This window comes from Actinomycetospora sp. C-140, from assembly GCF_054796175.1.
Genome location: NZ_JBTWNF010000010.1, coordinates 114,225 through 169,197 on the forward strand (window position 1 = coordinate 114,225; position 54,973 = coordinate 169,197).

Below are 54,973 nucleotides of genomic sequence, written 5' to 3' on the forward strand. Positions count from 1 at the left end.
GTTCCGCGCGGCGCACGAGCGGTTCGAGCAGCTCCAGCCGGCCCCTGACGCGATCGCCGAGGAGGTCGGGGCCGTCGGCCTGCGCGCGTCGGTGAGCTACCGGACCTTCCACGCCGCGATCGACCGGGACCGCTACGTGCGGATGCTCGAGTCCCGGTACATGTCGGTGCTCTCCGAGTTCTCCGACGACGAGCTGCGCGAGGGCATCGAGCAGTTCCGCCACGCGTACCGCAACGACCCGGTGCTGCGGTTCGAGGACCAGTTCGCCTTCGTGACGGGGTGGGTCCGGCCGGGCTGAGCCCCTACCGTGGGTCGGTGATCCGGACGGCGGAAGTGCTGGCGGCGCTGTCGCTGACCACGGATCTGGCCTCGGGCGTGCCCGTCGAGAAGGGCCTGCGCACGTGTGTGCTCGCGACGGCCTTCGCCGGCGGGCTGGACATGTCCCTCGAGGACCGCGCGACCGTCTTCCGGGCCGCCCTGCTGCGCTCCATCGGCTGTACGGCGTTCGCCCCGGAGAACGCGGCGTACTTCGTGGACGACACCGCGTTCCAGGCGGCGCTCAAGCGTCTCGACCCCGGGGATCCGAGCGTGTTCGCCGCCCAGCTCGCCCGGTTCGGGAACTGGGTGCCGGCTCGCCAGGGCGAGCTCGCGGCGACGTTCGGTCGGATCGCGGCCACCGTCGGGCCGCTGGCCGCGCGCACCGGTTGCGAGGTGAGCCGGGCGCTCGGTGGCGGACTCGGCATGCCGCCGGCGGTGCTCGACGCGCTCGACGACGTCTACGAGCGGTGGGACGGGCTCGGCATCCCGACCGGTCGCCGCGGCGACGAGCTGAGCCGACCGGCACGGGTCGTGCACGTCGCCGAGCAGGCGGTGTTCGTGCACGCCGAGACCGGCGACGCGGCGGCCGTGGCCGCGGAGGTGACGCGTCGCGCCGGCGGGCACCTCGACCCGGCCCTGGCCGCGGCGTTCGCCCGCGACGCCGAGGCGTTGCTGGCGGCCCTCGACGTCCCGGATCTCCTCGCGGCCGTCCTGGCCGCCGAGCCCGGGCCCGGCGCGCGGGTGGGCGCCGAGGGCCTCGAGTCCTTGTGCCGCGCCCTCGCCGTGGTCGCCGACCTCAAGGGCACCCATCTCGTCGGGCACTCCCCGCACGTGGCGGCCGTGGCCGACCGGGCCGCCGCGGCGGCCGGCCTCGACGACGGCGCCCGCGCCGCGTTGCGTGCTGCGGCCCTGCTGCACGACCTCGGGCGCACGGCCGTGCCGAGCTCGGTGTGGGACCGCACCGGTTCCCTGAGCGCTCACGACCAGGAGCGGGTCCGGCTGCACAGCTACTGGACCGAGCGCGTGCTGCGCCGCTGTCCGGGCCTCGAGACCTACGCCGAGACCGCCGCGGGCCACCACGAGCGCTGCGACGGCAGCGGCTACCACCGCGGCGTCCCGGCCGGCGACCTCCCACGGGCGGCGCGCCTGCTCGCCGCCGCCGACGTGTTCGCCGCCTGCCGCGAGCCCCGGCCGCACCGGCCCGCGATGGCCGACGACGCCGCCCGGCGCGTGCTGGCCGACGAGGTCGCGGCGGGCCGGCTCGACGCCGACGCGGTCGGGGCCGTCGTCGACGGTGCCGGACTGGCGCCGCTGCCCCGGGCCTGGCCGTGCGGGCTCACCGACCGCGAGGTCGACGTTCTTCGACGCGCGGCGCGGGGGCTGTCGAACCGGGCGATCGCGACCGACCTCGGCGTCTCCGAGCGCACCGTCGGCCACCACCTCGCCCACGTCTACGACAAGACCGGGCGCCGCACCCGCGCCGGCGCCGCCGTGTTCGCCGTCGAGCACGGGCTGCTGCCCGCATAGGTCGTTCGACCGATGTGCCGATGGGGCGCGGGCGCGACCGTGACGTCCATGACCAGCACCGACACGTCAGCCACCTCCGCCACCCCCACCACCACGAACGCGGCCACCGTCGCGGGGATCTACACGGCCTTCGGTCGCGGTGACGTCCCCGCGATCCTCGCGACGCTGGCCGACGACGTCGCCTGGGACGTCTGGCCGCGCAACTTCGGCCAGGAGTCCGGCGTGGAGCACCTCCGGGCCCGTCGCGGGCCCGCCGACGTCGCCGGGTTCTTCGGCACCATCGGCACCTGGACCGTCCGGTCCTTCGAGGTCCGGGACGTCATCGGGACCGGCGACCAGGTCGTCGCGCAGATCGTCGCCGACTTCGACCTGCCCGGCGGCGGCCGGCTCCACGACGACGAGCTCCACCTCTGGACCTTCGACGACCGGGGCCGCGTGCGCGCCTTCCGTCACTACTGCGACACCGCCGCGCACCTCGCGGCGCAGAACGGCGAGGACACGTCGCCCTGAGGGCACCGTCGGGGGAACGACAGCGCGCGTTCGGCGGCTCGTGGCCCGGTCGAGGTCGCGTCACCATCCGGTCATGCCGCCGGAGGCGCCACCACTGCGCATGATGCGGCTGCTCTACGGCTCGGTGACCGCGCAGCTCGTGTCCGTCGTCGCCGAGCTGGGCGTCGCCGACCTGTGCGCGCACGGTCCGCGCGAGGTCGGTGACCTCGCCGCCGCGGCGGGTGTCGACCCCGGCGCGCTCCACCGCGTCCTGCGCGCGCTGGCGTCCGCCGGGGTGTTCACCGAGGTGGCGCCGCGCTGCTTCGGGCTCACCGACCTGGCGGGGACGCTGCGCACCGACGTCCCCGGGTCGATGCGCGACCACGCCCGCAACTGGGGGTCGCCGGAGTACCGACGGACGTTCGGCGACCTCGGGTACTCGTTGCGCACCGGGAAGCCGTCGTTCGACGCCCACCACGGCACCGACTGGTGGACCTACCTCGCGACGTATCCGGACCGGGCTGCGGGCTTCGATCGCGCGATGGGCAGCCGTGCCCGTCATCTGGTCGCCGCCGCCCTCGACGCGGTCGACCTGGCCGGGGTCCGTCGGCTCGTCGACGTGGGCGGCGGGCGGGGCGAGCTCGTCGCCGCGGTCCTGGCCCGCCATCCCGGTATCCGGGCGGTCGTGCTCGACCGCCCGGAGGTCGTGGCCGGCGCCGCTGCGCTCGTCGGCGACCGGGCCGAGGTCGTCCCCGGTGACTTCTTCCGTGCTGTTCCTGCCGGCGCCGACTGCTACGTGCTCTCCAGCGTCCTGCACGACTGGGAGGACGACGACGCCGTCACGATCCTGCGTGTCGTGCGCGCGGCGATGGCGCCCGACGGCCAGGTGCTCGTCCTCGAGACGGTGCTCCCCGAGGGCGACGAGCCGCACGTCGGCAAGATGCTCGACGTCCTCATGCTCGCGCTCGTCGGCGGCCGGGAGCGCACCGAACGGGAGTACGCGGAGCTCCTCGCGCGCGCCGGGCTGCGCCTGGCGCGGACCGTCCCGACCGCGGCTCCGGTGAGCGTGCTCGTCGCCACGTGCCGTGAGCACTCGCCACGTCGGGCGTGAGGGATCCTCCATCCGCCGGTACCGCTCGCCGAGCGTGCGGGGAAACCGCCGGTGGCGGGCGGCCGAGCGTGCATGATGACGGCGCCACTGTCGTCAACCCCGGGTGTCACGGAGTGCGAGGAGTCCCTGAGCAGGGCCGACACCGCCGGACCGGGTCCGGTGGGCTGGTCCACCCTGCGCTGTTCTACGGCGACGACGCCGCGTACGTCGCGGGCACGGTCCCGTTCCTGCGCGAGGGGATCGCGGCGGGGAGCCCGGTGATGATGGCGGCCCCGCCGAGCCGGCTGGACCTCGTCCGCGACGGGCTCGGGCCGGACGCCGCCGACGTCGCCTTCCACGACATGACGGTCGCGGGCCGCAACCCCGGTCGGATCATCGCGAGCGTCCTGCGGGCCTTCGCCGACGAGCACGCCGACCAGGACGAGGTCCGGATCATCGGCGAGCCGATCTGGGCGGGACGCGGCCCGGACGAGTACGCGGCGGCCGTCCAGCACGAGGCGCTCATCAACGTCGCCCTGGCCGACCGCCCGGTCGCGGTCCTCTGCCCGTACGACACGAGCGCGCTCGACCCGACCTGGATCGCCGACGCGGCACGGACCCACCCCGTGGTGATCGAGAACGGCGCGACCGCGACGAGCGACCGCTACGCGGACCCGGCCGAGCTCGCCCAGTGGTTCAGCGGGCCCCTGGACGAGCCGGTGGAGCTCGGCGAGACGCTCGTCTTCGACGCCCCGACCGGGCCGCGGGTGGTGCGCACGGCCGTCGCCGAGCACGGACTGCGCGCCGGTCTCGACCGGGCCCGGACCGGCGACCTGGCGCTCGCGGCCTACGAGGTCGCGGTCAACACCGTCCTGCACACCGGGCGTCCCGGCCTGCTCGCGCTGTGGACGCGGGAGCGGACCGCCACCGGGGCCGCCGCCGTCGTCTGCGAGATCCAGGACAGCGGGTGGATCGCCGACCCGCTCGTGGGCCGGCGCGGTTGCGGACCCACCGACGGCCGGGGGTACGGGCTGCACCTGGCCCACCAGCTCTGCGACCTCGTCCGGGTGCACAGCGACCCGGACCTCGGGACGACGGTCCGCATGACGGTGGACCTGCCGCGCTGACGCGCGCTCCGGTAGGAACGACCCGTGAGCAGGATCAACGACGTCGGCGGGATGGTCGGGTTCCCGGCCATCGTCGAGGAGCCCGACGAGCCGCCGTTTCACGCCGACTGGGAGGCGCACGTCGTCGCCCTGAACGGGGCGATGCTGCGCCGCGGCGTCTACAACCTCGACGAGTTCCGCGACGCGATCGAGCGCATCCCGCCGCAGGACTACCTCGCGTCGACGTACTACGAGAAGTGGTTCCTCGCGATCACCACCCTGCTCGCCGAGAAGGGGATCGCGACGCCCGAGGAGCTCGCCGGTGCCTGACCGCTTCGTCGCGGGCGACCGCGTCCGCACCCGCATCGCCGACCCGCCCGGCCACACCCGGCTGCCGCGCTACGCGCGCGGGGCCCGCGGCGAGATCGTCGCCACGGCCGGGCACCACCCCCTCGCCGACGAGCGCGCCCGCGGGCTCGGGTCGGCGCCGCGGGCCGTCTACCACGTGCGGTTCCCGGCGAGCGAGCTGTTCGGCGACGGCGAGCACGCCGTCGTCGTCGAGCTCTGGGAGGACTACCTCGAACCCGACGGGAGCAGGTCATGAGCGGCGACCACGCGAGTAGTCCGGTCGCGGCGCAGGTGCGCCACGTCGAGGCGCTGCTCGAGGAGCGCGGGTGGCTCGCACCCGGCGAGGTCGACGAGCGCATCGACGCCTTCGCCGCCGGCGGCTCGCCGGCGCACGGTGCGGCGATCGTCGCCCGGGCCTGGGCCGACCCGGGCTACCGCGAGCGGCTGCTGGCCGACGGGACCGCCGCGATCGCCGAGCTCGGGTACTCCATGGGCGGCGCGCTGCAGGAGCAGAAGCTCACGGTGATGGCGAACGGCCCGGACGAGCACCACGTCGTCGTCTGCACGCTCTGCTCCTGCTACCCGATCGCGCTGCTCGGGCCGTCGCCGGGCTGGTACAAGAGCGAGGCCTACCGCTCGCGGGTGGTCCGCGACCCACGCGGTGTGCTGCGCGAGTTCGGTGTCGAGCTGCCCGCCGCGACCCGGATCACCGTGTGGGACGCGAGCGCGGAGTCGCGCTACCTCGTCCTGCCCCGTCGGCCGGACGGCACGGACGACCTCGGCGAGGCGGAGCTCGCCGGGCTCGTGACCCGCAAGGGGCTGATCGGTACCGCGCTGGTCTGAGGTCAGGGCGTCGGTCCCCGGGACGTGACCCTCGCCCGGAACGGCCCCGTGCGTCCGGTACTCCGTTAGCGTTGCTCAACGATGACGGAGCAGTCGGCGCTGAGGGTCGGGTCCGGCGCCGTCGCGATCACGACCGCGACGGTGCTGCCGGTGTTCCTGCTCGGGGCGCTGTCGGTGCAGATCGGCGACGAGCTCGGGTTCGACCCGGCGGCGCTGGGACTCGTGGTGTCCGCGTACTTCGGGGTGTCGGCGCTGGTGTCGCTGCCGGTCGGGAAGCTCGTCGAACGCCTCGGCTCACGCCGGACGAGCCGGATCGCGCTCGTCGGTGCGGCGATCGCCATGCTGCTCACCGCCTGGCTCGCCCGTAGCTACGCGGCCGTCGTGGCGATCGTCCTGCTCGGGGCCTGGACGAACGTCATGGGCCAGCTCAGCACGAACCTCACCCTCGCCCGCGCGATGCCGCCCGCGCGCCTCGGGCTGTCGTTCGGGGTCAAGCAGGCGTGCGTGCCCCTCGCGACGCTGCTCGCGGGCCTCGCCGTGCCCGCGGTGGGCCTGACGGTCGGCTGGCGCTGGGCCTACGTGATCGCGGCCGGCATCGCCCTGGCCGCCCTCGTCGCCGCGCCCCGCGGGGCGGGCCCGGAGGAGCGCTCGGGCGACCGCGCCGCCGACCGCGCGACCGGGGCCCTCGCGGTGATCGGCGCCGCGGCGGGGCTCGGCGCCGCGAGCTCGACCGGCCTGAGCATCTTCCTGGTGGCGTCGGCGGTCGACGGCGGCGTCGCGCCGGGCACCGCCGGCCTCGTGCTGACGCTCGGCAGCGTCGTCGCGGTGATCATGCGGATGGTGCACGGATGGCTCGCCGACCGTCGCGCGGGCGGGCACGTCGCCGTGGTCGCCGGCTGCTTGCTGCTCGGCGCGGCCGGGGTCGTGCTGCTCGCGGTGCCGGGGTCGGTCGCGCTGGTCGTGGGCACCGTTCTGGGGTTCGGGCTCGGATGGTCGTGGCCCGGCCTGCTGCAGTTCGCCGTGGTGCGCCTCAACCCGACCGCCCCGGCCGCCGCGACCGCGATCGTGCAGGTCGGGGTGTACGCGGGCGGGTGCCTCGGCCCCGTCGGCTTCGGCCTGCTCGCCACCGGGATGTCGTTCGCGACGGCGTGGGTCGTCGCGGCGGTCGCGATGCTCGTGGCCGGGGGAGGGGTCCTGGTCGGGCGGCAGATGCTCCTGCGGCACCCCGCTGCGGCAGCGAGCCGCGCCGTCCGTCGCGAGGTGCCGGCGTCGTCCTGAGGGGCGTCCGTCCGCGGTGGAGCGCGACCCGGGATCAGGGACGGGCGGTGCCGTGGATCCGGGCGGCGCGGCGGGCGTAGACCCGGGGAGCGAGGCGGGGCACGAGCGCGCGGACGGGCGCCGGGGCCTCGGCGAGCATCCCGGCGAGGACCTCCGGGTCGCCCTCGTAGGCGAACATCCCGAAGACGAGCAGCATCGCGCTCGCCGGCACCGCGGCGGCGCCGGCCTCGCCGACGGCGCGCCACTGCGCCTCGGTGAGGTGGGCGGCCGCGAGGGGGAGCAGGGTGCGCTCCTCGGTGTCGAGGTGCTCGGCGAGCAGCCGGTGCAGCTCCCGCAGCGCCGCCATCAGCGCGTCGCGGGCGTCGACGTCGGCCCGCTCGACCCACGCACGCCGGGCGTCGGCCACGCAGCCGAGCGCACGGTCGAGCCCCTCGTGCTGGGCCTCGGCCTCGGCGAGCAGGGCACCCGCGCGGGCCGGGGCCTGCGCGCGCAGCGGGGGCCAGAGGAGCTCGTCCTCCCCGGCGTGGTGGTGGTGCAGCAGGTCGCAGAGCAGGCCGAGGTGCCGGTCGACGCGGACGGCCGCCCGTCGGGCTCCCGCCGGGACCCGGGCGACGACGGCGGGCGCGAGACGGAACTCCCGGAGCAGGGCGGTGTGGACGACGACCATGTCGCGGACGTCCACGAGCGGACGCTCGGCGGGCACCCAGCGCGCCCGGGTGTGGTCCCACCAGCAGTGGTCGGTGTTGTCGGCGTGGTCGGTGTCGGCGATGTACGCAGCGTTGTCCATGGCCGAGAGCGTGCTAAGCCGAGCGGGGGGCCCACATCCCAAGAACCTGGGGATTGTCACGCTGGGTATTCCATCTCGGGCCGGCGACGCTCACGATGAGTGCATGGCTCCCCCGCAGCGCGCCCTGGCCGACCGGCTCGGGGCCGCGATGGACGCAGCGTCCGACCTGCCGGCGCTCGCCCAGGCGGTCTACCGGACGGTGGCCCGTCACGTCCCCTTCGACTTCGCGTGCTTCGCCGCCACCGACCCGGCCACCGGGCTGGTCACCTGGGCGTCCAAGACGCGGGACCTCGGCGTCGGCGACGAGGAGTGGGCCGCGCTCGAGTACGGGCCGCCGGACGTCAACTCGTTCGCCGAGATCGCCACCCGGCGGCCGCCGGTCGGCGTGCTCTCGCTGGACACCGACGGCCACCCCGAGCTCTGCCGGCGCCACCGCGAGTTCCTCTTCCCGCGCTTCGGCTTCACCGACGAGCTGCGGGTGGTGTTCCTGGGGCGTGGGGCCCCGTGGGCGGCGATGGCGCTCTCCCGGGGCCGGGACGAGCCGCCGTTCGCCCGCGCCGAGGCCGAGGCGCTCGGCGCGGTGGGCGAGCTCGTCGCCGAGGCGGTCCAGCGGCGGCTGTTCGCGCTCGGGTGTCCACCGGGCGGGCCGGGCGCCGACGCGGCGGGTCCGGCGGTGCTGATCGTCGACGGCGGGAACCGGGTCACGCACCTGACGCCGGCCGCCCGCGCGACGATCGACGAGCTCGGCGGCTGGGACCATGGCGCGCTGCCGGCCAACCTGCTCGCGGTCGTCGCCGCCACCCGGACCGGCGGCGAGCACACCGAGACGCGGGCGCAGGCCGGGTCCGGGCGGTGGCTGAGCCTGCGCGCCGCGGCGCTCGCCGGGCCGCCCGGGAGCAGCGACGTCGTCGTCACCGTCGAGCCGACCTCGCGCGCCGCACTCAGCAGGCTCGCCCTCGCCGCCCACGGCCTCACCGCCCGCGAGGAGGACGTCGCCCTCCTCGTGCTGCAGGGGGCGAGCACGCGGGCGATCGCCGCGACGCTGCACCTGTCACCGCACACCGTGCAGGACCACCTCAAGGTCGTCTTCACCAAGCTCGGCGTCGGCAGCCGCCGGGAGATGACGGCGCGGCTCGTGCTCGCCTGACGTCACCCGCCCTCGTGGGGCGCCAGGACGCGCGTGAGGGCGTCGCGCAGGGCGGCGAGCTCCTCGGGTCGCACGTGGTCGGCGAAGTGGCGGCGGATCGCCCCGAGGTAGACCGGTGCCGCGCGCCGCAGTGCCGCCCGGCCGTCGTCGGTCACCACGGCGAAGGAGGAGCGCCGGTCCTGTGGGTCGGGGTCGCGGCGGACGAGACCGTCGGCCGCCATGTCATCGACCAGCCGGCTGATCCGCGAGCGGGACAGGACGACCCGGGCGCCGAGCTCCTGCATCCGTAGCCGGCGCTCCGGCGCCGCGTTCAGCTCGAGCAGGATGTCGTACCAGCTCAGCGGCACCCCGGCGCCGCGCTCGACCTCGCGCCCGATCACCGGCACCAGCGCGGCGTGGGCGCGCAGGACCAGCGACCAGGCCTGCACACCGGGGTCGTCGGGGTCGGGGGACGGCCGCGGATCACTCTCGGTGGAAGCGCTCACCTCGGCAGCTTACTTGACGCGTGCGCACGCACATAGTTCTATTGCGTGCAGACGCACATAAAGCGTCGAGACACCGAGGAGGAGCCATGACCCACCTGCTGCACCTGTCCGCCAGCCCCCGCGGAGCCGCCAGCGAGTCGCTCGCCATCGCCGGGACGTTCGTCGACACCTACCGGGAGCGGCACCCCGAGGACACCGTCGACACGTGGGACCTGTGGGACGGCACGCTGCCGGCGTTCGGTCCGGCCGCGGTCGGGGCGAAGATGGCGGTGTTCGCCGGCGCGGACCCGCAGGGGGAGGAGGCCGCGGCCTGGCGCGCCGCGCGCGCGGCGTTCGACCGCTTCGACGCCGCCGATCGCCTCCTGTTCAGCGTCCCGATGTGGAACGGCGGCATCCCGTACGTCCTCAAGCAGCTCATCGACGTCGTCTCGCAGCCCGGCATGGTCTTCGGTGTCGATCCTGTCGAGGGCTACACCCACCTGCTCGCCGGCCGGGGCAAGCGGGCCGCCGTCGTCTACACGAGCGCCGTCTGGGGCCCGGCCCTCGGGCCCGAGTTCGGGACCGACTTCCAGTCGCTCTACCTCGAGGACTGGCTGACCTGGACCGGCATCACCGACATCAGCGAGGTCCGCTTCCACCCGACGCTGACCGGCGACGCCGCCGAGGTCCGCGTCAAGGCCCACGCCGTCGCCCGCGACGTCGCGGCGACCTTCTGAGGAGGCACCGATGTCCCTCACCGGAGCTCCCGCCCGCCACCAGACCCTCTGGCCCACCGTGGCCCACCGTCCGCACGTCCATCGGCGCCCGGCCCCGCCCGTTCACGCGACGACGGCGCGGGCCGCCGCGGTCCTCACCCCGCTCGGCGTCGCGCTCGCCCTCGCCAGCACGGTCGTCGACCCGCCGTCGCGCGAACCCGAGCCGCGCGGCATGTACGTCGCGTACGGCGCCGACCCGACCGCCGTCGACGCCGCGGCGACCTTGTTGCACCAGGGCGCTCTCCTGCTCGGCGTCGGGCTGCTCCTCGCGGGTCTCGCGCTCGTGAGTGGTCGCGGGCGCGTCCTCGCCGGCGTCGGCGGAGCGCTCGCCGCGCTCGGCTTCCTCGACCTCTCCGGGTCCGTTGCCGAGGACTGGTTCGACGCGCACCTGGCCGCGGTCCTCGGCCCGGACCGGGCGATGGTGCTGGGCCAGCAGGCCCTCGACGCGCCGGGGTACACGCTCGGCTGGATGCTGCCGATGCTGGTCGGCACCACCCTCGGGCCGTGGGTGCTCGCGATCGGCCTCGCCCGGTCCGGGCTGCTGGGGTGGTGGACGGTGGCGCTGCCGGTGCTCGCCACCGTCGCGTTTGCGGCGTCCGACGCGCTCGGCACGGCAGGCTTCCCGATCGTGCTCGCGGTCCACGGGGTCTTCGGCGTGATCCTCGCCCGAGCCCTCTGGCGGGCCCCCTGATCTGCCGTACAATGTACGGTGCGGACCACCACAGGAGGGCGCCGTGCGTCACGGCTTCGCGGACACCCGGTACGGCCAGGTGCACCACGTCGAGGCGGGCGCGGGGGAGCCGGTGCTGTTCCTGCACCAGACGCCGCGCTCGTGGGACGAGTACCGCGACGTCCTGCCCCTGGTCGGGCGCTCGGCCCGGGCGATCGCGATGGACACGCTCGGGTTCGGGATGTCCGCCCGTCCCGCGGAGACGTGGACCATCGAGCTCTTCGCCCGCGGTGTCGTCGATCTCTGCGACGCCCTGGGGCTCGACCGCGTGACGCTCGTCGGCCACCACACGGGCGCGGTGATCGCGACCGAGGTCGCCGCGAGCGTGCCGGACCGGGTCGCCGGGCTGGTGGTCTCGGGCATGCCGTTCGTCGACGCGGACCGGCGGGAGCGGGTGGCGAGCGGGCGGCCGCCGATCGACGCGGTCACCCGCCGCGACGACGGCGCGCACCTGCGCGCGCTGTGGGACAACCGCGCCCCGTACTACCCCGCCGACCGGCCGGACCTGCTGGAGCGGCTGGTGCGCGACGCCCTCGGCGTGATCGACCGTGTCGAGGAGGGCCACGAGGCGGTCAACCGTTACCGCATGGAGGACCGCATCGGCGCCGTCTCCGCACCCACCCTCGTGCTGTGCGGCGACCTCGACACGTTCTCGCTGCCCGACGTCGACGCGATCCTCGCCGCGATCCCCGGAGCGGTCGCGGAGACGCTGCCGGGCACGGGCGTGCCGACGGTCGACCACCGGCCCGAGCTGTTCGCGGACGCCGTCGTGCGCTTCCTCGGGCGCGTGCCGGCCGGCTGACGGTCAGGCGGCGCCGCGCCCGTGGTCGGGGCCCGGCGAGTCGTCCGCCGTCGCGACCTCGGAGCCCGACGCGGCCACGAGGACGGGCGCGTCGTCCAGGTCGGGCAGCTCCAGGGTGCGGCGGAGCTCGGCGAGCTGGGTGGTGACGCGGCGGCGGTGCTCGTCGAACGCGCTGGCCGCGGCCGACGCCGCGTCGAGCCGCGCCGCCGCCTCCTGCTCGACCGACCGCGCCCGGTCCTCCGCCGTCCGCCGCTGCTCGTCGGCGTCCGCGAGCGCCGCCGCGGACTCGGCGCGCCGGGCGGCGAGCGCGGCGGACAGGTCCTCCTCGAGGCGGCGGCGTCGCATGTCGGCGTCGTCGTCGCGGCGCCGGCGCTCGGCGGCCGCCTCGCCCTCGAGGCGCTCGATCTCGGCGCGTGTGCGCTCGAGGAGCTCCTGCTGCTCGGCCTCGGTCTCCTCGCGGCGGCGCCCGACCTCGTCGCGCAGCTGCTCGGCGTCGCGGCGCATCGTGCGCGCCTGCTGCTCGGCGCCGGCGACGATCGCCGCGGCCTCCTCGGCGGCGTCGGCCAGGCGGGCGCGGCTGCGGCGGTCGGCATCCTCGGTCGTCGCGGTGGCGCGGGCGACGGCCTCCGCGACGGTCGCCCGGGCGCGTCCGCGGGCCTCGTCGGTGATCGCCTTCGCCTCGGCCGCCGCGTGCACCCGGATCTGGCCGGCCTCCTCCTGGGCGAGGCGCAGCAGGTGGGTCAGCCGGGTGGAGAGGCCTTCCACCGACATGGGCGACGTCGCCATCCGGTCGACGTCCGTCTGCAGCGCCCGCACCTCCGCCCGGGCCTGCTCCTCGGCCCGCACCATCGCGTCGCGGTCGGTGGTCATGATCCGCAGGTCAGCCTGCGCGCGGTCGAGCGCCTCCTCGACCTGGGCGCGGTCGAAGCCCCGGCGCACGACGTCGAACCCGGAGCCCCACCAGGGGATGCGGCGCGTGCCGTCGTCCCCGGTCGGGGTGCTGGTGGTGTCGTTGGCTCCTTCTCCGCGGCCGTCCACGATCCCTCCCACGCTCCCGGCCTGATGTCGTGCCCGCCAGCCTTGTCCCCGGCGCTGACCAGGGGTAGAGCCGATCGGAGCCACGCCGGTCACGGTCGGGGCACGCTGATCGACAGTCGGGCCGGAAGGGGACATCGGTGCTGGTGCCCTGACGCCGCGCCCCGTCGCCCGTCCGGTGATCGAGGTGGCTTTTCTGACGTTGGACGTCAGCGTGGACGCCACGCTGACAACACCCCGTGCGTCGCGCAGGATCGCGGTCCATGACGACCCCTCCCGTGACGGTCGCGGTGGACGACGCCGGCCTCGCCGTGGTGACGATCGACCACCCGCCGCTGAACCTCTACGACATGGCGGTCCACGCCTCCCTGCGCGACGCGGTGGCCGAGCTGGAGCGCGCGCAGCCGCGGGCGGCGCTGATCCGGGCCGAGGGGAAGGTCGTCAGCGGCGGAGTCGACGTCAAGCAGATCTTCCACCCGATGGCGCAGGCCGGGGACGTCGAGGGCGGCACGGGCATGTTCGCCGAGCTGGTCGAGACCGGGCGGCGCCTGCACCACCTCCCCTTCCCGACGGTCTTCGCCGCGCACGGGCTGACCCTGACCTGGGCGTTCGAGGTGGCTCTCGCGTGCGACCTGATCGTGGCGACGCCGCGGGCGTCGTTCGGGCTGATCGAGGCGACGGTCGGGCTGACCCCCGCGATGGGCGGAACCCAGCGCCTCGCCGCCCGGGCCGGCATCGGGCGCGCCCGGTACTTCGTCATGACGGCGGGCCGGTTCGGCGCCGAGGAGATGGAGCGCTGGGGCGTCGTCGACCGTCTGATCCCCGAGGACGGTTTCGACGAGGCCGCGCGGGCTCTGGCGGCGTCGCTGGCGGCCGGCCCGACCCGGGCGCACGCCGCGACCAAGGAGATCCTGCGCGCGTTCGCCGAGGACGGGCTCGAGGCGGCGAACGAGGTGACCCCGCGCGCGGCCGGCGACCTGTTCGCCACCGCGGACCTGGCGGGCGCGATGACCTCGTTCGTCGAGGAGGGCCACGGGAAGGCGACCTTCCGCGGTGCGTGACCCGGTCACTCCTCGAGGCGCATCCGCCACGCGTCGGTGATCAGCTCACCGAGGCGCTCGACCTCCACCCGCGGCAGACGCAGGAGCACGAGCGGGAGCCGGTCGTAGGGCGGGGTGAGGAAGAACAGGTCGGGCTCGCCGAGCGCCAGGGCCTGCCGCTCGGCGTCGTCGCCGACGTAGAGGACCGCGACGTCGGTGCGCAGGACCCGCCGCCCGCTGCTGCGGTCGGGGTAGGACCAGACGAACCCGCGCCCGCGCACGCGGAAGTCGAAGCCGTCGGAGTCGATCTCCTCGACGCCGTCGAGACCGAGAGCGAGACGGCGGACGTCGTGCACGTCGGCCATGACCGTTTTCTCTCACGCGGTCGCGGCGCGTGCCAGGGTGGGTGCGTGCCCGCCGACGCCCGCGCCCTCCTGCCGGGGGCCATCGACCGGTTCACCGCCCGCGTCCACGCCGTCGGTACCGACCGGTGGGGAGCCCCGACGCCGTGCTCGGCGTGGAGCGTGCGCGACCTCGTCAACCACCTGTGCGCCGAGCACGCGTGGGCGCCGCACGAGCTGGCCGGCGAGTCGATGGAGGACGTCGGCGACCGCTACGACGGCGACCTGCTCGGCGACGACCCCGTGGGCGCCTGGGACAGGACGGCGGCCCGCTCCCGGCCGCGCTGGACCGCCACGGCCGAGCACGCCGCGCGGGTGCACACGATCTTCGGCTGGATCCCGGTCGAGGAGTACGCCGAACAGATGCTGCTCGACCTGACGGTGCACGAGTGGGACCTGGCGCGCGGCGCCGGGCTGGACGAGCGCGTGGACCCGGCCGGGGTCGAGCGCGCGCTGGCCTACCTGGACGGCACCCCGGTCATGCTCTCCGGCCCCGGCCTCTTCGCCGACCCGGTGGGCCCGCGCGGCACCGGGCCGCAGGACGTCCTGCTCGCGAGGGTGGGCCGCCGCTCGTGATCCCCCTCGCGCGGGCCGCGGGCCCCGTGCTGCGCGGCCGGGTCCTCTTCGCCGTGCCCACCCGGGCCCCGCGGTTCGCGCTGACGGTCGACGACGGCCCCGACCCCGTGACGACCCCGGCGCTGCTCGACGTCCTGGCGCGCCACGGCGCCCGCGCGACGTTCTTCGTCCTCGGCGAGCGGGTCGAGCGTCACCCGGACCTCGCGCGCCGGATCGTCGACGCGGGCCACGAGCTCGGGAACCACACCTGGCGCGACGAGCCGAGCTGGCAGCTCCCGGAGGCCGCGTTCCGCGCGAGCCTGCGCGCCACCCAGGAGACGCTCGCGGCCCACGGCCCGGTGTCGTGGTTCCGGCCGGGCTCCGGGTGGCCGAGCGCGCCGCACCTCGCGATCGCCGAGGAGGCGGGCCTGCGCTGTGCGCTCGGCAGCGCGGTGGCCGTCGCCGGTTCCGGGGCCGGGACGGCGGGCACGGCACCGTGGCTCGACGCGGTCGTCCGGCGGGGGTCGGTGCTCGTGCTGCACGAGGGTGCCGGACGCGCGGCCGTCGCGGCGACGGCCGAGGGCCTGCTGGCCCGCACCGCCCGCCGCGGCCTGACCGCGGTCACCCTGTCGGAGCTGGCCCGACCCTGACCCGCGGCGCCGGCCTCACACCGGCTGCGCGGCCTCCGGCGGCCCGGGGCTACGGGGCGCGGGCGGGATCCCGGGATCGGTGTCGGTCCCGTCGTCGGTCCCGGCGTCGGTGTCCTCCCCGGCGTCGGCCCCGGCCTTCGCGTCCCGGCGCTTCTGGCGCCGCGACTTCTTGTCCGGATGCGGGCTCGCCGCCCCGATCAGGGCGTCGACCCAGCGGGCCCGGGGGTCGCAGTCGACCAGGACGGCCTTGACCAGCAGCGTCGCGGGGATCGCCAGCAGGGCGCCGAGGCCGCCGAGGATCCAGGCCCAGAACAGCAGCGCCACGAACGTGATGGTCGTGGAGAGCCCGACGGCGTCGCCGGTGAAGTGTGGCTGGATGAGCGACTGCACGATCGCGTTGAGGATGCAGTAGACGATCAGCACCGCGAGCCCCAGCTGCCAGCCGCCGACGAGCAGCCCGAGCAGCGCGGGCGGGATCACGCCGATGATGAAGCCGATGTTGGGGATGAAGTTCGTGATGAACGAGAGCAGCCCCCACAGGATGACGAGCGGGATGCCCATGATCGCGAGAGCCACCGAGTCGAGCACCGCGACGATCAGGCCGAAGACGGCGGTCACGACGAGGTAGCGCCGGGTCCCCGACGCGAAGCTCAGCAGGGCGTCGACCATGTGCGGGCGGTCGGCGCCGATCGCCTCGAGGCGCCGGCTCGCGCCCCCGGCCTCGGCGATGAGGAAGAGCAGCAGCGCGAGGACGAACACGAGGCTCGTCAGGGCGCCGCTCAGCCCCGAGAGCACCCCCCCGACGGCGTTCAGGACCTGGCCCACGTTGACCGACGAGGCCGCCGCCCGGGCCTGGTTCGGATCGAAGCCGACCTTGGCGAGCGCGTTCGTGACCGAGTGGGTGAGCGCGTCGATCTGCTGGGAGTACTGCGGGATCAGGCCGACGAGGCGTCCCACCGACGCCACGAGCACCCCGACCAGCCCGATCACGATCCCGAAGATCACGATGACGAGGGCGAGCACGGTCGACCACGCGGGGAACCCGGCGCGGCGCATCCAGCCCTGCAGCGGGGCGACGGCGATCACGATCACCAGCGCGAGCAGGATCGGCGCCACCAGCCACGCCGCGGCCTGGAGGCCCGCGATGATCACGACGATCGCGGCCGCGCCGAGCAGCAGCATCAGGTCGCGGGGGATGCCCGCCGGCCCACCACCGGACGCGGACGTGTCCGCCGGTGGGTCGGTGCCGGCGTCGCGCGCCGAGGGGGGAGTCGACATGCCCCCGGACGGTAGGAACGCGGCCCGGTGTCCGGCTCACCCGCAGGGGGTGAGTGCTCCCGGACGCCCGCTGCCTAGCGTGGCCGGGGATGACCACGTCCCCGCCGAGCGCGCCCGCGGACGAGGCCCCGCCGCCCTGGCGCGACCGTCTGCGGGAGACGCGCACGCGCTACGAGAGCTCCCACGTCGGGCGGCTCCAGCGCCGGATCGTGGAGGTCCAGCTCACGAAGCAGGCGCTGATCCTGGCCGCGCTGGCGTTCATGCTCGTGGTGCCGGCGCTGGTGACGCTCGCCGCGGTGGTGCCGCTGGGGCGCCCGGGCGGCGCGCTCGAGGGGTTCGTCCAGCGCGCCGGGCTGACGCCCCAGGCCACCCACGACCTCCAGCAGCTCTTCCCCACGACCACCACGGTCTCGGGCGCCACGACGAGCATCGGGCTGGTCCTGACGGTGATCCTCACGGTGCGGTGGCCCCTCGCCCTCCAGCGCGGCTACGAGCTCGTGTGGGATCTGCCGCACCGGGGCGTGCGCTCGCTGTGGCGCCCGCTCGCCTGGCTCGGCGGGTTCCTCGTGTTCGCCGGGGTGCTGGCGGTCGTCGAGCCGGTGGTCGACCGGGACGCGCGGCTCGTGCTGGTGGTGGTCGTCGGGACACCGCTCGCGGTCGCGTGGGCGTGGTGGACCCAGCACCTCCTGCTCGCCGGGCGGGTCCCGTGGCCGCGCCTGCTGCCCGGCGCGATCCTCATCGGGATCGGTCTGGTCGGCCTGCGGCTCGCCGCGACGGTGGTGCTCTCGCCCGGGATCACCTCGCACTACCGGCAGTACGGACCACTCGGCATCGTCTTCGTGATCCTCTCCTGGTTCGTCTCCTTCGGCGTCGTGATGCTCGGCGGTGCCCTGGTGGGCCACTTCGTCGCCGTCGGCCGGCTCGGCGTCCCCGCCGAGGGGCCACCGGTCCCGCCGTCACCCGGCGGGGATGAGGCCCGTGCCGACCGGCGGGACGAGAGTCCGGGCGAGCCGACCGCACCGGCTCCCGGAATCTGAGGAGGACGACCGATGGCGACGTTGACGGCGTGGAAGTTCCCGACCCCGGAGGGCGCGGAGGAGGCCCTCACGACGCTCGAGCGCCTCCAGAAGGAGGAGCTCATCCGGGTGGAGGACGCGGCCGTCGTGACCTGGCCCGCCGACCGCAAGCGGCCGAAGACCCGCCAGCTGCACAACCTCGTCGGCGCCGGCGCCCTCGGCGGCAGCTTCTGGGGCATGCTCTTCGGCCTGATCTTCTTCGTGCCCCTGCTCGGCCTGGTCGTCGGGGCCGCGGCGGGCGCGGCGGCGGGCTCGATGAACGACGTCGGGATCGACGACGACTTCATCGACGACGTGCGCTCGAAGGTCACGCCGGGCACGTCGGCCCTCTTCGCCCTGACGTCGAACGCGGTGACCGACAAGGTGGCCGAGGCGTTCCGCGGCCATCACGGCGAGCTGCTGCACACGAACCTGTCGAGCGAGCAGGAGGCGCGGCTGCGCGAGGTCTTCGCCGAGAGCGACGCCGAGGACCCGGCGTCGGTCAAGGCCTGAGCACCACCGATCACCGCCCGCCGGTGGGGGAGCGCCCCCGCCGGCGGGCCGTCGTGCGTCGGGGTCGGTCCGCCGGTCACCCGTCGTCGGGGTCCCGGGTCTGCCGCAGCGAGACGAGCTCGAGGCCGAGCGACTGGATCCGGTCGAGCACCCCGTGGACGTCGTCGTCGTCCTGCGACCAGCCCGTGAGGACGGTCTCGGCCGGCACCTCCTCGACCGCGAGACCGGGGAAGGCGGCCCGGGCCCGGTCGGACAGGCGGCCGCTGACCCGGATCTCGAAGCGTCCCGCCACGGCCGTCTCCTCGCCGCCGGAGTGGCCCCGGCGGCCACCGTCCCCACCGATCGTCACGGCGGGCACCCCCGGGAGCCTCATCCCGGCCAGGTGAACGGCACCCCCGGAGACCGGCTCAGACCAACAGCCCGCGCTCCTGCGCCCGGGACACGGCGCCCCGGCGGGTGGAGACGCCGAGCTTCGCGTAGATCGACCGGATCTGGGTCTTGACGGTGTTCACCGAGACCACGAGCTCCTGCGCCATCGACGGCGCGTCGAGCAGGGACGGCAGCAGCGCGAGGACGATCAGCTCCCGTTCCGAGAGCGGGGGCGCCGCCTCGGTGGTGACCGCGGCGCAGGCCGCCGCCACGCGGGCGGTGAACGGCGGGCTCCCCGCCGGGGCCCGCTCGAGCAGGCGCGCCCGGGTCCGGGGCCCGGCGAGGGTGAACGGGCGGAGGAGGTCACCAGGGCGGGCCGCGTCGAGGGCCGCGTCGAGCGCCGTGTCGGCCCGGGTCGGGTCCCCGCCACGCAGCGCGGCCTCGGTCTCGACCAGACCGGCCTCGACGCGCACCGTGGCCGGCACGCGACGCTCCCGGGACAGGGCGAGCACCGCGGCGCGGGCCGCCTCCCACCGCCCGGTCGCCGCGTCCGACCACGCCGCCACCAGCTCGCCCTCGCTGCCCCCGCCCGCGCGGCGGGCCAGCCACGCCGCGACCTCGCCGGCCGCCCGCAGGTTGCCGAGCAGCAGCGCGTCCCGGTGCTCCAGCAGCGCGAGAGCCCGGGCGACGGGACGCGGGAGCGCCGCGTCCCCGAGCGCCGCGCGGGCCGCCCGGGCCTCGGCCACGCCCTCGCCCCGGCGGCCGAGGTCGCCGATCGCCGCGCCGTGCACGGCGTGCAGGGCGTAGCGGTCGCCGGCCGCGAGCGGGTCCGGGGCCGCGAGCGCTTCGGCGCACCGGTCGGCGGCGCGGTCGGGCGCGCCGCGGAGCAGGTCGGCCCAGGCCCGCAGGGCGACGGTCCGTGCGGTCCGGGCGGACGCCGCACCGGGGCTCCGCGGCACGCGACGGGCGGCGTCGAGCGCCGCGTCGGCGGCGGTCGTCGCGCCCGCGGGGTCGCCCTCGAGCACCGCCGCGAGCGCCAGCTCGGCGAACGCACCCATCGTGAGACCGGCGAAGCCGCCGGCGCGGGCCAGGGCGAGCGCCCGGTGCAGCTCCGCCCGGGCCTCGGCGGCGTCGCCCGGCGGGGCACCGGCGAGCAGCGCCGTGCCCTGGGCGAGGTGCAGCAGGCCGGCCACGGCCGGGTCGGTGGGCGCCGCGACCGCGAGCGCGGCGTCCACCGTGTCCGTCCTCCCCGCCAGGTCCGTCAGGTCCGTCGCGTCCGTCGTCGACAGGCCGAGCCCGGCCGCCGCGCCCGTGGCCACCGGGTCGAGCCCGGCCGCCGCCCCGAGCAGCTCGGCCGCCGCGGCCAGGGCCGCGGTCTCCGGGTCGGCGTCCGGCCCCGGGACCCGCTCGGCCCGCTCGGCCCGGGCCTGCCGCAGCGGTGCGGCCGCGGCGGCGACCTCGCCCGCCTCGAGGTGCGCGAGGGCGGCGATCAGCGGGAGGCGGGCGTCGTCGGTCGTCGGTGCGGCGTCGGGGGTCCCGGGACCCCCGAGACCGCCGGGACCGCCGAGACCACGCAGCGCCCGGCGCACGGCGGGCAGCTCGCCGTGCAGCAGGAGCGGGACGCCGACGCGGCCGAGCAGCTCGGCGGTGAGGTCGGGGTCGTCGGCCCGCTCGGCGTGGCGCAGAGCGTGCGCCGGCTCGCCGTGCTCGGCCCACCACTGTGCCGCGACGGCGTGCCGGTGACGGAAGCGGGCGGGCCGGCTGCGGGCGAGGTCCGCGGCGAGGTGCGAGCGCAGGAGGGCGTGCACGTGGTGCTCGCCGGTCTCGACCCGCTCGATCATGCCGAGCCCGTGGGCGATCTCCTCGAGCCTCCGGGCGATGTCGGCGTGGCCGCTCAGGGCGACCGCCAGCGGGTCCGGGAGCCGGCGGCAGACGCTGAGGTCGCCGAGCAGGTCGCGGTCGTCCGGGGGCAGGCCGTCCAGCATCTCGCCGCCGAGGTAGTCGGCGACCGAGCGCTCGTCGCCGGAGAACCGGGCGAGGAAGGCCCGGGTCCCCTCGGCGCCGCCGTCGCGGCGCAGCGCGAGCACGGCCAGCCGCAGCCCGGCGACCCAGCCCTCGGTGCGGCGGTGCAGCGTCGCGGCCTCCTCGGCGTCGAGGGTGACGCCGCAGGCCGCCGCGAGGGCGACGGCGTCGCCGGGCGAGAACCGGAGGCCGTCGGCGCGCAGCTCGCACAGCCCGCCCTCGACGCGGAGCCGGGGCAGGCCGACGGCGGGGTCGGAGCGCGCCGCGAGCACGAGGCGCACCCCGGCGGGACGGTGGCGCACCAGGCGGGCGAGCGCGCGGGTCCCCGTCGTCCGCGCGGCGAGGACGTGGACGTCGTCGAGGACGAGACGGATCGGGTCGGGCAGTGCCCCGAGCCCGTCGAGCAGGGCGTCCACGGTCTCGTCCGCCGCGGTGACCCTGCCGTCGAGACGGTGCAGCGGGCTGTCGGCGGGCACCGCTCCGGAGCCGAGGACCGCGGCGAGCACCGCCGACCAGAACCGGTCGGGGTCGGCGTCGTCCCGGTCGAGGCCCACCCAGGCCGTGGGTGTCGCGGCCGGGCCGTCGCCGTCCCGGGCCCACTCGGCCAGCAGGACGGTCTTCCCGCTGCCGGCGGGGGCGATCACCGCGACGAGCTGCCCGGCGTCGGCGGCCTCCAGGCGCCGCCACAGCGCCGGCCGGGGAACGCACCACGCGGGCAGCGACGGCACGGCCGTCCTGCTCGCGGGAATCCGGACCATCTCGCGACCTCCGCTCAGCGCCTCGCCCAGACACGGAGCGTGTCGCGCGGCCGGATGAGACGGCGTCCTACCGCGAGGATGAGGCGAACGGGGGAGGTCGCCCCGCGAGGTGGTGACTCAGAGCAGTCCCAGGAGGCGCGCACGGTGGACGGCCTCGCGACGGCCGGTCACGCCGAGCTTGCGGTACACGGCCCGGTGGTGGGTCTTCACGGTGTTCACCGAGACGTAGAGCTCGGCGGCGATCTCGGCGTTGGACAGGGTGCTCGCGAGGTAGCGCAGCATCGTGGCCTCGCGTCCCGTCAGGGGCTCGGCGGGGCCCGCGCGGCGGCCCCCCGGGTCCGGGGATGCGCCGGTGAGGCGTTCGAGGAGGTCGACCGCGAACGAGGCGGCCGCGCTGCCGCGGTCGACGCGCCGTCGCAGGACGTCGGTGACCGACGGCTCGGCGAGGAACGGCCGGCGCAGGCCGTGGGGGGCGGCGGCCAGCAGGGCGTCCTCGAGGAGGTCGGTCGCGCGCTCCGGGGCACCGGTCCGTGCGGCGGCGAGAGCGGCCACGACACCCGCGCCCGCGCGCAGCCGGGGCAGCGGGCTCGCCGTCGTCCCGCCGAGGAGACCGTCGATCCCGGCGGTCTCCGCGACGTCCCCGGCGCCGGCGAGGTGCAGGAGCAGCCGGGCCGCCGCGACGCGGCCCTCCGGCGTGCGGGGGGTGCCGAGACGTGCGGCGAGCGCGCGGGCCGCCTGCGGGTTGCCGCTGCGGGCGAGGAGATCGGCCTCGCCCAGCCTCCACCGCTCGACCAGGGGACGCGGCGGCACCCAGGACCCGGCGCGCGCGCCCGCGGCGCGGAGCACGGCGAGCGCCTCCTCCCGGTCGCCGGTGGCGTCGCGGAGGGCGGCGAGCGTCAGGGCGCGGGCCAGCAGCACGTGCGGCTCGGGCGCGAGCTCCTCGACGTCGGCGAGTCGCGCGAGCCAGCCGTCGGTGTCGTCGAGCTCGTCGCGGTCGACGGTCACCCGCGCCAGCGTCAGGTAGGCCGGGCCGACCTGCGGGGACCGCTCCCACCCGGCGTCGCCGGCCGTCGCGACCACGTCGTGGGACCGCTGCACGGCGGTGTCGAGGTCGCCCCGCTCGCAGGCGAGCAGGGCGAGGTGGGCGGCGGCGTTGACGCGGGGGAGCGTGGGCGGTCGCCCGGCCCCGGTCTCGTCCACGGTCGCCCGGAGATGCCGATCGGCGGCCTCGAGATCCCCGGTCCAGAGCTCCGCCGTGCCGAGGTTGTTCAGCACCACGGTGGGGACGATCGCCGCCTCGACCACGCCCCAGCCGTCGAGCAGACCGACGTCGAGGGGCACCGAGCGGTACGACCGGGCCGCCACGTCGAGATCGCCGTCGGCGCGGGCGTGAGCCCCCTCGACGAGACCGTGGTAGACCGCGAGCCGCCGACGGCGGGTGTCGTCGAGCGCGGTCGCCGCGCGGCGGGCGGCCGCGACGAGCTCCCGGACACGGGTCGTGTCGCCGCCGGCCACGCGGGCGCCGGCGAGCGCCGTCGCGAGCTCGGGGCGGCCGTGCAGCACGGGGTCGGGGACGCCGTCGAGGATGCGGGCGACCTCGTCGGCGGACCCGCGCAGCACGAGGGGGACCACGTGCGCGCCGGCCACCTCGGCGGCGAGCGACCACAGCTCCCCGCGGACCGCCGAGCGCAGCGCCTCCAGCGGCATCCCCTCGCGGCGGAACCACTCCGCCGCCCGGCGGTCGCGGTCGCGCCGGGCCCGGCGGGGGCCCGGGCGGGCCCGCAGGAGGTCGAGCACCAGGCGGTGCAGGCGGTACCACCGGCCGGGGTGGTCGAGGGCCTGGACGAACAGGTGCGAAGCGGAGAGCTCGGCCAGCCGCTCCTCGCCGTCACCGCGCCCGGTCAGCGCGTCGGCGAGATCGGCGCACACGAGGTCGACGACGCTGATGCACTCGAGGAAGGCGACGAGGTCGGGCGGCTGGCGGCCGAGGACCTCCTCCAGCAGGTAGCCCGACACGCTGTGGGCGTCGCCGGAGAAGGCCGCGACCGCGGCGTCGACGTCCGGCCGGGTCGCCAGGTCCAGGGCGGCCAGACGCATCCCGGCGGCCCAGCCGCCGGTGCGGGCGACCATCTCGCGGACGTGCCCGGCCTCGGCCGGCACGCCGAGCTGGGCGAACAGGGCGGCGGCCTCGTCGTCCCGGAACGCGAGGTCGTCGGGCCGGACCTCCGCGAGCAGGCCCGCGAGCCGCAGCCGGGTGACGGGCCAGGGCGGATCCCGGCGGGTGGTGGCGACGAGCGCCAGGGCGGGTACGGGGCGCTCCGCGAGACCCCGGAGGCCGTCGTGGACCGCGGCGGAGGACACCTCGTGGAGGTCGTCGAGCACGAGGACCACCGGCCGCTCCGCCTGCCACAGCGCGTGGGCGAAGACGCCGGGCAGCTCCTCGGGAGCGGTGCCGCGGCCGCCGAGCCGGCGCAGGGCCGCCGCGGTCGCCGGGCCGGCGCGGGGGCCGACCGCCCGCGCGAGCGCGGCCCAGAAGGTCGCGGGGTCGTCATGGGCGGGGCCCAGCGTCACCCAGGCCGCCTCGCGCCCGCCGGCTCCCGCGGCGAGCCACGAGCCGACGAGCAGCGTCTTGCCCCATCCCGCCGGGCCGACGACGAGGGTGACCGCCGCCTCGGCGGCGGCGTGGTCGAGCAGCGCGTGCAGGCGCGGCCTGCCGACGACGTGCGTGGCGACCGGGGCGGCGTGCTCCGGGTCGCTGCGCCGCGCGAGGGGATCCGGGCCGTCGGGGCGGGGCGGGGTCGTCGGGGTCGTCGGGGTCGTCGGGGTCGTCGGCGCCGCCCAGGGTCCCTCGATCACCGGGCCGTGGGGCTCGGCGGGGGAGGTCACCACGGTGCCACCTCCCCGCCACCGCCGGGCCCGCCCGACCCCGCCCCGGCGACCGGCCGGTCGCCCCGGTCCGGCCCGACCGCGGCCCGGTCGTCGCGGTAGGTCCGGCCGGCCCTGGCGAAGGCCGCGGCGGCCGCGACCCCGAGCCCGGAGACGAGGGCGAGCGTGGTGCCGAGTCCGAGGGCGTCGGCGAGGGCGCCGGTGAGCACCGGGCCGACCGCGAGACCCAGCAGGTTCTGGGCCACCACCAGCACCGAGACCGCGGTGGCGCGGACGCCCGGGTGCGTCACGTCGACCACCGCGGCGGCCGCCGGCCCGACCGCCGCCGTCACCGCCGCCGACCCGAGCACGACGAGCACGAGCTGGCCGGGGCCGGCCGGCACCACGGCGAACGCCGGCACGAGCAGGGCGCTCGCCGCGAGCCCCGCGAGGAGGGGGGTGCGCAGCCGGGCGTGCGGGTCGCGCCGCGCCGACCGGTCGGCGAGCAGGCCCGCGACCACCGTGCCGACGACCCCGGCGAGCATCACCACCGCCGCGAGGCCGCCCGCGGACGCCGGGGCCAGCCGGAGCTCGCGCTCGAGCAGGGTCGGCAGCCAGGTGTAGAGCGACGAGGCGATCACGAGCAGGAGCGCCATGCCCGCGACCGTCGCGACGACGGTCCGCGTGCGCAGCACGCCGGCCACGGCCCGGGGCCCGCGCGCGACGGCGGGCACGGTCGGGTAGTCGCGCACCCGCAGCACGGCGAGGGCGAGCAGCAGGCCGGGCACGGCCAGGATCCCGACGGCCCAGCGCCAGCCCCACTGCGCGGCGACCGCGCTGCCGAGCGCCATCCCCACCACCGTGCCGAGGGGACCCGCGGCCTGGAACGCGCCCAGCACGGCGGCGCGGCGGCGCGCCGGGAAGAGGGTCGCGAGCAGGGCGCCGCCCGCGGGGCCGTACCCCGCCTCGCCGGCCCCGACCCCGATCCGCGCGGCGAACAGCGCGGCGGGGGACGCCGCGAGCCCCGACGCCGCCGACGCCGCGCTCCACACCGTGCCCATGACCGCGATGGCGCGCACCCGGCTCCACCGGTCGACGAGGGCGGCGACCGGCAGCGCGCCCACGGCGACGGTCAGGGTGACCACGGACACGAGCGCGCCGAGGACCGTGTCGTCGAGGCCCCACTCCTGGCGCAGGTAGGGGAAGGCGGCCACGAGGACCTGGCGGTCGGCGAAGTCGAGCAGCATGAGACCGCAGAGCAGGACGAGGACCACGCGGGGCGGGCCCGCGCCCTCGGTCACGGTCGTCCCGGGCGAGCCGGGTGGGCCGGTCATCCCAGGAGGCCCTGCTCGTGGGCGACCAGGACGGCGTCACGACGGGTCGTGACGCCGAGCTTGCCGTACAGGGCCCGGACGTGGGTCTTGATGGTGTTGATCGAGACGTCGAGGTCGCCGGCGATCTCGTCGAGACTCTCGAGCGAGGGCAGGCGGGCGAGGACGTCGTGCTCCCGCCCGCTGAGCGCGATGCCGGCCGTCGACGTGGCGCCCGCGGCGAGGGCCCGGGCGACGAAGCCCGCCCGGGCCGCGCCGGCCGCGAGCTCGTCGACCAGCAGCGCGCGGACCGCCGGGTCCGCGTACGCGAACGGGCGCAGGGCGTCGAGCGGCTCGGCGAGGTCCACGGCGCGCCGCGCCGCGGTCCGGGCGCCGGGGCGGTCCTCCCGCGCGAGGCGCCCACGGCTCTCGACCAGCCAGGCCTCGACCTCGAGCGCGTCAGGCGTGGATCGCGTCCGCCGCGCCAGCAGGGGGGCCACGGCCCGGCGGGCGGCGGCGTGGTCGGCGGCGGCCGCCGCGCCCCACGCGCGTACCACCGCGGCGGCCGGGCTGCGCGGCGCGCGACCGGCGAGCCACGCGGCGACCGCCATCGCCGCCGTCGGGTGGCCGAGGGCGAGGGCGGCGCGGTGCTCGAGGAGCGCCGCGACCTCCGCGAGCGCCGTCGGGACGGGCGCGTCGCCCAGCTCGGCCCGCGCGGCCTGGAGCTCGAGGAGACCGGGCGTCCGGTCGCCGAGGTCGAACGCCGCCCCGCCCCGGGCGACGCGGACGGCGAACCGGACCGCGGGGATCGCGGCGACGCCGCCGTCGTCCGCGCCGAGCGCCGCGTCGGCCGAGGAGCGCGCCCGCACGGGGTCGCCGCGCAGCAGCGCGGCGTGGGCGTCGACGGCGCGGGCCGGCGCCGTCCAGGGCGCGACGGCCGGCCCGTCCGCGTCGGGCGCCGCGAGCACCCGGTGGGCGGTCTCCCGGGCCCGTAGGACGTCGCCGGCCGCCCACAGGGCGACGGCGAGCAGCCCGCGGCCGCGGTGCGCCAGCACGTCGAGACCCTGCCGGTGCGCCAGCGCGAGGCCGGCCCCGAGCTCGGCGCGGGCCCGTCCCGGGTCGTCGGCGAGCAGCGCGGCCGCGCCGCGTCCGACCCGCACCGTCGCGGCGAGCGCCGGGTCGGCCGGGACGCCCTCGGCCGCCGGCACCGGCAGCCGGCGTCCCAGCATCCGCTCGGTCGCGGCTCGGAAGGCGACCGCGGCGGCCGTGTCGGGGGCCGCCGGGCGCGCCCGGCGGGCCCGGCCCAGGGCGGCGCGGACGCCGGCGGGGTCGCCGCGGGCGAGCCGGACGTGGACGGCGACGGTCGCGAGGCGCAGGTCCGGGCACCCCTCGGGCCCGGCCGCGGCGAGCGCGGCGGCGAGCGGCTCGTGCTCGCCGCGTCCCGCGAGCCACGGGCCCCAGCGGCCGACGAGCCCGGCGACGACCGCGGGGTCGCCCGACGCGGCGGCGTGGTGGATCGCCCGCACGGGGTCGCCGTGCTCGGACCACCAGCCCGCCGCGGTGGCCTCGAGCCCGGCCGCGACCGCCGGGCCGCGCCGGCCCAGGTCGGCCACCAGGTACGAGCGCAGGAGCTCGGGCAGCAGGTACGGGTCGCCGCGGGCGCCGGTGCCCGCGACGAGGCCGGTGTCGCGGGCGAGCTCGTCGAGCAGCTGGGCGGCGTCCTCGCGTCCGGCGAGCGCCGCCGCGAGACCGGCCGGGACCCGCCCCGCCACGCTGATGCGCCGCAGCACCTCGACGTGCGGCGCCGCGAGCCCGCCGAGCACCTCGTCGACGAGGTAGTCGGCGACCGGGCGCTCGTCGCCGGAGAAGGACGCGAGGAAGCGGTCGGGGTCCGGGTGGCCGCGCAGGGACAGCGCGGCCAGGCGCAGTCCGGCCACCCAGCCGCCGGTCCGCTCGTGCAGCACGGCGACCTGCGCCGGGTCGAGCGCCAGCCCGCAGGCCGACACGAGCGCCGCGGTCTCGTCGGGCGAGAACTGCAGGTGGGCGGCGCGCAGCTCGGTGACCCGCTCCTCGAGACGCAGGCGGGGCAACGGCAACGCCGGGTCCCGGCGGCCGGCGAGCACGAGCCGCAGCCCCGGGCGCGCGTCGCGCACGAGCATCTCCAGCCCGCGCCGCGAGAGCGGGTCGGTGACGTGCTGGACGTCGTCGAGCACGAGCCGCACCGGGGCCGGCAGGCCGGCGAGCGCCTCGGCCAGCTCGCCGAGGAACTCCGGGGCCACGGTCGACCGGGAGACCACCAGCCGGTGCAGCCGGCTCGACGCGGGCACCGCCGGCAGCGCGGCCAGCGCGGCCAGCACGGCGCTCCACAACCGTCGCGGGTCGCTGTCCTCCGGCTCGAGACGCACCCAGGCGGTGCCCCGGCCGTGGTCGTCGCCGACCCACGAGGCGAGCAGCGAGGTCTTGCCGAAGCCCGGGGGCGCGGACACCAGGACGAGGTCACGGTCCGCGCCGCGGGCGAGGGCAGCCTCCAGGTCCCGGCGCCGGACGTGCCCGGCCGGGATCACCGGTGGACCGGTGCGCGACCGGCCGACCTGCGCCATGCGGCGTCCTCTCCGGGTCGTGACGCGCGCCGTCGCGCCGGTGCGGTGGTCGTCCGTTCGCCCGGGTGGTCGGCGCCACGGACGCTGGCCACGATCACGATAGGAACTGTCGGAGCGGCCGGGAAGCAGGCAACTCCCTGGTTCCCGGCGGCCTGCGGACGCAGGTCGGCGGACGTTCGGAGCAGTGCGCCACGGCCCGGAAACGCCTGGTCACGGGTGGTCCCGTTGTGCGCGATCAGCCTGGGGGACCGACGGCGTGACCGACGGCGTGATCGGCGGCGGGACTACTGCCGCGCCATCGCGACGCGCAGCCGTTCCTCGGGGTCGACGTGGTGGTCGTGGTCGTCCTTCCCGACGTCGAGCTGCACCCAGTGGATCCGTCCGGTGAAGCGGCTCGTCGGGCCCGTGTAGTCCGGGCTGACCGGCGTGCCCTCCTCGCGGCCGATGTCCGTCGTCTCGTCCGCCGAGAAGATCATCGGCTGGGTCATCTCCACCCGCCCGGCGCCGACGGCGGTGCCGTCGACCCACAGCGACACGTCGCCGCCCTTGGCCAGCCCCCCGCCGTCGTAGGCGAACTCGGTGCGGACCTGGTGCACCCCGCCCGGCACCGGTTCGTCGGCGCGCGTCGTGAAGATCCGGATGCCGAGGACGTTGTAGCAGAACGTCAGGCGGCCGTCGTGGAGGTACACCGACCACCCGCCGAACCGCCCGCCCTGCGCGATGACCACACCCTGCGCGCCGCCGGGCGGCACGTCGACCTCCGCCGTCACGGCGTACGACCGGTTCTTGACGTTGACCACGCTGTTCTCGGAGAGCCGCCCCATCCCCGGGAAGAAGAGCTGGGAGTCGCCCTGGATCAGGGTCGGACGGCCGGCGAGGGTCGGGTTGATCCGCTCGGAGAGGCGGTCGTCGAGGGGGAGCACGCCGTACTTGGTGGCCTCGATGAGCCAGAGCCGTCGGAGCCCGGCGAGCACCTCGGGCTTCTCCGCGGCGAGGTCACGGGCCTGGCTGTCGTCGCTGTGCCCGTCGTAGAGCTCCCAGACGTCCTCGTCGAACGGCGGCGGCCGGTGGCCGACCATGAGCCAGGGCGTGCGGTGCTTGGTCACCGCGCTCCAGCCACGGTGGTAGATGCCGCGGTTGCCGGCCATCTCGAAGTACTGCAGGTCGTGGCGCTCCGGGGCCTCGGGCTCGGTGAAGGTGTAGAGCATGCTGGTCCCCTCCATCGGGGACTGGAGCACGCCGTTGACGGTGGTCGGCTCGGGGATCCCGGCGGCCTCGAGGACGGTCGGCGCCAGGTCGATGACGTGGGTGAACTGCGAGCGCACCCCGCCGGGGCCCGCGGTACCCCGCGGCCAGTGCACCACCGTCCCGTTGCGGGTACCGCCCCAGTGGGACGCGACCTGCTTGGTCCACTGGAACGGTGTGCACATCGCGGAGGCCCAGCCGACCGCGTAGTGGTTGTAGGAGGTCGGCGAGCCGAGCTCGTCGCACTTGCTGCGCAGGAACTCCGGGGTCTCGAGGGCGGCCATCCCGTTGAAGTTGGCCATCTCGTTGAACGCGCCGTTGATCGTGCCCTCGGCGGAGGCCCCGTTGTCGCCGATCACGTAGAAGATCAGGGTGTCGTCGAGGATGCCCAGGTCCTCGAGGGTGTCGACGAGGCGGCCGACCTGGTGGTCGGTGTGCTCGAGGAACCCCGCGTAGACCTCCATCTGGCGCGCCAGCACCGGCTTGAGCTCGTCGGGCATGTCGTCCCACGCCGGGATCTCGGCGCACCGCGCGGTCAGCTCGGCCTCCGGCGGGATCACCCCCGCCGCCTTCTGGCGGGCGAACGTGCGCTCGCGCGCGACGTCCCACCCGTCGTCGAACTCGCCGCGGTAGCGGTCCGCCCACTCCCGCGGCACGTGGTGCGGGGCGTGGGTGGCGCCGGGGGCGAAGTACACGAAGAAGGGCCGCTGGGGCATGAGCGCCTTCTGCTGACGCATCCAGCTCGTGGCGTGGTCGGCGAGGTCCTCGGTGAGGTGATAGCCCTGCTCGGGGGTCGCCGGCGGCTCGACCGGCGTCGTGCCCTCGTAGAGCGACGGTTCCCACTGGTTGTTCTCGCCGCCGATGAACCCGTAGAACGCCTCGAAGCCCCCGCCGCCGGTCGGCCATCCGTCGAACGGGCCCATCGGCGAGGTCTGCCAGGCCGGGACCTCGTGACACTTGCCGAACTGCGCCGTCGAGTAGCCGTTGAGCTTCAGCGTCATCGCCAGCGGTGCCTTGGTGTTCGGCCGCAGCGAGGTGTAGCCCGGTGCCGCCGTCGCCGCCTCGGTGACGCTGCCCATGCCGACCGAGTGGTGGTTGCGGCCGGTCAGCAGCGCCTGGCGGGTGGGCGCGCAGAGGGCCGTGGTGTGGAAGCGGTTGTAGCGCAGACCCCGGGCCGCGAGCCGGTCCGCGGTGGGGGTGCGGCACGGGCCGCCGAACGTCGACGAGGCCCCGAACCCGACGTCGTCGAGCAGGACCACGACGACGTGGGGCGCGCCGGGCGGGGGGAGCAGCGGCTCGATCGGGGCGAAGGACGTGTCGGGGTCCTTGGCGTCGTAGGTCGTGAGTCCGGGAGCCGGCCGGTCCGGGATGGGCAGCATCGCGCGCGCGTGGCGGTCGGGCGTCATCCCCCGACCGTCGCCGGGCCGTTCCCGATCGGGATCACCCCGGCTGGATGAACGACGCCGTCCGGGGGTGCGGGCCACCCTCGGCGGGTGAGGTCCGGCCGTCCCGCGAGCCGCCAGGGTGGGGTGAGCCCGGGGAGGACGGATGACGGACCGGTTCTACGAGTTCCGCGTCGACGGGTGGCTGCCCGCCCACGCCCGTGACGCGTTCTGCGACATGGACGTGGACATGGACGTGGACGTGGACGTGGACATGGACGTGGACGACCGCGCCGAGGAGATGCGGCCCGGCGTGGTGCTGCGGGGAGCGGTGATGGACGACGCCCACCTGCACGGCATCCTCGAGCAGTTGCGCCTGTTCGGGCTGCGCGTCGTGACGGCGCGTCCGGTGCCCGCCCGTCCCGAGGGATGACGATCAGTCGCGACGGGGGCGCCGCAGGGGCCCCCGGTACCGCAGGACCAGCAGCGTCGTGAGCGTGGCGACGACCAGGGCCTGACCCGGGAGGGCCAGCCAGAGCAGCCCTATCACCAGCAGCGCCCCGACGACGCCCCCGACCCAGGCGATCACCAGCTGCCGGTGGGAATGGCCTTCCCGCAGGAGGCGGTCGAGGTCCGGGTCCGCCCGGGTGAGCGCCCGTTCGGTCTCCTCGAGGGCGTGGCGTTCGGCGTCGTCGAGCATCACGCCACCTCCAGCCCTTCGCCGACCTCGCGGAGCACCCGGTGGTCGTGGTCGCGGGCGAGCACGTGCCCGACCCCGACGGCGAGCGCCACCGGCCAGGCCACGACCTCGGCGGCGGCGAGCCCGCCGAGGACCACCACGAAGGCGAGCGTCCCGGTGGGCGGCCACCCGACCGGACCCAGCAGGGGCACGTCGACGTGCCACCCACGGCTCGGAGGGCGGATCGGTGTCGTCATCGCGACGGCTCCTCACGGGTCGGGGGTGTCGGGGATGTCAGGGGTGTCAGGGGTGGCGGGGTCGGGGGTACTGCGCCGGGACCGTCCGCGGCGGACCGCCTCGAGCGCCGAGTTGACGACCAGCCCGAGCACCAGGAGGTCGGCGACCATCTGGATGGTCACCAGGATGCGGGCCGTCGGGCTCACCGGAGCGATGTCGCCGAAGCCGACGGTCGCGAACACGGTCACGGTGAAGTACAGGCCGTCGACCCGGTCCAGGGACTCGCTGAACGTATCGGGCCGTGCCGCCGCGACCACCACGTACGTCGTCGCGAAGAGCAGTAGGAACAGCGGGATCGCGCTCGCGAAGGCCTCCACTGCCCGCAGGCCCGGGTAGCGGGCGCCCACGATCGCGCGGAGCTGCCAGACGATCATCGCGACCAGCGCGGCGAACCCCGCCAGGAAGAGGACCAGCGTGCCCGTGTCCTCCTGCGGGCGCAGGGGCGCCGCGAAGTACACGACGACGAGGAGCGCGACAGTGGCCAGCGACCGCGTGAGGACCAGCGTGATCCGGCGCCACGACGGCCCGTCGGCCTCCACGACCACCCCCGCACCCCGATGCCGCGATCAGGCGTCGGCGCCCTCGCCCCAGGTGACCATCAGCGCGTAGATCACGACGATGTCGAGCACGATCAGCACCAGCGACCAGAACGGGTACGCCGGCATGAAGGCCAGCTGCACCACGGTGTTGATCGCCAGCAGGGTGATCCCGACACCGCGCGCCCACCCCGGGGCGTTGCCGATGAGGGCCAGGCCGGTCGCCAGCACGAGGATGCCGATGAGCAGGTGGATCCAACCCCACGCCGTGAGGTCGAAGAGCAGGACCCCGGCGCCCGTGAGCGTCACGTAGGTCGGCGAGAACAGGGCGAAGAAGCCCTCGACCACGGCGAACGCGCCGATGATCGTCATCATGACGCCCGCGAAGCGGACCCATCCCATCCAGGCGGCTGAGCGCACCGGGGCGGCGGACACCCCGTTCTCGGTCCGGGGCATCGACGACCCCGTCATCGGCGACGGGATCTGCTGTTCGGTCATGGTCTCCTCCAGACACACGTCGGATCGCTGTGGCGGAACGGTGCTCTCTCGACCACGGCCGGACCTCACCCGCGACGGATGAGAGCGCCCGACCGGGCCGGGAGCCGCGGGTCTCGACGGTGGGCGCGCCCTCACCCGCGGCGGATGAGGCGCCCACCCCCCGGGCCGTCCGAGGCTGGGGACCCGGCCGCGGGGCGTGGCGGGGGAGAGGGAGGTCCGGATGGAGGTCACCGGGGCGGCGACCGCCCGGGTCGGGCGTGCCGCGGCCGCCGGCGCGCTGGGCACGAGCTGCCTGTCGACGTTCGTGGTCAACGCGAACACCTCGGCGGTCAGCATCCTGCTGCCGTCGATCAGCGCCGACCTCGGAGCCTCGATCGACCTGCTGCAGTGGGCGGTGACCGGCTACCTGCTGGTCGGCGCGGCCACGATCGTCACGTCGGGGGTCCTGGGCGACGTCTTCGGTCGCCGCCGCCTGTTCATCGCCGGCCTGGTGCTCTTCGTGGCCTCGTGCGTGCTCATCGCCCTCGCCCCCACCGGCGAGATGGTGGTCCTGGGCCGCGTCGTCCAGGGCGCCGCGGGGGCGGGGATCCTCGCGACCGGTCTGAGCCTGCTGTCGGTCGCCACCGAGGGGCCGGCGCGGATGCGGGCGGTGACGCTCTGGGGCGCGGCGTCGGCGGCGGGGGCCGCGGCCGGCCCGGTGCTGGGCGGCGTGCTCAACGAGGCGACGGGGTGGCAGGGGCTGTTCTGGCTCGACGCCGCCATCGCCGCGGTGTGCGTCCCGTGGGTGATCGCGACCGTGCCCGAGTCCCGGGACCCGGACCGCCCGCGGTCGGTGGACTACGCCGGCACGGTGCTGGTGGCCGCGATCCTCGCGCCCCTGGTCTTCGCCGTCACCGAGGGCGGCACGTGGGGCTGGGCCTCCGCGGCGACGATCGGGTGCTTCGCCGTCTCGGCCCTCGCGATCGTCGGCTTCGTCCTCGTCGAGCGCCGGGTCACGGCGCCCCTGGTGGACCTCGCCCTGCTGCGCAACCTGCTGCTCGTCGTGTCGACGATCGCGATCCTCATCGGCGCCGGCGCGATCGCCGGGATCTCGTTCCTGATCAGCCTGTACTTCCAGAGCCCGGCGGCGTTCGGCATGAGCAGCCTGCAGGCGGGTCTCGCGTGCCTACCGGTCGCCCTGGTGGTCGTCGTGGCGGCGCCCGCCGTGACCCCGTTGGCGCACCGGTTCGGCGGGCGCTCGGTGGTCGTGGCGGGCTTCCTCCTGCTGACCGGGGGCTTCGTCCTGCTGACGTTCGTCGGTGCCGGGTGGACCTACCTCATGTTCCTGCCCGGGCTGCTCGCGGTCGCCCTCGGCCTGAGCCTGTCGAACGGCCCCGCGTCGTCCGCCGCGACCGAGTCGGTGCCGGCGGCGCAGGTGGGTGCGGCGTCCGGGATCTCGAACATGGCCCGCTACGTCGGCGGTGCCGTCGTGACCGCCGTCGTCGCCGGGCTGTACACCTCGGTCGACGCGAACCAGACCGCCCAGGGTGCGTCCCCGTCGGACGCGCTCGCGACGGCGTTCTCGGCGTCCTGCCTCGCCCTGGTGGTGGTCAGTGCGCTCGGCATCCCGCTCGCGCGCCGGGCCGGGCGCCGGAAGAAGCCGACCGCGGTCGAGCTCGCCGCGGCCGCCGCGTCGATCAGCCACACGCTCCCGGTGCACGACGCGGTGCCGGTGCGCGCCTGAGCGTCAGCGCTCGTCGTCCACCAGGTGGATCGCGGCCTCCTCGGCGCTCGCGCCCGCCCCGTCGACGCCGACGTCGTCGGCGTAGAAGTCCTCGCCGTCCTCGCGCAGGACCAGCCGGCCGGAGCGCGCCTCGCCGACCTCGGAGTCCCAGAGCTCGCCGTCGGTGTCGCTCTCGTCGCCGAGGCCGTCGCCCTCGTCGTCGGCGTCGTCGTCGGGGACCTCGCGGCGCAGCCGGTCCGCGAGCGGCTCGCCCTCTTCCTCCTCCTCCTGCGTGGTGCCCCAGGCGTCGGTGCCCCACGGCCGCTCGTTGGGGGAGACGCCCTCGTCGAGCGGGTCGTCGAGGTCGCGGTCGTCGAGCGACTCGGCCTCGTCGAGCTGTTCGAGCGAGGTGTCGTCGACGGTGTCGGGGTCGTCGCCGCCGAGGGAGTCCGGGGTTTCGGGCGTGCTCACGAGGCACAGTCTGCCCCCCGCGAGAGCTGCTCAGGACCCCGGCGGTGTCCGGTAGCGGGCGGCGTAGCGCTCCGCGGCCGCGGCGTCACGGTCCGCGGTGCGCTCGGCCCGCGCGGCCGGACCGGTGCCCGGCGGGTAGCCGGCCTTGACCAGGCGGTGCTCGGCCGTCTCGTGCAGGTAGCTCATGGAGAAGATCAGGCCCATGATCGCTCCGCCCAGGGCGCACATCGTGCGCAGCCAGAGCGGGCCCGGGACGAAGACGATGATTGCGATGACGAACGGGGCGATCTGGACGACGGCCCGCAGGAGGTGGCGCAGCCACCACGTACGGCAGGTCGTGTCGTGCAGGACCCACGGCGCGCAGCGCGCGGGCAGCCCGCCGCCGTAGGCGTACCAGAGCCACTGCAGCGGGTTCGGTCGGCGCACGCGAGCCTCCTTGCTTGGTGCACCAATGGTTGGCATGCCAATAGTATGGGGCGGTACCGGCCGGGAGGGGACGTGGGATGGACGACACCGCGCTGGGAGAGGTCGACCCGCTGGCCCTGGAGAACCAGGTCTGCTTCGCCCTCGCGGTCGCCGCCCGCACGGTGATCTCGGTGTACCGCCCGCTGCTGGAGCCGATGAACCTGACCCACCCGCAGTACCTGGTCATGCTGGCGCTCTGGGGTGAGGCGCCGCTGTCGGTGACGGAGCTGAGCCGTCGCCTGGAGCTCGATCCCGGCACCCTCTCGCCGCTGCTCAAGCGCCTCGAGGCGGCCGGCTACCTCACCCGCGGGCGCTCGCCGGACGACGAGCGCACGCTGGCGGTGCGCCTGACGCCCGCCGGGGTCGCGCTGCGCGACCGGGCCGAGCGCATCCCGCCGGCGATCGTGGAGCGCCTGGACATGGGCCTCGACGAGCTGCGCGACCTGCACGGGTCGCTCACCGAGGTGATCGCCGCGGCCCGGCGGGCCCAGTCCCGTTCTTGACAACCTCCCGGTTGAACGCAACGCTACAACTCGTTGGTCCGAGAACAGTACTCCGGGAGGTCGGGTCGTGGCCGAGACGAAGGTGCTCCACACGGACGGTGCCGAGATCGTCTACGACGTGCACGGGCCGCTGCCGCCCGCCGACGGGCGCCCGGTGCTGCTGATGATCGGCCAGCCGATGGACGCCAGTGGCTTCCGCGCGCTCGCCCCGCGGTTCGCCGACCGCACCGTCGTGGCCTACGACCCCCGCGGCCTCGGGCGCAGCACCCGCTCCGACGGCCGGACGGACAACACGCCGCAGACCCAGGCCGAGGACCTGCACGCCCTGATCGCGGAGCTCGGCGCAGGCCCGGTCGAGGTGTTCGGCAGCAGCGGGGGCGCGGTCACCGGCCTCCAGCTCGTCGCCGCACATCCCGAGGACGTCGTGACGCTCGTGGCGCACGAGCCGCCGATCACCGGGGTCCTGCCGGACGCCGAGGCCGCCCACCGCGCGAGCCGGGGGTTCCGCGAGGCCTACCAGGCCAAGGGGTGGGGCCACGGCATGGCGGGCTTCATGGCGCTGGGCTCCTGGCCGGGCGAGTTCACCGACGCGTACTTCGCCCAGCCCGCGCCCGACCCCGCGATGTTCGGGATGCCGACCGAGGACGACGGCTCGCGGGACGACCCGCTGCTCTCGGACCGGTCGCTCGCCGTCACCGACTACGTCCTCGATGTCGACCGGCTGACCTCGGTGCCCACCCGCGTCGTGATCGCCGTGGGGGAGGAGACCGGCGACACCTACACCGCGCGGACGGCCCGGGCGACGGCCGCGGCGCTCGGCCGGGAGGCCGTCGTCTTCCCGAGCCACCACGGCGGCTTCCTCGACGGCGAGTTCGGCTGGCCGGGCAGGCCCGACGAGTTCGCCGTCACGCTCCGCGCGGTCCTCGACGGCGCCTGATCACGTCAGGAACGTCCCGCCGGCCTCGGTCGCCACGTCGAGGCCCAGGGCGGCGACGGGCGTGTCGGCGCCGGGCCGGGCGTGCCCGGCCGCGAGCCGGGTGGCGACGACGGCCGCCGCGCCGCTCGTGAACTCCGAGGCGTCGCCGAGACGCAGCCACTGCTCCCGCGCGGTGCCGTCGTCCCACCGCGCCGTCGCCCGGGCCCAGGAGTGGTCGCGGGGACGGTCCCGCGCCGGCAGCGAGACCTCCGCGAACCGCCGGCGGGCGACGCGGCGCAGCGGGCCGATCGACAGCACGGCGCCGGCGACGGGCAGGGCCACCCGGGCCGCGGGCGAGCTCGGGAGCTCGCTGGTCGCGGCGACGACGTCGGGCGCCCCGCTGGCGCGCCAGGCCGCGACGAGGTCGCCGAACGGGGCGCCCACCGTCGTCACGCGGTCGCCGTCGGGGAGTGCGACCTCGACCGCGTCCGCGCCGATCCGGGTGCGCACCAGGCGCCCGTCCCGGTAGCGACGCCCGCCGTCGGGCAGCGCGTCCACCAGCGACGCGGCCAGGGCCTCACCGACCCGCCCGCCGTCGCTCGCCAGGGACGGGACCGTGTCGGTCCGGACGGCCGCGGGCACCGGGTGGTCCCGGCACAACGCGACGACCGCGGCCTCGGCGGCGACGATGCCGAAGCCCGCGCCGGTGACGGCCGTGCGGCCGGCGGCGACCGCCTCGTCGTGGAGGTGCAGCACGCCGCCGGCGGACGCGACGTCGTTGGCGAGGTCGAGGTAGTGGGCGCCGGCGGCGAGGCAGGCCCGGGCGACGGTGACCGCGGTGGCGGCGAAGGGCCCGACGGTGTTCACGACGACGGCGGGGCGCTGCGTGCGGACCCGTTCGGCCATCGCGGCGACGTCCCCCGCGACCACCGAGCGGACCCCGCCGGTCCCGTCGCCGATCCCGGCGGCCACCTCGTGGAGGCGCTCGGCGTCCCGACCGACCAGCGCGACGGCCACACCACGTCCGGCGACCCGCGCCGCGATGGCCCGCCCGCTGCGCCCGGTGGCCCCGAGGATCCAGATCTCGTTCCCGCTCACGTCGGCCTCCCTGATGGCAGTGCCTGACATCAGGCTACGCCGTCGGCCCGTCTACCCGTCAGTCCTCCGCGAGCCGGCGCAGGAGGCGGCCCAGCTCGGTGCGGTCGGCGTCGTCGAGCCGGGCGAAGACGCGGTCGGCCTCGGCGGCCCGCGTCGCCCGCACGGCCTCGGCGAGCTCGGCACCGGTGGGCGTCGCCGTCACCTGCCGGGCGCGGCGGTCCGCCGGGTCGGGACGGCGCTCGACGAGACCGCGCTCCTCGAGGGCGTCGACGACCTCGGTCGCCGAACGGGGGGCGATGCGCAGGTGCTCGGCCAGCTCGCTCGGGCGCAGGGCGCCGTGGTGCAGCAGCACGTCGAGGGCCCGGAGCTGGGAGCGCGAGACCCCGTAGGGCGCGAGGGCCTCGCGCGACTGGTGGCGCAGCCGGCGCGCCACGATCCAGAAGGCGTCCGCCAGCGACCGCTCGTCGTCCGGCGCATCGTGCACGGGAACAGCCTAGCGGGACATACTGTTGTCACCTCATGATGAGGTAACCTCAGCAAGCTTTCCCACCCATACCTCCCGGAGGCGCCCCTTGCCCCGCCCCACCGAACCCTCACCCGAGACCCGCGCCCGCGAGGCCGAGGAGGCCCGCCGGGTCTCGCTGCGCCGCATCGCGCGCCTGTTCCGTCCCCACCGCGGCCCGCTCGCCGTCGTCGTCGCCGTCATCGCGGCGTCGTCCGTCGTCGGGCTGGCCTCGCCGTTCCTGCTGCGCGCCGTCATCGACGACGCGCTGCCCCACCGCGACGTGGGCCTGCTCGCGATGCTGGCCGCCGGCATGATCGGCGTCGCCGCGGTGACCTCCGTGCTCGGCGTCGTCCAGACCTGGATCTCGACCGGTGTCGGGCAGCGCGTCATGCACCGGCTGCGCACCGACGTCTTCGCCCACCTGCAGCGGCAGTCGCTGGGCTTCTTCACGCGCACCCGCACCGGCGAGGTGCAGTCGCGCATCACCAACGACATCGGCGGCATGCAGACCGTGGTCACCTCCACCGCCACCTCGATCGCCGCCAACCTCACCACCGTCGTCGCGACCGCCGTGGCCATGGCCGCCCTGTCCTGGCAGCTCTCGCTGATCACGCTCGTCGTGCTGCCGCCGGCCGTGCTGATCAGCCGCCGCGTCGCCCGCATGCGCCGTGAGCTGACCGCCGCGCGCCAGCGCGAGCTCGCCGACCTCAACGTCACCATCGAGGAGGGCCTGTCGGTCGACGCCGCCGCGCTGCACCGCACGCTCGGCACCGGTCCGGCCCTCGTCGAGCGCTTCACCGCGTCCTCGGTGCGCCTCACCGACCTCGAGATCCGCTCCCAGCTCGCCGGACGCTGGCGCATGGCCACGATGAGCGTGGTGTTCGCGGCGATCCCCGCGCTGATCTACCTCGGCGCCGGCCTGCCGTGGACCCTCGGCGAGCTCTCGATCGGCACGCTCGTCGCCTTCACCGCGCTGCAGGGCAGCATCTTCCGGCCGCTGTCCGGGCTGCTCGACGTCGGCGTTCAGGTCGCCAGCTCGCTGGCCCTGTTCTCACGGATCTTCGAGTACCAGGACCTGACCGTGGACGTCGACGACCCGGAGCACCCTGTCGAGCTCGGTGAGGTCCGGGGCGACGTCCGCATCGAAGGCGTGACGTTCACCCACCCCGGCGGCGACCGGCCCGCCCTCGACGACGTCGACCTGGCGATCCCGGCGGGCACGACGCTCGCGCTGGTGGGGGAGACGGGGTCGGGCAAGACGACGCTGGGCGCGCTCGTCGCCCGGCTCCACGACCCCGACGCCGGGCGGATCACGATCGACGGCGTCGACCTGCGCGACCTGCGGATGGCCGACCTCGCCCGCGTCGTCGGCGTCGTGAGCCAGGAGACCTACCTGCTGCACACCACCGTGCGCGAGAACCTGCGCGCGGCGAAGCCGGACGCGACCGACGCCGAGATCGAGGCGGCCGCCCGCGCCGCGCGCATCCACGACGTCGTCGCCGACCTGCCCGAGGGCTACGACACGATGGTCGGCGCGCGCGGCCACCGGTTCTCCGGCGGGGAGAAGCAGCGCATCGCGATCGCCCGCACGCTGCTGCGCGACCCGCGGGTGCTCGTCCTGGACGAGGCGACGAGCGCCCTGGACACGGAGACCGAGCGCGCGGTGCAGCTCGCGCTCGACGACCTCGCGCGGCACCGCACGACGCTGACGATCGCCCACCGCCTGTCGACCGTGCGCCACGCCGACCGGATCGCGGTGCTCGACCACGGCCGCGTCGTGGAGACCGGCACGCACGCCGAGCTGGTCGACCGCGAGGGCCGGTACGCGGCGCTCGCCGCCTGACCCCCTTGCCCCTGGCCACACGCTCGAACGCACGACGGCCCGCCCCGAACGGTGCGGGGCGGGCCGGGGATCGGGGGTGGCGCGGCGTCAGCGCAGGGAGCGCTCGATCCAGCGGGCGTCGACGCCGTTGCGGTGCTGCTCGATGCGGCGCAGGCGGGTGCGCGCCTGGTGGGTGAGGCCGTCGAGACGGTCGAGGATCTGGCGCAGCTCGGCGATCTCGGTGTCGAGGGCGTCGTCGACCTCGGACTCGGGGGATGTGCTGGCAGGCACGGGCGTTCTCTCCAACGGTGGAACGGGATCGATCCAGAAGGATCGCTCCCGATGTTACGCCTCGGTCAACGACCGTGGCGCAACGGCTCGCCGCACGTCGCCCGGTCCGGGGTCGGCGCTGGTCAGCGCCGGCCGATCCCGTGCACGAGCTGGTCGACGAGCGTGCGCGCGAAGGCCTCGGTGAGCGGCTGGTCGGGGATCAGCAGTCGGTGGTAGCAGGCGCCCCACAGCTGGTCGACCACCGCCTCGGCGTCGACGTCGGCCCGCAGCTCTCCGCGGTCGCGGGCCAGCGCGACCGCCGTGACGGCGAGCGCGCGCCGGGGGGCCGAGTAGTGCTCGCGATAGGCCGCGGCCAGCTCGGGGTCGGTCTGCGCGGAGCCGATCAGCTCGGCGATCACCCGTCCCGCCGCCGTCCGCGTCATCAGCCGCACGAAGGCGGTGACCTGTTCGGTGAGGTCCGCGGCGATGTCGCCCGTGTCGGGGAACGCGAGGGTGCTCTCGACCGTGCGGAAGTAGGCCTCGAGGGCCAGGGCGCCGCGGGACGGCCACCACTTGTGCAGCGTCGTCCGGCTCGCGCCGGAGACCGCCGAGACCCGCTCGAAGGTGAACCCGCCCATGCCCTCGGCGAGCAGCAGTTCGGCCGCCGCCGTGAGCACCTCGCCCCGGACCTCGTCCGCGGGACGGCGCCCGCGGCCCCGCCGCGCGCGCCGTTCCTCGGTCTCGGTCACCGCCTCACGCTAACGGCTGCGGGTGCAGGAGGTCGGCGAGCCCGACACGCCGGTAGAACTCGCTGCGGACGCGGTCGCCGACGGCGTTGACCACCTCGGCGCCGTCGTCGGCCGGGTCGACGTGCACCCGGAACGGGCGTCGGCCGGCGGGGGAGTCGACCACCCGGACGATCGCGCGGGCGACCTCGGCCGGGTCGGCGTCGGCGGGCGCGAGCTCGGCGAGCCGCGTCCCGATCTGGTCCACCAGCCCGCCGTAGCGCTCCTCGTAGGCGGCGCTCACGGCCTCGTCGGCCGCGTGCCCCGCGTGCGCGAAGTGGTGGGTGCCCGACGTGAACGACCCGGGCACGACGATCGACGTGTCGATCCCGAAGCGGGCGAGCTCCGCCGCGTAGCTGACCGCGAGCGCGTCCATCCCGGCCTTGGCCGCGAAGTACGGCGCGAGGTAGGGCGGCGTGCCCCCGCGGGTGCTCGTCGACCCGACCCACAGGACGAGCCCGTGCCCCTGGGCCCGCAGGTGCGGCAGGGCGGCGCGGTTGAGGCGCTGGGTGGACACGACGTTCGTGTCGTAGACGCTCGCGAGCTGCTCGGGGGTGAAGGCCTCGGTCGGGCCCAGCACCATGTGCCCGGCGTTGTGGACGACGACGTCGAGGCTCCCGGCCTCGGCCACGACCGCGGCGACCGCCGCGTCGACCGAGGCCTGGTCGGCGACGTCGAGCTCGACGGTGCGCAGGTCCGCGCCCTGCTCGGCGGCGAACGCGGCGGCGTCGGCGACGGCGGGTGCGTTGCGGCCCGCGGTGTCGCGGATGCCGGCGTAGACGGTGTGACCGTCCTGCGCCAGGGCGCGGGCGCTCAGGGCGCCGAAGCCGGAGGAGGCCCCGCTGATGACGATGATCATGATCTCTCCTCTCAGGCCAGCCCGCCGTTGGCGAACAGGGTCTGGCCGTTGACCCACCGGGCCGGCCCGGCGAGGAACGCGACGGCCTCGGCGATGTCCCCGGGCTGTCCGAGGCGCTCGAGCGGCGGTGCCGCGGCGAGCCCCGCGACCTGCTCTTCGCTCTTGCCGTCGAGGAACAGCGGCGTCGCCGTGGGTCCGGGGGCGACGGCGTTGACGGTGACGTCGCGGCCCCGCATCTCCCGGGCGAGCACCGGCACGAGCGCCTCGACCGCGCCCTTGCTGGCGACGTAGCCGCCGTACGTCGGGAAGGACAGCCGCGTCACCGACGTCGAGAACGCGACGATCGCCCCGCCGCGGCGGACCCGGCGGGCGGCCTGCTGCGCGACGACGACCGTGCCGCGGATGTTCGTCCGGTGCATGCGGTCGAGGTCGTCGAGGTCGAGCTCGGCGATCGGGGCCAGGGTCATGATCCCCGCGGTGTTGACGACGACGTCGAGCCCGCCGAACGCCTGCTCGACCGCGTCGAACGCGGCCGCCATCTCGTCGGGCTCGGCGACGTCGCCGCCGACGGCGATCGCCTGTCCGCCGGTGCCCTCGATCGCGGCGACGACCTCCTCGGCGCGCGCCTTGTTGCCCGCGTAGTGCACGCCGACCGCCATGCCGTCGGCCGCGAGGCGCTCGGCCACGGCGCGGCCGATGCCTCCGGAACCGCCGGTCACGAGGGCGACGCGGGTGCTGGTCTCGGTGCTGCTCATCGGTTCCTCCTACCCGTTGATGTGGACTAGCTGTTCATATAGAAGCACGAAAAGAACGCGCCGTCCATATCTTGGGGCGGGCTCACACCCGGCGGCTCACGCCTCCGCGATCGCTGCGATCACGGCGCGCCGGGCGACGCGGGCCAGGGCGGGCGTCCGGGTGCGGTGGTACGGGAGCGCGACGAGGCCGAACGCGACCGCCCACCCGCGGCCGCGCCGCCAGGACGCCTGGTCGACGCCGACCGCGTCGCGGAACGTCGCGCGGGCCTCGGGCGGCAGCACCGCCCAGGCCGGGAGGAGGTCGACGGCGGGATCACCGACACCGGCGCAGCCGAAGTCGATCACCGCGCTCAGCCGCCCTTCGCGGATGAGCAGGTTCCCGGGCAGGAGGTCGCCGTGCAGCCAGGACGGCGGGCCGTGGTGGACGGGGGCGTCCCGCGCGGCGTCCCAGACCCGGGCGGCGGCCGCGAGGTCGATCCCGGGCTCGGGGGCGGCACGCAGCGCGTCCAGGGCCGCGCGGACCTCGCCGTCGCGGTCGGCCAGCGGGACGCCCCGGCCGGAGGCCGCCGGGTCCGGGCCGCCGGCGGCGTCGACCCCGCGCAGCCCGCAGGCCACGGCCGCGAGGTCGCGGGCGAGTGCGTGAGGGTCGGCGACCGGCGCCCGGGTCGCGTCCTCGCCCGGCAGCCAGCGCAGCACCGACCACGGCCAGGGGTATCCGTGGCCGGGGCGCCCGTGGCCGACCGGCGCGGGGATCGGGACGGGCACGGCGGGGGCGAGGACCGGGAGCCACCGCTGCTCGACGGCCACCTGGGCGGCCGCGGAGGCCCGCACCGGGAAGCGGGCGACGAGGTCGTCGCCGAGCTGGTACACGACGTGGTCGGACCCGGCGTCGATCGGGTCCGGGTCGACCGCCAGGCCGGCCCACCCCGGGAACTGCTCGGCGACCAGGCGGCGGACGGTGGCCGGCGACGGCCGCGTCAGTCCGCGACCTCGAGCAGCGTCCCGCCGGTGAGGTCGACGAGCTCGGCGGCGGTGGTCGGGAACATCGAGTGCTCGTCGCCCGCGCCCGCCCACACCGTGCCGAAGGCGGTGAGCGCGACGTCCACGACGCACGGCAGCGGCGCGGGGTGCCCGACCGGTGCGACGCCGCCGACCCGCTGCCCCGTCGCGCGCTCCACGGTGTCGGGGTCCGCGCGCTTCACCCGGCGCTTGGCGACCCCCAGGTGCACCGCCACGCGGCCGGGGTCCACCCGGTGCGCGCCGGAGGCGAGCACGAGCACTACCCCGTCGCCGGCGGTGAAGACCAGGCTGTTGGCGATCGCCCCGACCTCGCAGCCGAGCTGCTCGGCAGCCGCGGCGGCCGAGGGGACGGGCGTCGTGAAGACCTCGATGTCCCGTGGCGCGCCGGCGGCCGCGAGGGCCCGCCGCACCGTCTCCCTCCCTGTGCTCACGGCGTCGCAGAGTAGGGCGCGGTCGCGCACCGTCGCGAGCCGATGGCGATCTCGCCCGCCCGTCCCATCCGGCTGCGCCCGCCGGGGGAGTGTCACGGCCCGGGCTCCTCGGCAACCCTGCTGGTCATGACCACGACGTCCCGACGTGCACCGTCGGGCTCACGGGCCCGCATCCGGGACCGGGGCCAGATCGACGCCCTCGTCCTCGCCGCGCTGGCCGACGGCCCGAAACGCCAGGACGAGGTGGCGCAGACCCTGCGCGGCCAGGTGGGGGACGCGCTCGACCTGCCGTACTCGCGGATCGTGCCGACCCTGCACCGCCTGCAGCGCAACCGGCTCGTCTCCCGCTCGACCCGCGACCCCCGCCGTTACCGCCTCACCGAGGTCGGCACACGCTCCCTGGCCGCCCGCCGGCGCGCGGCGGACGCCTTCGCGGCGTCGCTGCACCACCTCGCCGACGGCTCCTGAGAGCGGTCTCAGCGTCGAGGCGGACGGTGTCGGGGGTCGGGTCCATACTCGAACACGTGAGCGAATCGGTGAGTGCGGTCGAGCGGCAGGCGCTCGCTCGCGCCCGTGCCGACCTGCTCGCCCAGCGGCGTGGCTACTACCGCCGTCTCGAGGACATCGCCGCCCTCGACGAGCTGGGCACCGCGGTGTCCACCGGGTACCGCAGCACCGAGGCGTTGATCGCGGATCAGGACCACCTCGATCATGCCGACGCGAAGCGTCTGGTCGCCGAGGCCGCGGATCTGTGTGCCCGCTCCTCGATGTCGGGTGGGTTGCTCCCGGCGCGGTTGCCGGCCACCGCGGACGCGATGGCGGCGGGACTGATCGACCCGGCGCACGTGAAGATCATCCGGGACACGATGCGGCGCCTGTCGGGGCTGATGAACCCGCCGCCCCCCGACGAGTGGTCCGGGGTCGAGGAGACCCTGGCCGAGCAGGCTCGGCAGTTGCCGCCGCGCATGCTGCGGGTGCTGGCGCAGCGGTTCCTCGATCACTACGACCCCGACGGCGCCGCGCCGCCGGACGGCGAGGGCGCCGGCGACGAGGTGCGCTTCCTGCGCCGCAAGGACGGGTCGCTGGTCTTCAAGGGCCGGCTCGGGGACCCGCTGGACGCCGAAGCGGCCGTCGAGGTGTTCGGGGTGCTGGCCGCTCCGGCCGGATCGCAGGACGAACGCTCGCTCGCGTGCCGGCAGGCCGACGCGTTCAAGGACCTCGTGCAGGATGCCCGCGGGCCGCGCGGTCTCGCGACCGACGCCCGCCGGGAAGACGCCGCGGAAGGCCCCGGCGACCCCGGGCCCGACGATGCGATCGACCGCACGGCGAACGGGGCCGGGGACGAGGCTGGGGCCGGGGCCGGAGACGAGGCCGGAGACGAGGCCGGAGACGAGGCCGGAGGTGCGGCCGGGGGTGCGGCGCCGCTGGCGCTGATCCCCGCGCCGCGTCGCCCCGACGGCGCGGCGTCCCGGTGGACCGAGCGGCCCGCTGGGGCGTTGGTGACGGTCACGATCGACCACCGCTGGCTGTGCCGGACGTTGGGCGAGAGGGGCGGCTACGGCACGCTCGACTCCGGCGAGAACGTCGCCGCCGCCACCGTGCGCCGCTGGGCCTGCGACGCCGAGATCGTCCCGATGGTCCTCGGGTCGCGGTCCGAGCCCCTCGACGTCGGTCGCCGCCAGCGCACCGCACCGGACGCGATCCGCCGCGCGCTCAACCTGCGCGACGGCGGCTGCGCGTTCCCCGGCTGCACCCGACGCCCCCGGCGCTGTCAGGCGCACCACGTCCGCCACTGGCTCGACGACGGCGTGACCGCGCTGGACAACATGTGCCTGCTCTGCCGGTTCCATCACCAACTCGTCCACCACGGGCACTGGGCCGTGGCCATCGTCGACGGCCGGCCCTGGTTCACCCCGCCCGAGTGGCTCGACCCCGACCGAAGACCCCTGCTCGGCGGGCGACCCCGCGTCGCCGCCTGAAGCCGGAGGGGCGGTGCAGACTGGTCGCGTGTTCGCCGGACTGCACCACGTCCAGCTCGCCATGCCCGCCGGGCAGGAGGACGCCGCGCGCGGCTTCTACGCGGACGTCCTCGGCATGGTCGAGATCGCCAAGCCGCCGGTGCTCGCCGCGCGCGGCGGCGCGTGGTTCCGCTCCGGCGGGCTCGAGCTGCACCTCGGCGTCGAGGGCGACTTCCGCCCGGCGCGCAAGGCCCACCCGGGGATCCTCGTCGACGACCTGGACGACGTCGCCCGCCGTGTCGCCGCCACCGGACAGGACGTGACCCGGGACGGCGACTTCCCGGGCTTCCGCCGGTGCTACGCCCACGACCCGTTCGGCAACCGCCTCGAGTTCCTCGAACCCGCGTGAGCTCAGACCGGGGGACCGGCGGCCAGGTCCTCGGCCTCGGCGTCGACCTCGATGCCCAGCGGCCGCAGGGACGCCCACAGCAGGAACGCCGCCGCGACGACGACGAGGGCGACGCCCGTCCAGAGGTTGACGGCGAAGCCCGCGGCCTGGGCGTACTGCTCGGGCCCGTCGGTGAGCCCGACGATCACGAGCACGACGCCGTAGAGCCCGAGCAGGCCCCCGATCACGTAGCGCACGTCGAACAGGCGGGCCATTCGGCTCGTGACGGCGGGAGTGCTCTCCGCCGGAGTGCGATCAGCAGTCATGACGGCTCCCTCAGGCGAACAGGATGTTGAGCACGACGGTCAGGGCGAGCGCCAGGCCACCCAGCAGGATCGGGCGCCGCCACCAGACGGCCTCGCGCGGCTGCTTGATCGTCGGCACGACGCCGTCGGCGCCCGCGACGCCGTAGACGATCCCGGCGAGCCGCTCGCGGGCCGGTGCGCGGCCGAACAGCGACACCAGGACGGTGACGATCACGTCGACGAAGAACGCGGCGCCGGCCTGGTAGAAGGTCACCTCGATGTCCGACCCGAACGTCAGCACGCCGGCCTTGGACAGCACGAACACCGCGGTGCCGGCGACGACGCCCGAGAGCAGGCCCCAGAACCCGCCCCAGCCGGTGGTCCGCTTCCAGAACATGCCGAGGATGAACGTCGCGAAGATCGGCGCGTTGAAGATGCCGAACAGGGACTGCAGGTAGGTCATGATGTTGTTGAAGCCGGCCGCGAGGAACGCGGTGCCGACCGCGATGAGCACACCGCCCGCGGTGACCAGCCGGCCCATCCGCAGGTAGTAGGCGTCCGAGCGGCCCCGCGCGAGGTAGGGCTGCACGAGGTCGTAGGTCACGACGGTGTTCAGCGAGCTGACGTTGGCGGCGACGCCGGCCATGAACGAGGCGAACAGGCCGGTGACCGCGACGCCGAGCACGCCCTGCGGCAGCAGCTGGCCCATGAGCGCGGGGATCGCGTCGTTGTACTCGAGGCCGCCGGTGTCGTCGTTGCCGAAGTTGGGGATCGCGACGAGGGCGACGAGGCCCGGGATGATCGTCACGGCCGGGATGAAGATCTTCGGAAACGCGGCGATGAGCGGGGTGCGCTGCGAGGCCGACCGGTCCTTGGCCGACAGCGCGCGCTGGATCTCGGCGAAGTTCGTCGTCCAGTAACCGAAGGACAGGACGAAGCCCAGACCGAGGACGATGCCGATCCAGTTGGCGCCGATGGGGTTGGTGACGTCGCCGACGCCCGTCCCCGACCACGCGTGCAGGCCGTTCGGGCCGAGCGCGGACGCCTCGACCCGGCGTCCCAGCTCGCCGAAGCCGCCGACCGAGCGCACCGCGACGATCGCGAGGGGGATCAGGCCGGCCAGGATGATGAAGAACTGCAGCACCTCGCCGTAGATGGCGCTGCCGAGGCCGCCCGCACCGATGTAGATCAGCACGACGGCGGCGGAGGCGAGGATGCCGGCCCACAGCGGCCAGCCGAGCAGGGCCTGCAGCACGATCGCCAGCGCGTAGAGGTTCACCCCGGCGATCAGCACGCTGGCCACCGCGAACACCACGGCGTTGAGCACGTGCGTCTGGTTGTTGTAGCGCAGCTTGAGGAACTCGGGGACCGACCGGACCTTCGAGCGGTAGTAGAACGGCATCATCACGATGCCCAGGAAGACCATCGCCGGGATGGCGCCGATCCAGTAGTAGTGCACGGTCGCGACGCCGTACTGGGCGCCGTTGGCCGCCATCCCGATGATCTCGGTGGCGCCGAGGTTCGCGGCCACGAAGGCCAGGCCGGTCACCCAGGCGGGCAGCGAACGCCCCGCCAGCAGGAAGTCGGCGCTCGTGCCCACGGCGCGTCGGGCGACGACGCCGATGCCCAGCACGACCACGAAGTAGACCGCCAGCAGCGTGTAGTCCAGCCATCCCAAGTCGAGCCGCAGCATCGCGTCTCCTGTCGCAGAAGCGGGTCGTCACAGCGCGCCGTGAACGTTAACGTGATGGTTCACGAGACTGATACCGGTACGTTGCTTGCGTCAAGAGGGAGGCGTAGTTGGACGACCACGGAGCGTGCGACGTGCCGGACGGCGGGGCGGAGGACGAGGTGCCGGACGAGGTCGCCGAGGAGGTCGAGCAGCTCGCCGACGGCCGGACGATCCGCTTCTTCTCCTGGGTGCGGGACGACCGGTGAGCGAGCGCCGCTACGACCCGACGCACGGCGAGTGGGTCACCTTCGCGACACATCGCCAGGACCGGACGTACAAGCCGTCCGCGGCCGCGTGCCCTCTCTGCCCGACCACGCCCGGCCACGAGCCCACCGAGATCCCCCGCGAGCACTTCGACGTCGCGGTGTTCGACAACCGGTTCCCGTCGCTGTCGACCCACCCGCCCGAGCCGTCGGTCGCGGGCACCGACCTGGTCCCGGTGGAGCCCGCGTACGGGCACTGCGAGGTCGTGGTCTTCACCGACGACCACGACGCGACGCTCGCCTCGGTCGGCGTCGCCCGGGTGAGCCTGCTCGTCGAGACCTGGGCGCGTCGGGCCGCCGATCTCGGCGCCGACCCCGGCGTGCGCTACGTGCTGCCGTTCGAGAACAAGGGCGAGGCGGTCGGCGTGACGCTGCACCACCCGCACGGCCAGGTCTACGCGTACCCCGACGTGCCGCCGCGCCCCGCCCGGGAGCTGGCGGCGGGTCGGCGTCACCACGACCGCACCGGGCACTGCGTGTTCTGCGACGTCGTCGCCGCGGAGGCCGCCGGCCCCCGCGAGGTCGTGGCGGGCGAGCACTTCGTCGCCGGGGTGCCGCCGTGGGCGCGCTTCCCCTACGAGGTCGACATCTGGAGCCGGGAGCACGTCCCGTCGCTGCCCGAGCTGACCCCGGCGGCGCGGGCCGATCTCGGCCGGGTGCTCGCGACGGTGCTCGCGAGCTACGACGCCTGGTTCGGCTCCAGCACGTCGTACCTGCTGGGCGTCCACGCCGCGCCGACCGACGGCACCGACCGCGACGTCGCGCACCTGCACCTCGAGATCTGCCCGCCCCATCGCGGCGGGGGCAAGCTCAAGTACCTCGCCGGGTCGGAGACCTTCGGCGGCGCGTTCCTCACCGACGTCGCCCCCGAGGTCGCGGCCGCGCGGCTGCGCGAGGCGGCGGGGCGGGCGGTGGTGCCGGCGTGAGCGACCCCGTGCACGACCTCGCCCGGGACCTGGCGCAGACGTTCCGCGACGCGGTCGGCCACGACCCCGAGGGCGTCTTCTCGGCGCCGGGCCGGGTCAACCTCATCGGCGAGCACACCGACCACAACGAGGGCCACGTCCTTCCCTTCGCCATCGACCGCCGGTGCCGGGTCGCGGTGGGGCGCCGCGCCGACGACACCGTGACCGTCCGCTCCGCCCAGGAGCCCGGCGCGACCGTGACGACGACGCTCGGCGCGCTGGCGGACGCCCGCGGCTGGTCGGCGTACGCGCTGGGCACGGTGTGGGCGCTGCGGGAGGCGGGAGTGCCCGGCGACGGGGGCTGGGACCTCGTCGTCGCCGGTGACGTCCCGCTGGGCTCCGGGCTGTCGTCCTCCGCGGCGCTGGAGAGTGCGGTGGCCCTGGCCGTGTCCGAGCTGACCGGGGCCGGCCTCGACCGCCACACCCTCGCCCGCGCCGGACGCCGGGCCGAGAACGACGTCGTCGGCGCCCCGGTCGGGATCATGGACCAGGCCGCCTCGCTGCTGTGCCGCGACGGCGCCGCCCTGCTGCTCGACTGCCGCACGCTGGAGTCCGAGGACGTCGCACTCGGGCTCGACGAGGTCGGGCTCGCGACGCTGGTGGTCGACACCCGGGTGCGCCACGACCTCGCCGACGGCGGCTACGCCGACCGCCGGGCCGCCTGCGTCGCCGCGGCCGAGGCCCTCGGCGTCCCCGCGCTGCGGGACGCGACGCCGGCGATGCTCGACGCGCTCGAGGGCGACCTGCTCCAGCGCGCCCGGCACGTCGTCACCGAGGAGGCGCGGGTGCACCGGGTCGTCGACCTCCTGCGCGCCGGGCGCCCCGAGGCCGTGGGGCCGGAGCTCACGGCGTCGCACGCCTCGCTGCGCGACGACTTCGAGGTCTCGGTGCCTGCCCTCGACGCGGTGGTCGAGGCGGCGCTCGAGGACGGGGCGCTCGGCGCCCGGCTGGTGGGCGGTGGTTTCGGCGGCAGCGTCCTCGTGCTCGCGCCCGCGGCGGCCACCGACCGGCTGAGCGAGGCCGTGCGCCGTCGCGCCGCCGACGGCGGTCACCCCGAGCCCGTCGTCCGGGCGGTGCACCCCGCGGGCGGCGCACGTCGCGAACCGTGGGCGCCCGGACGACGGGACTAGGGTCACCGGCGGGGGAGGGCGGCGTGGACGAGGGAACGGCCATGGGCAACGGGGCGGGCGGAGCCGACGGGGCGAACGGGGCGACCAGGGACGACGTCACCGCCGGCGGGACGGTGCGGGTGACGATCGACGACGTCGCCCGGGCGGCGGGCGTCTCGCGCCAGACCGTGTCGCGCGCGATGAACGGCAAGGGCGAGATCAGCGCGGCCACCCGCCGCCGCGTGCTCGCGACGATCGAGGAGCTCGACTACCGGCCCAGCATGTTCGCCCGCGGCATGCGCACCCAGCGGGCGGGGACGCTCGGGCTGATCCTCTCCGACATCGCGAACCCCTTCTTCCCGGCCGTCGCCCGCGGCGTGTTCGACGCCGCCGCGGCCCTCGGCTTCTCGGTGGTCGTGCACAACACCGACGCCCACGCCGGCCGGGAGTCGGCGGCGGCGCGCGAGATCCTCGAGCGGGGCGCCGAGGGCGTCATCGGCTTCTTCGAGGCCCTCGGGGACGAGGAGCTGGTCGGGCTGCACCGGCGCGTGCCGCTCGTGGTCGCCGACCGGCGGGCGCCGGCCCCGGCGGTCGCGAGCGTGTCGTCCGACTTCGCCACCGGCACCCGCCTGGCCGTCGAGCACCTCCAGGCCCGCGGCCACCGGCACCTCGGGATGCTCGACGGCGCCGTCGGCGTCGACCACGTGCGGCGCCACGCCTTCACCGCCGCCACGGCGCCCCGGACGCCCGTGGTCACCGCACCACCGACGATCACGGGCGGCGCGGCGGCCGCCGCCCAGCTGCTCGGCGAGCACCCGGAGGTCACCGGGCTCTTCGCGTTCAACGACCTCATGGCCGTCGGCGCGATCCGGGCCCTGCGCGAGCGGGGTCGGCGCGTGCCCGACGACTGCGCGGTGGTCGGCTACGACGACCTCACCCTCGCCGCCGACCTCGACCCGCCGCTGACCACGGTGCACACCGACAAGTACGAGCTGGGCCGCACGCTGGTGGAGGTGCTCGACGGTGTCGTACGTGCCCGGCGGGAGGCGCACGAGCCGGGAGGCGAGCACCGGCTCCTGCCCGCGGCGCTGGTGGTCCGTCGTTCGGGATGACCCGGGCCCGGGTAGCCGCCCGCCATGGCTGCCCCCTCCCGCGAGACCCGACCGACCCGCGTCACGATGACCGAGGGCGGGCCGTTCCTCGTGGAGGGACCCGTCGAACTGGAGCTGCCCGACGGGAGCACCGTGACCAGCGAGCGCCCGGTCGTGGCGCTGTGCGCCTGCCGGCGCACCAAGCGCTACCCGTTCTGCGACACCAGCCACCGGCGCAAGGTTCGTTCCGGCGGCACGCCGCGCAGCGGAGCTGCCGCGGAGGATCAGGCCGCCGACGCCACCGGGGCGAGCAGCGCCGACTCCCCGTCCGACCAGCAGCGCACCACGTAGTCGGCGAACCGGTCCTCGAGCAGCGTCGAGGCCTGGATGCCGAGGACGACGTCGGCGGCGAGCTCCGGCTCGTGCTCGAGGAGCCCGGCGATCAGCTCACGGCGCACCACCTGCTCGTGGACCGCGTCGGCCTCGACGTGCTCGGCGTAGAACGCGGTCGCCGCCGCGGGCAGGCCCAGGCGTTCGATCGCCGTCACGAGCCGCGCCGACCCGGGCGGTGACGTGATCTCGATGAGCGCGAACTGGCCCACCGACGCGCCGCGCCACCGGCGGTGCAGGCCGAACAGCGACATGATGTTGACCGTCGCGAGGAGCTCGGCCGGTGCCGCGTCGAGGTAGGCGCCGTAGCCGGTGTCGAGGCCGAGCTCGGCCATCATGTCGGCGTAGATCCGGGCATGGACACGGTCGGCCCGACCGGCCCCGAACTCGTCGTGCTCGACGGTCATCAGCGACGCCTTCGCCCGGCCGGACACGCCGTCGAGCCGCGGGATCACCCAGGCCTGCGGGTCGGCCTCCTTGAGGTGGTAGATCGAGCGCAGCGCGACGTACTCGTCGAGCTGCCGGCGCTCGCCGGCACGCGCGAGGTGCCACGAGGGCCCGGAGCCCTCGGTCGGCTCGACCAGCAGCGCGTCGATCGCGGCCTCGACGTCGTCCCCGCCCTCGACCTCGGCCCGCACGGCGTCGAGGAAGCGGTCCTCGAGGTGCCGCCGCACGCGGAGCAGGTCGGGATCCCACTCGAGGTCGTCGGCGACCCCGTCGAACGAGCGGTAGTGCAGCTCGTAGCAGCAGTACAGCGCGAGCTGCACGTCCGCGCCGAGGGGATCGCCCTCGAGGTGCGGCGGGAGGTCGTGGGCCGCACCTCGTCCACCGAGCACGTCGAGCACGGCGGCCGACACCGGGCCGCGGGGGCGGGGCAGGTCGGGCACGGAGGGCTCCTTCGGTGTCGCTGATCCGGGGTCACAGCCGTGTTCGGGTCACCGCGGTCTTCGGTGTCACAGCCGTCGGCCGGTGGGCGGCCGACCTGGTACCCGATCGGGTCGCCGCCGCAGCCGCTCCCCGCACGTGAGATCCGTGACGCGGTCCCGCGGGCTCCCGCGGCGGCGCAGGTGGGTAACGCCTGCCGCGGGTCGACGCCGAGGTCGAGTCCGCCGCTGCCGGTGCCTGCGACCCGACTCGTCACCACCGAGCCGAGGAGCCCCATGACCGCCGTCGCGCCCCAGCCCACGCCACACCCCCGGTCCGACATCCGTCCCCACCACATCCGTCCCCACCACCGCGTGTTCCGCGTGCCGGGGGTCTACCCCGTCCAGCGCGACACCTGGCTGCTCGCCGACGTGCTGCGCGCCGAGCTCGCCGACCACGGCTGCGGGCCCGGCCGGCCCTGCCGCGTCCTCGAGCTCGGGGCGGGCGCCGGGGCGCTGTCGGTGGTCGCGGCCGGCGTCCCGTGCACCGAGGTCACCGCGGTCGACCTCTCGCGGCGCGCCCTGCTCTCGACCCGCGTCAACGCCGCCCGTCACGGCCGGCGGGTCCGGGTGCGCCGCGGGGACCTCACGGCGCCGGTCGCGGGGGAGCGGTTCGACGTGGTGGTCTCCAACCCGCCCTACGTCCCGGCCGAGACCGACGAGCTGCCCGACCACGGTCTCGCCCGCGCGTTCGACGGCGGCCGCGACGGGCGCGCCGTACTCGACCGCGTGTGCGACGAGGCCCCGCGGGTCCTGACCGCGGGCGGCCGGGTGCTCGTCGTGCACTCCGCGTTCAACGACCCGGAGCTCACGGTCCGCCGGCTGCGGGAGCGCGGGCTGGCGGCCGAGGTCGTGGCGCGCCACGAGCACCCCTACGGCCCGGTGCTGACGGCGCGGAGCGCGCTGCTGGCGCAGCGCGGGCTCGCCCGGCCGGACCAGCGCACCGAGGAGCTCGTCGTGGTCCGGGCCCAGGCCCCGGCCTGACGCCCCAGCGCACGGAGCGATCGGGCCGGACACGAATAGTCGGCCGCGACCCTGGGGTAGCCGATGAGCACCGGCCGAGAGGCCGGGCACGACATCCGCAGCGGCCGTCCCCGCGGCGACCACACCCGCAGTCGACTCAAAGGAGAAGTGTGAGCACCCAGACCGACATCATCGCCCAGCTGCGCGCGCTGTTGCAGCTGACGCAGACCGAGGTCCAGGTCGCCCGCATCCGCGTCGCCCAGGCCCGCACCGAGGCGGTGCGCAAGGAGCTGACCGAGAACGCCCGGAATGCCGAGCGGCGGACCGAGGAGATCACCCGCGAGCTGCAGCGTCTCGGGGGCGTCGCCGACGTCGTGTCCCCGCTGGTGGGCCGTGTCGGCGCGGTCGTCAAGAGCACGGTCGAGCAGGCAGGCCCGGTCGACGACGCGCTGCTCGGCGACCTGACGCTCGAGCACCAGCTGCGCGACCGC

At 75.9% G+C, this 54,973-nt stretch carries 60 protein-coding genes and 1 pseudogene (2 of these 61 only partly in view); 33 read left to right on the forward strand and 28 right to left on the reverse strand.

The features are described 5' to 3' along the window. From ACR9E3_RS17850 to ACR9E3_RS17890, 9 genes are all read left to right on the forward strand, one after another. A protein-coding gene (locus ACR9E3_RS17850) for a class I SAM-dependent methyltransferase (RefSeq protein WP_460381823.1) crosses the window boundary here: on the forward strand, positions 1-298 show its 3' portion. It extends 470 nt beyond the left edge of the window; only the last 298 of its 768 coding nucleotides appear in the window; its start codon lies off the left edge, out of view; it ends in the stop codon at positions 296-298. Positions 299-315: 17 nt separating this feature from the next. Next, positions 316-1,845 carry an HD domain-containing phosphohydrolase gene (locus ACR9E3_RS17855; RefSeq protein WP_460381825.1) on the forward strand — a complete coding sequence of 510 codons (1,530 nt, stop codon included), beginning with the start codon at positions 316-318 and terminating at the stop codon, positions 1,843-1,845. A 48-nt stretch (positions 1,846-1,893) separates the two neighbouring features. Beyond that, positions 1,894-2,355, forward strand: coding sequence for a nuclear transport factor 2 family protein (locus tag ACR9E3_RS17860; protein WP_460381827.1), 462 nt, complete (start codon positions 1,894-1,896; stop codon positions 2,353-2,355). Between the two features lie 73 nt (positions 2,356-2,428). Next, positions 2,429-3,445 (forward strand): methyltransferase, encoded by a 1,017-nt coding sequence (locus tag ACR9E3_RS17865; RefSeq protein ID WP_460381829.1) that lies wholly within the window; start codon positions 2,429-2,431, stop codon positions 3,443-3,445. A gap of 113 nt (positions 3,446-3,558) precedes the next feature. Further along, the gene (locus tag ACR9E3_RS17870) at positions 3,559-4,551 is read left to right on the forward strand and encodes an anti-sigma factor RsbA family regulatory protein (RefSeq protein WP_460381831.1); all 993 of its coding nucleotides are present in this window, start codon (positions 3,559-3,561) and stop codon (positions 4,549-4,551) included. Positions 4,552-4,575: 24 nt separating this feature from the next. Continuing rightward, complete coding sequence (locus ACR9E3_RS17875) at positions 4,576-4,860, forward strand: hypothetical protein (protein ID WP_460381833.1); 285 nt, start codon at positions 4,576-4,578, stop codon at positions 4,858-4,860. After that, a complete protein-coding gene (locus ACR9E3_RS17880; protein ID WP_352232081.1) occupies positions 4,853-5,134 on the forward strand; it encodes an SH3-like domain-containing protein in 282 nt (93 codons plus the stop codon). Before ACR9E3_RS17875 ends, ACR9E3_RS17880 begins: the two co-directional genes overlap by 8 nt. Continuing rightward, positions 5,131-5,721, forward strand: a complete 591-nt coding sequence (locus ACR9E3_RS17885; protein ID WP_460381835.1) for a nitrile hydratase subunit alpha — start codon at positions 5,131-5,133, stop codon at positions 5,719-5,721. Before ACR9E3_RS17880 ends, ACR9E3_RS17885 begins: the two co-directional genes overlap by 4 nt. 81 nt (positions 5,722-5,802) lie before the next feature. Continuing rightward, on the forward strand, positions 5,803-6,999 hold the full coding sequence (locus ACR9E3_RS17890; RefSeq protein WP_460381837.1) for an MFS transporter: 1,197 nt from the start codon (positions 5,803-5,805) through the stop codon (positions 6,997-6,999). A gap of 34 nt (positions 7,000-7,033) precedes the next feature. Here the strand turns inward: ACR9E3_RS17890 and ACR9E3_RS17895 are convergent, their stop codons facing one another. Next, the gene (locus ACR9E3_RS17895) at positions 7,034-7,786 is read right to left on the reverse strand and encodes a hemerythrin domain-containing protein (RefSeq protein WP_460381839.1); all 753 of its coding nucleotides are present in this window, start codon (positions 7,784-7,786) and stop codon (positions 7,034-7,036) included. 103 nt (positions 7,787-7,889) lie between these two features. On the opposite strand from ACR9E3_RS17895, the gene ACR9E3_RS17900 reads away from it, so the two are divergent. After that, entirely contained in the window at positions 7,890-8,933 is a 1,044-nt protein-coding gene (locus ACR9E3_RS17900; protein ID WP_460381841.1) for a helix-turn-helix transcriptional regulator, read from the forward strand. A gap of 2 nt (positions 8,934-8,935) precedes the next feature. Here the strand turns inward: ACR9E3_RS17900 and ACR9E3_RS17905 are convergent, their stop codons facing one another. Further along, positions 8,936-9,418 carry a MarR family winged helix-turn-helix transcriptional regulator gene (locus ACR9E3_RS17905; RefSeq protein ID WP_460381843.1) on the reverse strand — a complete coding sequence of 161 codons (483 nt, stop codon included), beginning with the start codon at positions 9,416-9,418 and terminating at the stop codon, positions 8,936-8,938. 86 nt (positions 9,419-9,504) lie between these two features. Here ACR9E3_RS17905 and ACR9E3_RS17910 point away from each other — a divergent pair, with 86 nt between their 5' ends. Genes ACR9E3_RS17910 through ACR9E3_RS17920 form a run of 3 tightly spaced genes read left to right on the forward strand, consistent with a single transcriptional unit; the run spans position 9,505 to position 11,705 of the window. Next, entirely contained in the window at positions 9,505-10,134 is a 630-nt protein-coding gene (locus tag ACR9E3_RS17910) for an FMN-dependent NADH-azoreductase (protein WP_460381845.1), read from the forward strand. Positions 10,135-10,144: 10 nt separating this feature from the next. Next, complete coding sequence (locus tag ACR9E3_RS17915) at positions 10,145-10,864, forward strand: hypothetical protein (protein WP_460381847.1); 720 nt, start codon at positions 10,145-10,147, stop codon at positions 10,862-10,864. Between the two features lie 43 nt (positions 10,865-10,907). Beyond that, the gene (locus ACR9E3_RS17920) at positions 10,908-11,705 is read left to right on the forward strand and encodes an alpha/beta fold hydrolase (RefSeq protein WP_460381849.1); all 798 of its coding nucleotides are present in this window, start codon (positions 10,908-10,910) and stop codon (positions 11,703-11,705) included. Positions 11,706-11,708: 3 nt separating this feature from the next. Here the strand turns inward: ACR9E3_RS17920 and ACR9E3_RS17925 are convergent, their stop codons facing one another. Beyond that, positions 11,709-12,743 carry a hypothetical protein gene (locus ACR9E3_RS17925; RefSeq protein ID WP_460381851.1) on the reverse strand — a complete coding sequence of 345 codons (1,035 nt, stop codon included), beginning with the start codon at positions 12,741-12,743 and terminating at the stop codon, positions 11,709-11,711. Positions 12,744-13,003: 260 nt separating this feature from the next. On the opposite strand from ACR9E3_RS17925, the gene ACR9E3_RS17930 reads away from it, so the two are divergent. Next, a complete protein-coding gene (locus ACR9E3_RS17930; RefSeq protein ID WP_460381853.1) occupies positions 13,004-13,801 on the forward strand; it encodes an enoyl-CoA hydratase/isomerase family protein in 798 nt (265 codons plus the stop codon). Between the two features lie 5 nt (positions 13,802-13,806). Here ACR9E3_RS17930 and ACR9E3_RS17935 read toward each other — a convergent pair whose 3' ends face one another. Continuing rightward, positions 13,807-14,145, reverse strand: coding sequence for a hypothetical protein (locus ACR9E3_RS17935; protein WP_460381855.1), 339 nt, complete (start codon positions 14,143-14,145; stop codon positions 13,807-13,809). Between the two features lie 45 nt (positions 14,146-14,190). Between ACR9E3_RS17935 and ACR9E3_RS17940 the strand changes: the two genes are divergently transcribed. Together ACR9E3_RS17940 and ACR9E3_RS17945 are read left to right on the forward strand one after the other, a co-directional pair. Beyond that, a complete protein-coding gene (locus tag ACR9E3_RS17940) occupies positions 14,191-14,757 on the forward strand; it encodes a TIGR03086 family metal-binding protein (RefSeq protein WP_460381857.1) in 567 nt (188 codons plus the stop codon). Further along, positions 14,754-15,386 (forward strand): polysaccharide deacetylase family protein, encoded by a 633-nt coding sequence (locus ACR9E3_RS17945; protein ID WP_460381859.1) that lies wholly within the window; start codon positions 14,754-14,756, stop codon positions 15,384-15,386. The genes ACR9E3_RS17940 and ACR9E3_RS17945 overlap by 4 nt, the downstream gene beginning before the upstream one ends. Positions 15,387-15,401: 15 nt before the next feature. Here ACR9E3_RS17945 and ACR9E3_RS17950 read toward each other — a convergent pair whose 3' ends face one another. Then, a complete protein-coding gene (locus ACR9E3_RS17950; protein WP_460381861.1) occupies positions 15,402-16,664 on the reverse strand; it encodes an AI-2E family transporter in 1,263 nt (420 codons plus the stop codon). An 89-nt stretch (positions 16,665-16,753) separates the two neighbouring features. Between ACR9E3_RS17950 and ACR9E3_RS17955 the strand changes: the two genes are divergently transcribed. Together ACR9E3_RS17955 and ACR9E3_RS17960 are read left to right on the forward strand one after the other, a co-directional pair. Continuing rightward, a complete protein-coding gene (locus tag ACR9E3_RS17955) occupies positions 16,754-17,701 on the forward strand; it encodes a hypothetical protein (protein WP_460381864.1) in 948 nt (315 codons plus the stop codon). A gap of 12 nt (positions 17,702-17,713) precedes the next feature. Continuing rightward, on the forward strand, positions 17,714-18,232 hold the full coding sequence (locus tag ACR9E3_RS17960; RefSeq protein ID WP_460381866.1) for a DUF1269 domain-containing protein: 519 nt from the start codon (positions 17,714-17,716) through the stop codon (positions 18,230-18,232). Positions 18,233-18,308: 76 nt separating this feature from the next. On the opposite strand, the gene ACR9E3_RS17965 is transcribed toward ACR9E3_RS17960, so the two are convergent. The 6 genes from ACR9E3_RS17965 to ACR9E3_RS17990 form a co-directional block, all read right to left on the reverse strand. Beyond that, a complete protein-coding gene (locus tag ACR9E3_RS17965; protein ID WP_460381868.1) occupies positions 18,309-18,581 on the reverse strand; it encodes a hypothetical protein in 273 nt (90 codons plus the stop codon). Between the two features lie 58 nt (positions 18,582-18,639). Continuing rightward, a complete protein-coding gene (locus ACR9E3_RS17970) occupies positions 18,640-21,381 on the reverse strand; it encodes a LuxR C-terminal-related transcriptional regulator (protein ID WP_460381870.1) in 2,742 nt (913 codons plus the stop codon). A gap of 117 nt (positions 21,382-21,498) precedes the next feature. Further along, a complete protein-coding gene (locus ACR9E3_RS17975; RefSeq protein WP_460381872.1) occupies positions 21,499-24,270 on the reverse strand; it encodes a LuxR C-terminal-related transcriptional regulator in 2,772 nt (923 codons plus the stop codon). Next, positions 24,264-25,580 (reverse strand): MFS transporter, encoded by a 1,317-nt coding sequence (locus ACR9E3_RS17980; RefSeq protein WP_460381874.1) that lies wholly within the window; start codon positions 25,578-25,580, stop codon positions 24,264-24,266. The genes ACR9E3_RS17975 and ACR9E3_RS17980 overlap by 7 nt, the downstream gene beginning before the upstream one ends. Continuing rightward, the gene (locus ACR9E3_RS17985) at positions 25,577-28,156 is read right to left on the reverse strand and encodes a LuxR C-terminal-related transcriptional regulator (protein ID WP_460381876.1); all 2,580 of its coding nucleotides are present in this window, start codon (positions 28,154-28,156) and stop codon (positions 25,577-25,579) included. The genes ACR9E3_RS17980 and ACR9E3_RS17985 overlap by 4 nt, the downstream gene beginning before the upstream one ends. Positions 28,157-28,440: 284 nt before the next feature. After that, positions 28,441-30,807 carry an arylsulfatase gene (locus ACR9E3_RS17990; protein WP_460381878.1) on the reverse strand — a complete coding sequence of 789 codons (2,367 nt, stop codon included), beginning with the start codon at positions 30,805-30,807 and terminating at the stop codon, positions 28,441-28,443. Between the two features lie 142 nt (positions 30,808-30,949). Here ACR9E3_RS17990 and ACR9E3_RS17995 point away from each other — a divergent pair, with 142 nt between their 5' ends. Then, positions 30,950-31,216 (forward strand): hypothetical protein, encoded by a 267-nt coding sequence (locus ACR9E3_RS17995; protein ID WP_460381879.1) that lies wholly within the window; start codon positions 30,950-30,952, stop codon positions 31,214-31,216. Positions 31,217-31,219: 3 nt separating this feature from the next. Here the strand turns inward: ACR9E3_RS17995 and ACR9E3_RS18000 are convergent, their stop codons facing one another. Genes ACR9E3_RS18000 through ACR9E3_RS18015 form a run of 4 tightly spaced genes read right to left on the reverse strand, consistent with a single transcriptional unit; the run spans position 31,220 to position 32,793 of the window. After that, a complete protein-coding gene (locus ACR9E3_RS18000) occupies positions 31,220-31,483 on the reverse strand; it encodes a DUF3040 domain-containing protein (protein ID WP_460381880.1) in 264 nt (87 codons plus the stop codon). Next, a complete protein-coding gene (locus ACR9E3_RS18005) occupies positions 31,483-31,719 on the reverse strand; it encodes a hypothetical protein (protein WP_460381881.1) in 237 nt (78 codons plus the stop codon). The genes ACR9E3_RS18000 and ACR9E3_RS18005 overlap by 1 nt, the downstream gene beginning before the upstream one ends. A gap of 12 nt (positions 31,720-31,731) precedes the next feature. Continuing rightward, a complete protein-coding gene (locus ACR9E3_RS18010; protein WP_460381882.1) occupies positions 31,732-32,304 on the reverse strand; it encodes a potassium channel family protein in 573 nt (190 codons plus the stop codon). A 21-nt stretch (positions 32,305-32,325) separates the two neighbouring features. Beyond that, entirely contained in the window at positions 32,326-32,793 is a 468-nt protein-coding gene (locus ACR9E3_RS18015) for a DUF7144 family membrane protein (protein ID WP_460381883.1), read from the reverse strand. A gap of 220 nt (positions 32,794-33,013) precedes the next feature. Here ACR9E3_RS18015 and ACR9E3_RS18020 point away from each other — a divergent pair, with 220 nt between their 5' ends. Beyond that, a complete protein-coding gene (locus ACR9E3_RS18020) occupies positions 33,014-34,516 on the forward strand; it encodes an MFS transporter (protein WP_460381884.1) in 1,503 nt (500 codons plus the stop codon). A 3-nt stretch (positions 34,517-34,519) separates the two neighbouring features. Here the strand turns inward: ACR9E3_RS18020 and ACR9E3_RS18025 are convergent, their stop codons facing one another. Next, positions 34,520-34,966 (reverse strand): DUF5709 domain-containing protein, encoded by a 447-nt coding sequence (locus ACR9E3_RS18025; protein ID WP_460381885.1) that lies wholly within the window; start codon positions 34,964-34,966, stop codon positions 34,520-34,522. Positions 34,967-34,996: 30 nt separating this feature from the next. After that, entirely contained in the window at positions 34,997-35,392 is a 396-nt protein-coding gene (locus tag ACR9E3_RS18030; protein ID WP_460381886.1) for a DUF5313 family protein, read from the reverse strand. Positions 35,393-35,469: 77 nt separating this feature from the next. Between ACR9E3_RS18030 and ACR9E3_RS18035 the strand changes: the two genes are divergently transcribed. Further along, positions 35,470-35,934, forward strand: a complete 465-nt coding sequence (locus ACR9E3_RS18035) for a MarR family winged helix-turn-helix transcriptional regulator (protein WP_460381887.1) — start codon at positions 35,470-35,472, stop codon at positions 35,932-35,934. Between the two features lie 67 nt (positions 35,935-36,001). Then, positions 36,002-36,871: an alpha/beta fold hydrolase gene (locus tag ACR9E3_RS18040; protein ID WP_460381888.1), complete on the forward strand. Its 870-nt coding sequence runs from the start codon at positions 36,002-36,004 to the stop codon at positions 36,869-36,871. Here the strand turns inward: ACR9E3_RS18040 and ACR9E3_RS18045 are convergent, their stop codons facing one another. After that, complete coding sequence (locus tag ACR9E3_RS18045; RefSeq protein ID WP_460381889.1) at positions 36,872-37,948, reverse strand: saccharopine dehydrogenase NADP-binding domain-containing protein; 1,077 nt, start codon at positions 37,946-37,948, stop codon at positions 36,872-36,874. A 58-nt stretch (positions 37,949-38,006) separates the two neighbouring features. After that, on the reverse strand, positions 38,007-38,432 hold the full coding sequence (locus ACR9E3_RS18050) for a MarR family winged helix-turn-helix transcriptional regulator (RefSeq protein WP_460381890.1): 426 nt from the start codon (positions 38,430-38,432) through the stop codon (positions 38,007-38,009). An 88-nt stretch (positions 38,433-38,520) separates the two neighbouring features. Between ACR9E3_RS18050 and ACR9E3_RS18055 the strand changes: the two genes are divergently transcribed. After that, complete coding sequence (locus ACR9E3_RS18055; RefSeq protein ID WP_460381891.1) at positions 38,521-40,296, forward strand: ABC transporter ATP-binding protein; 1,776 nt, start codon at positions 38,521-38,523, stop codon at positions 40,294-40,296. Between the two features lie 87 nt (positions 40,297-40,383). On the opposite strand, the gene ACR9E3_RS18060 is transcribed toward ACR9E3_RS18055, so the two are convergent. From ACR9E3_RS18060 to ACR9E3_RS18085, 6 genes are all read right to left on the reverse strand, one after another. Continuing rightward, positions 40,384-40,566 (reverse strand): hypothetical protein, encoded by a 183-nt coding sequence (locus tag ACR9E3_RS18060; protein ID WP_460381892.1) that lies wholly within the window; start codon positions 40,564-40,566, stop codon positions 40,384-40,386. Positions 40,567-40,688: 122 nt separating this feature from the next. Next, positions 40,689-41,294: a TetR-like C-terminal domain-containing protein gene (locus tag ACR9E3_RS18065; protein WP_460381893.1), complete on the reverse strand. Its 606-nt coding sequence runs from the start codon at positions 41,292-41,294 to the stop codon at positions 40,689-40,691. Positions 41,295-41,298: 4 nt separating this feature from the next. Further along, on the reverse strand, positions 41,299-42,189 hold the full coding sequence (locus ACR9E3_RS18070; RefSeq protein WP_460381894.1) for an SDR family NAD(P)-dependent oxidoreductase: 891 nt from the start codon (positions 42,187-42,189) through the stop codon (positions 41,299-41,301). An 11-nt stretch (positions 42,190-42,200) separates the two neighbouring features. Then, on the reverse strand, positions 42,201-42,944 hold the full coding sequence (locus tag ACR9E3_RS18075; RefSeq protein ID WP_460381895.1) for an SDR family oxidoreductase: 744 nt from the start codon (positions 42,942-42,944) through the stop codon (positions 42,201-42,203). A gap of 96 nt (positions 42,945-43,040) precedes the next feature. Beyond that, entirely contained in the window at positions 43,041-43,925 is an 885-nt protein-coding gene (locus ACR9E3_RS18080) for an aminoglycoside phosphotransferase family protein (RefSeq protein WP_460381982.1), read from the reverse strand. After that, positions 43,922-44,395 (reverse strand): YbaK/EbsC family protein, encoded by a 474-nt coding sequence (locus ACR9E3_RS18085; protein ID WP_460381896.1) that lies wholly within the window; start codon positions 44,393-44,395, stop codon positions 43,922-43,924. Before ACR9E3_RS18085 ends, ACR9E3_RS18080 begins: the two co-directional genes overlap by 4 nt. Positions 44,396-44,521: 126 nt before the next feature. Here ACR9E3_RS18085 and ACR9E3_RS18090 point away from each other — a divergent pair, with 126 nt between their 5' ends. Genes ACR9E3_RS18090 through ACR9E3_RS18100 form a run of 3 tightly spaced genes read left to right on the forward strand, consistent with a single transcriptional unit; the run spans position 44,522 to position 46,762 of the window. Then, the gene (locus tag ACR9E3_RS18090; protein WP_460381897.1) at positions 44,522-44,863 is read left to right on the forward strand and encodes a PadR family transcriptional regulator; all 342 of its coding nucleotides are present in this window, start codon (positions 44,522-44,524) and stop codon (positions 44,861-44,863) included. Positions 44,864-44,919: 56 nt separating this feature from the next. Next, on the forward strand, positions 44,920-46,374 hold the full coding sequence (locus tag ACR9E3_RS18095; RefSeq protein ID WP_460381898.1) for an HNH endonuclease signature motif containing protein: 1,455 nt from the start codon (positions 44,920-44,922) through the stop codon (positions 46,372-46,374). A gap of 28 nt (positions 46,375-46,402) precedes the next feature. Further along, positions 46,403-46,762 (forward strand): VOC family protein, encoded by a 360-nt coding sequence (locus ACR9E3_RS18100; protein ID WP_460381899.1) that lies wholly within the window; start codon positions 46,403-46,405, stop codon positions 46,760-46,762. A 2-nt stretch (positions 46,763-46,764) separates the two neighbouring features. Here the strand turns inward: ACR9E3_RS18100 and ACR9E3_RS18105 are convergent, their stop codons facing one another. Together ACR9E3_RS18105 and ACR9E3_RS18110 are read right to left on the reverse strand one after the other, a co-directional pair. Then, positions 46,765-47,067, reverse strand: a complete 303-nt coding sequence (locus tag ACR9E3_RS18105) for a hypothetical protein (RefSeq protein ID WP_460381900.1) — start codon at positions 47,065-47,067, stop codon at positions 46,765-46,767. A gap of 10 nt (positions 47,068-47,077) precedes the next feature. After that, positions 47,078-48,739, reverse strand: a complete 1,662-nt coding sequence (locus ACR9E3_RS18110) for a sodium:solute symporter family protein (RefSeq protein ID WP_460381901.1) — start codon at positions 48,737-48,739, stop codon at positions 47,078-47,080. A 107-nt stretch (positions 48,740-48,846) separates the two neighbouring features. Here ACR9E3_RS18110 and ACR9E3_RS18115 point away from each other — a divergent pair, with 107 nt between their 5' ends. The 5 genes and pseudogenes from ACR9E3_RS18115 to ACR9E3_RS18135 form a co-directional block, all read left to right on the forward strand. After that, entirely contained in the window at positions 48,847-48,984 is a 138-nt protein-coding gene (locus tag ACR9E3_RS18115) for a hypothetical protein (protein WP_460381902.1), read from the forward strand. Then, positions 48,981-49,967: a galactose-1-phosphate uridylyltransferase gene (gene galT / locus ACR9E3_RS18120; protein WP_460381903.1), complete on the forward strand. Its 987-nt coding sequence runs from the start codon at positions 48,981-48,983 to the stop codon at positions 49,965-49,967. Before ACR9E3_RS18115 ends, galT begins: the two co-directional genes overlap by 4 nt. Then, positions 49,964-51,136 carry a galactokinase gene (gene galK / locus ACR9E3_RS18125; protein ID WP_460381904.1) on the forward strand — a complete coding sequence of 391 codons (1,173 nt, stop codon included), beginning with the start codon at positions 49,964-49,966 and terminating at the stop codon, positions 51,134-51,136. Before galT ends, galK begins: the two co-directional genes overlap by 4 nt. Before the next feature lie 23 nt (positions 51,137-51,159). Next, positions 51,160-52,227, forward strand: coding sequence for a LacI family DNA-binding transcriptional regulator (locus ACR9E3_RS18130; protein ID WP_460381905.1), 1,068 nt, complete (start codon positions 51,160-51,162; stop codon positions 52,225-52,227). Between the two features lie 24 nt (positions 52,228-52,251). Continuing rightward, positions 52,252-52,455 (forward strand): annotated as a pseudogene (locus tag ACR9E3_RS18135) (CDGSH iron-sulfur domain-containing protein); the annotation flags it as partial. Positions 52,456-52,490: 35 nt separating this feature from the next. Here the strand turns inward: ACR9E3_RS18135 and ACR9E3_RS18140 are convergent. Further along, complete coding sequence (locus tag ACR9E3_RS18140; protein WP_460381906.1) at positions 52,491-53,483, reverse strand: iron-containing redox enzyme family protein; 993 nt, start codon at positions 53,481-53,483, stop codon at positions 52,491-52,493. Positions 53,484-53,756: 273 nt separating this feature from the next. On the opposite strand from ACR9E3_RS18140, the gene ACR9E3_RS18145 reads away from it, so the two are divergent. Both ACR9E3_RS18145 and ACR9E3_RS18150 read left to right on the forward strand, forming a co-directional pair. Then, positions 53,757-54,503 (forward strand): HemK2/MTQ2 family protein methyltransferase, encoded by a 747-nt coding sequence (locus ACR9E3_RS18145; protein WP_460381907.1) that lies wholly within the window; start codon positions 53,757-53,759, stop codon positions 54,501-54,503. 149 nt (positions 54,504-54,652) lie between these two features. After that, on the forward strand, positions 54,653-54,973 hold the beginning of the coding sequence (locus ACR9E3_RS18150; RefSeq protein WP_460381908.1) for a ferritin-like domain-containing protein. Its footprint extends 648 nt past the window's final position; 321 of the gene's 969 nt are visible here — the first part of the coding sequence; its start codon is at positions 54,653-54,655; its stop codon lies off the right edge, out of view.

Coding starts and splice junctions, on each gene's coding strand:
- ACR9E3_RS17860 (WP_460381827.1), top strand. CDS start 1,894: ATGACCAGCACCGACACGTCAGCCACCTCCGCCACCCCCACCACCACG.
- ACR9E3_RS17865 (WP_460381829.1), top strand. CDS start 2,429: ATGCCGCCGGAGGCGCCACCACTGCGCATGATGCGGCTGCTCTACGGC.
- ACR9E3_RS17885 (WP_460381835.1), top strand. CDS start 5,131: ATGAGCGGCGACCACGCGAGTAGTCCGGTCGCGGCGCAGGTGCGCCAC.
- ACR9E3_RS17890 (WP_460381837.1), top strand. CDS start 5,803: ATGACGGAGCAGTCGGCGCTGAGGGTCGGGTCCGGCGCCGTCGCGATC.
- ACR9E3_RS17895 (WP_460381839.1), bottom strand. CDS start 7,786: ATGGACAACGCTGCGTACATCGCCGACACCGACCACGCCGACAACACC.
- ACR9E3_RS17900 (WP_460381841.1), top strand. CDS start 7,890: ATGGCTCCCCCGCAGCGCGCCCTGGCCGACCGGCTCGGGGCCGCGATG.
- ACR9E3_RS17910 (WP_460381845.1), top strand. CDS start 9,505: ATGACCCACCTGCTGCACCTGTCCGCCAGCCCCCGCGGAGCCGCCAGC.
- ACR9E3_RS17915 (WP_460381847.1), top strand. CDS start 10,145: ATGTCCCTCACCGGAGCTCCCGCCCGCCACCAGACCCTCTGGCCCACC.
- ACR9E3_RS17930 (WP_460381853.1), top strand. CDS start 13,004: ATGACGACCCCTCCCGTGACGGTCGCGGTGGACGACGCCGGCCTCGCC.
- ACR9E3_RS17935 (WP_460381855.1), bottom strand. CDS start 14,145: ATGGCCGACGTGCACGACGTCCGCCGTCTCGCTCTCGGTCTCGACGGC.
- ACR9E3_RS17950 (WP_460381861.1), bottom strand. CDS start 16,664: ATGTCGACTCCCCCCTCGGCGCGCGACGCCGGCACCGACCCACCGGCG.
- ACR9E3_RS17955 (WP_460381864.1), top strand. CDS start 16,754: ATGACCACGTCCCCGCCGAGCGCGCCCGCGGACGAGGCCCCGCCGCCC.
- ACR9E3_RS17960 (WP_460381866.1), top strand. CDS start 17,714: ATGGCGACGTTGACGGCGTGGAAGTTCCCGACCCCGGAGGGCGCGGAG.
- ACR9E3_RS17970 (WP_460381870.1), bottom strand. CDS start 21,381: ATGGTCCGGATTCCCGCGAGCAGGACGGCCGTGCCGTCGCTGCCCGCG.
- ACR9E3_RS17980 (WP_460381874.1), bottom strand. CDS start 25,580: ATGACCGGCCCACCCGGCTCGCCCGGGACGACCGTGACCGAGGGCGCG.
- ACR9E3_RS17985 (WP_460381876.1), bottom strand. CDS start 28,156: ATGGCGCAGGTCGGCCGGTCGCGCACCGGTCCACCGGTGATCCCGGCC.
- ACR9E3_RS17990 (WP_460381878.1), bottom strand. CDS start 30,807: ATGACGCCCGACCGCCACGCGCGCGCGATGCTGCCCATCCCGGACCGG.
- ACR9E3_RS17995 (WP_460381879.1), top strand. CDS start 30,950: ATGACGGACCGGTTCTACGAGTTCCGCGTCGACGGGTGGCTGCCCGCC.
- ACR9E3_RS18000 (WP_460381880.1), bottom strand. CDS start 31,483: ATGCTCGACGACGCCGAACGCCACGCCCTCGAGGAGACCGAACGGGCG.
- ACR9E3_RS18005 (WP_460381881.1), bottom strand. CDS start 31,719: ATGACGACACCGATCCGCCCTCCGAGCCGTGGGTGGCACGTCGACGTG.
- ACR9E3_RS18015 (WP_460381883.1), bottom strand. CDS start 32,793: ATGACCGAACAGCAGATCCCGTCGCCGATGACGGGGTCGTCGATGCCC.
- ACR9E3_RS18020 (WP_460381884.1), top strand. CDS start 33,014: ATGGAGGTCACCGGGGCGGCGACCGCCCGGGTCGGGCGTGCCGCGGCC.
- ACR9E3_RS18035 (WP_460381887.1), top strand. CDS start 35,470: ATGGACGACACCGCGCTGGGAGAGGTCGACCCGCTGGCCCTGGAGAAC.
- ACR9E3_RS18070 (WP_460381894.1), bottom strand. CDS start 42,189: ATGATCATCGTCATCAGCGGGGCCTCCTCCGGCTTCGGCGCCCTGAGC.
- ACR9E3_RS18075 (WP_460381895.1), bottom strand. CDS start 42,944: ATGAGCAGCACCGAGACCAGCACCCGCGTCGCCCTCGTGACCGGCGGT.
- ACR9E3_RS18090 (WP_460381897.1), top strand. CDS start 44,522: ATGACCACGACGTCCCGACGTGCACCGTCGGGCTCACGGGCCCGCATC.
- ACR9E3_RS18105 (WP_460381900.1), bottom strand. CDS start 47,067: ATGACTGCTGATCGCACTCCGGCGGAGAGCACTCCCGCCGTCACGAGC.
- ACR9E3_RS18110 (WP_460381901.1), bottom strand. CDS start 48,739: ATGCTGCGGCTCGACTTGGGATGGCTGGACTACACGCTGCTGGCGGTC.
- ACR9E3_RS18145 (WP_460381907.1), top strand. CDS start 53,757: ATGACCGCCGTCGCGCCCCAGCCCACGCCACACCCCCGGTCCGACATC.